Origin of the sequence: Desulfuromonas sp. KJ2020 (assembly GCF_024197615.1) — a bacterium.
GTDB lineage: Bacteria > Desulfobacterota > Desulfuromonadia > Desulfuromonadales > SZUA-540 > SZUA-540.
Map to the genome: position 1 here is coordinate 1 of NZ_JAKUKE010000003.1, position 54809 is coordinate 54809.

The 54809-nt window shown below is 57.3% G+C and carries 65 protein-coding genes, 5 tRNA genes and 1 pseudogene (1 of these 71 running past the window's edge); 63 read left to right on the forward strand and 8 right to left on the reverse strand.

What is annotated here, in order from left to right:
- The 4 genes and pseudogenes from MJO47_RS08240 to MJO47_RS08255 form a co-directional block, all read left to right on the forward strand.
- On the forward strand, positions 1-515 hold a 515-nt coding region (locus MJO47_RS08240), incomplete at its 5' end, for an integrase core domain-containing protein (protein WP_253960665.1).
- Positions 516-549: 34 nt separating this feature from the next.
- A pseudogene (locus MJO47_RS08245) lies at positions 550-930 on the forward strand (outer membrane protein); the annotation flags it as partial.
- A 131-nt stretch (positions 931-1061) separates the two neighbouring features.
- Entirely contained in the window at positions 1062-1673 is a 612-nt protein-coding gene (locus MJO47_RS08250; RefSeq protein WP_253960666.1) for a hypothetical protein, read from the forward strand.
- Between the two features lie 8 nt (positions 1674-1681).
- Entirely contained in the window at positions 1682-2443 is a 762-nt protein-coding gene (locus MJO47_RS08255) for a class I SAM-dependent methyltransferase (protein WP_253960667.1), read from the forward strand.
- Positions 2444-2516: 73 nt separating this feature from the next.
- Here the strand turns inward: MJO47_RS08255 and MJO47_RS08260 are convergent, their stop codons facing one another.
- The 4 genes from MJO47_RS08260 to MJO47_RS08275 are packed head-to-tail and all read right to left on the reverse strand — an operon-like array spanning position 2517 to position 7745.
- The gene (locus MJO47_RS08260) at positions 2517-3578 is read right to left on the reverse strand and encodes a cytochrome c biogenesis protein ResB (RefSeq protein ID WP_253960668.1); all 1062 of its coding nucleotides are present in this window, start codon (positions 3576-3578) and stop codon (positions 2517-2519) included.
- A gap of 31 nt (positions 3579-3609) precedes the next feature.
- The gene (gene ccsA, locus MJO47_RS08265) at positions 3610-4410 is read right to left on the reverse strand and encodes a cytochrome c biogenesis protein CcsA (RefSeq protein WP_253960669.1); all 801 of its coding nucleotides are present in this window, start codon (positions 4408-4410) and stop codon (positions 3610-3612) included.
- A gap of 60 nt (positions 4411-4470) precedes the next feature.
- On the reverse strand, positions 4471-5814 hold the full coding sequence (locus MJO47_RS08270) for a sigma-54 dependent transcriptional regulator (protein ID WP_253960670.1): 1344 nt from the start codon (positions 5812-5814) through the stop codon (positions 4471-4473).
- Between the two features lie 2 nt (positions 5815-5816).
- Positions 5817-7745, reverse strand: a complete 1929-nt coding sequence (locus MJO47_RS08275; protein WP_253960671.1) for a sensor histidine kinase — start codon at positions 7743-7745, stop codon at positions 5817-5819.
- A 290-nt stretch (positions 7746-8035) separates the two neighbouring features.
- Between MJO47_RS08275 and dsrO the strand changes: the two genes are divergently transcribed.
- Genes dsrO through MJO47_RS08290 form a run of 3 tightly spaced genes read left to right on the forward strand, consistent with a single transcriptional unit; the run spans position 8036 to position 13073 of the window.
- A complete protein-coding gene (gene dsrO / locus MJO47_RS08280) occupies positions 8036-8827 on the forward strand; it encodes a sulfate reduction electron transfer complex DsrMKJOP subunit DsrO (protein WP_253960672.1) in 792 nt (263 codons plus the stop codon).
- Between the two features lie 11 nt (positions 8828-8838).
- On the forward strand, positions 8839-10020 hold the full coding sequence (nrfD, locus tag MJO47_RS08285) for an NrfD/PsrC family molybdoenzyme membrane anchor subunit (RefSeq protein WP_253960673.1): 1182 nt from the start codon (positions 8839-8841) through the stop codon (positions 10018-10020).
- Positions 10017-13073: a molybdopterin-dependent oxidoreductase gene (locus MJO47_RS08290; protein ID WP_253960674.1), complete on the forward strand. Its 3057-nt coding sequence runs from the start codon at positions 10017-10019 to the stop codon at positions 13071-13073. The genes nrfD and MJO47_RS08290 overlap by 4 nt, the downstream gene beginning before the upstream one ends.
- Before the next feature lie 113 nt (positions 13074-13186).
- Here the strand turns inward: MJO47_RS08290 and MJO47_RS08295 are convergent, their stop codons facing one another.
- A complete protein-coding gene (locus MJO47_RS08295; protein WP_253960675.1) occupies positions 13187-13924 on the reverse strand; it encodes a DUF4197 domain-containing protein in 738 nt (245 codons plus the stop codon).
- A gap of 289 nt (positions 13925-14213) precedes the next feature.
- Between MJO47_RS08295 and MJO47_RS08300 the strand changes: the two genes are divergently transcribed.
- On the forward strand, positions 14214-15599 hold the full coding sequence (locus MJO47_RS08300; RefSeq protein WP_253960676.1) for a peptidoglycan DD-metalloendopeptidase family protein: 1386 nt from the start codon (positions 14214-14216) through the stop codon (positions 15597-15599).
- Between the two features lie 92 nt (positions 15600-15691).
- Here MJO47_RS08300 and MJO47_RS08305 read toward each other — a convergent pair.
- Positions 15692-15787: transfer RNA gene (locus MJO47_RS08305), tRNA-Sec, on the reverse strand.
- 22 nt (positions 15788-15809) lie between these two features.
- Positions 15810-16394, reverse strand: a complete 585-nt coding sequence (gene yedF, locus MJO47_RS08310; RefSeq protein WP_253960677.1) for a sulfurtransferase-like selenium metabolism protein YedF — start codon at positions 16392-16394, stop codon at positions 15810-15812.
- A 96-nt stretch (positions 16395-16490) separates the two neighbouring features.
- Between yedF and MJO47_RS08315 the strand changes: the two genes are divergently transcribed.
- Positions 16491-17066 carry a DUF3365 domain-containing protein gene (locus tag MJO47_RS08315; RefSeq protein ID WP_253960678.1) on the forward strand — a complete coding sequence of 192 codons (576 nt, stop codon included), beginning with the start codon at positions 16491-16493 and terminating at the stop codon, positions 17064-17066.
- 2 nt (positions 17067-17068) lie between these two features.
- Positions 17069-17293 (forward strand): hypothetical protein, encoded by a 225-nt coding sequence (locus MJO47_RS08320; RefSeq protein ID WP_253960679.1) that lies wholly within the window; start codon positions 17069-17071, stop codon positions 17291-17293.
- Between the two features lie 73 nt (positions 17294-17366).
- On the opposite strand, the gene rlmD is transcribed toward MJO47_RS08320, so the two are convergent.
- Positions 17367-18800, reverse strand: a complete 1434-nt coding sequence (rlmD, locus tag MJO47_RS08325) for a 23S rRNA (uracil(1939)-C(5))-methyltransferase RlmD (RefSeq protein WP_253960680.1) — start codon at positions 18798-18800, stop codon at positions 17367-17369.
- Between the two features lie 192 nt (positions 18801-18992).
- Between rlmD and ispG the strand changes: the two genes are divergently transcribed.
- From ispG to MJO47_RS08590, 53 genes are all read left to right on the forward strand, one after another.
- A complete protein-coding gene (gene ispG / locus MJO47_RS08330) occupies positions 18993-20060 on the forward strand; it encodes a flavodoxin-dependent (E)-4-hydroxy-3-methylbut-2-enyl-diphosphate synthase (RefSeq protein ID WP_253960681.1) in 1068 nt (355 codons plus the stop codon).
- Between the two features lie 142 nt (positions 20061-20202).
- Entirely contained in the window at positions 20203-21933 is a 1731-nt protein-coding gene (locus MJO47_RS08335) for a proline--tRNA ligase (protein WP_253960682.1), read from the forward strand.
- 27 nt (positions 21934-21960) lie between these two features.
- Positions 21961-23172 (forward strand): DUF4388 domain-containing protein, encoded by a 1212-nt coding sequence (locus tag MJO47_RS08340; RefSeq protein WP_253960683.1) that lies wholly within the window; start codon positions 21961-21963, stop codon positions 23170-23172.
- The gene (pyrF, locus tag MJO47_RS08345) at positions 23169-23909 is read left to right on the forward strand and encodes an orotidine-5'-phosphate decarboxylase (RefSeq protein ID WP_253960684.1); all 741 of its coding nucleotides are present in this window, start codon (positions 23169-23171) and stop codon (positions 23907-23909) included. The genes MJO47_RS08340 and pyrF overlap by 4 nt, the downstream gene beginning before the upstream one ends.
- Complete coding sequence (gene rlmB / locus MJO47_RS08350; RefSeq protein ID WP_305882421.1) at positions 23909-24661, forward strand: 23S rRNA (guanosine(2251)-2'-O)-methyltransferase RlmB; 753 nt, start codon at positions 23909-23911, stop codon at positions 24659-24661. Before pyrF ends, rlmB begins: the two co-directional genes overlap by 1 nt.
- A 130-nt stretch (positions 24662-24791) precedes the next feature.
- Positions 24792-24867 (forward strand) — tRNA-Thr (locus MJO47_RS08355).
- 44 nt (positions 24868-24911) lie between these two features.
- Positions 24912-24996: transfer RNA gene (locus tag MJO47_RS08360), tRNA-Tyr, on the forward strand.
- A gap of 123 nt (positions 24997-25119) precedes the next feature.
- Positions 25120-25196: transfer RNA gene (locus MJO47_RS08365), tRNA-Gly, on the forward strand.
- Between the two features lie 38 nt (positions 25197-25234).
- Positions 25235-25310 (forward strand) — tRNA-Thr (locus MJO47_RS08370).
- 110 nt (positions 25311-25420) lie between these two features.
- Positions 25421-26611: an elongation factor Tu gene (gene tuf, locus MJO47_RS08375; protein WP_253960686.1), complete on the forward strand. Its 1191-nt coding sequence runs from the start codon at positions 25421-25423 to the stop codon at positions 26609-26611.
- 15 nt (positions 26612-26626) lie between these two features.
- Positions 26627-26935, forward strand: coding sequence for a 30S ribosomal protein S10 (rpsJ, locus tag MJO47_RS08380; RefSeq protein WP_155876876.1), 309 nt, complete (start codon positions 26627-26629; stop codon positions 26933-26935).
- Between the two features lie 33 nt (positions 26936-26968).
- Complete coding sequence (gene rplC / locus MJO47_RS08385; protein ID WP_253960687.1) at positions 26969-27607, forward strand: 50S ribosomal protein L3; 639 nt, start codon at positions 26969-26971, stop codon at positions 27605-27607.
- Between the two features lie 30 nt (positions 27608-27637).
- The gene (rplD, locus tag MJO47_RS08390) at positions 27638-28258 is read left to right on the forward strand and encodes a 50S ribosomal protein L4 (RefSeq protein ID WP_253960688.1); all 621 of its coding nucleotides are present in this window, start codon (positions 27638-27640) and stop codon (positions 28256-28258) included.
- Positions 28258-28542, forward strand: a complete 285-nt coding sequence (locus MJO47_RS08395; RefSeq protein ID WP_253960689.1) for a 50S ribosomal protein L23 — start codon at positions 28258-28260, stop codon at positions 28540-28542. Before rplD ends, MJO47_RS08395 begins: the two co-directional genes overlap by 1 nt.
- Before the next feature lie 33 nt (positions 28543-28575).
- Entirely contained in the window at positions 28576-29400 is an 825-nt protein-coding gene (gene rplB, locus MJO47_RS08400; protein WP_253960690.1) for a 50S ribosomal protein L2, read from the forward strand.
- Positions 29401-29425: 25 nt separating this feature from the next.
- Positions 29426-29704: a 30S ribosomal protein S19 gene (rpsS, locus tag MJO47_RS08405; RefSeq protein ID WP_155876869.1), complete on the forward strand. Its 279-nt coding sequence runs from the start codon at positions 29426-29428 to the stop codon at positions 29702-29704.
- A 27-nt stretch (positions 29705-29731) separates the two neighbouring features.
- On the forward strand, positions 29732-30064 hold the full coding sequence (gene rplV, locus MJO47_RS08410; RefSeq protein ID WP_253960691.1) for a 50S ribosomal protein L22: 333 nt from the start codon (positions 29732-29734) through the stop codon (positions 30062-30064).
- A 20-nt stretch (positions 30065-30084) separates the two neighbouring features.
- A complete protein-coding gene (gene rpsC / locus MJO47_RS08415; protein ID WP_155876865.1) occupies positions 30085-30720 on the forward strand; it encodes a 30S ribosomal protein S3 in 636 nt (211 codons plus the stop codon).
- Positions 30721-30751: 31 nt separating this feature from the next.
- On the forward strand, positions 30752-31177 hold the full coding sequence (rplP, locus tag MJO47_RS08420) for a 50S ribosomal protein L16 (RefSeq protein ID WP_253960692.1): 426 nt from the start codon (positions 30752-30754) through the stop codon (positions 31175-31177).
- A complete protein-coding gene (gene rpmC, locus MJO47_RS08425; RefSeq protein WP_253960693.1) occupies positions 31167-31355 on the forward strand; it encodes a 50S ribosomal protein L29 in 189 nt (62 codons plus the stop codon). Before rplP ends, rpmC begins: the two co-directional genes overlap by 11 nt.
- 21 nt (positions 31356-31376) lie before the next feature.
- A complete protein-coding gene (gene rpsQ, locus MJO47_RS08430) occupies positions 31377-31643 on the forward strand; it encodes a 30S ribosomal protein S17 (RefSeq protein WP_253960694.1) in 267 nt (88 codons plus the stop codon).
- A gap of 12 nt (positions 31644-31655) precedes the next feature.
- Complete coding sequence (gene rplN / locus MJO47_RS08435; protein ID WP_253960695.1) at positions 31656-32024, forward strand: 50S ribosomal protein L14; 369 nt, start codon at positions 31656-31658, stop codon at positions 32022-32024.
- A 21-nt stretch (positions 32025-32045) separates the two neighbouring features.
- Positions 32046-32375 carry a 50S ribosomal protein L24 gene (gene rplX, locus MJO47_RS08440; RefSeq protein ID WP_253960696.1) on the forward strand — a complete coding sequence of 110 codons (330 nt, stop codon included), beginning with the start codon at positions 32046-32048 and terminating at the stop codon, positions 32373-32375.
- Positions 32376-32387: 12 nt separating this feature from the next.
- Positions 32388-32927, forward strand: a complete 540-nt coding sequence (rplE, locus tag MJO47_RS08445; RefSeq protein WP_253960697.1) for a 50S ribosomal protein L5 — start codon at positions 32388-32390, stop codon at positions 32925-32927.
- A gap of 24 nt (positions 32928-32951) precedes the next feature.
- Entirely contained in the window at positions 32952-33137 is a 186-nt protein-coding gene (locus MJO47_RS08450; protein ID WP_253960698.1) for a type Z 30S ribosomal protein S14, read from the forward strand.
- A gap of 17 nt (positions 33138-33154) precedes the next feature.
- A complete protein-coding gene (gene rpsH / locus MJO47_RS08455) occupies positions 33155-33553 on the forward strand; it encodes a 30S ribosomal protein S8 (protein ID WP_253960699.1) in 399 nt (132 codons plus the stop codon).
- 26 nt (positions 33554-33579) lie between these two features.
- Complete coding sequence (gene rplF / locus MJO47_RS08460) at positions 33580-34122, forward strand: 50S ribosomal protein L6 (protein ID WP_253960700.1); 543 nt, start codon at positions 33580-33582, stop codon at positions 34120-34122.
- 26 nt (positions 34123-34148) lie between these two features.
- Positions 34149-34517: a 50S ribosomal protein L18 gene (gene rplR / locus MJO47_RS08465; protein WP_253960701.1), complete on the forward strand. Its 369-nt coding sequence runs from the start codon at positions 34149-34151 to the stop codon at positions 34515-34517.
- 16 nt (positions 34518-34533) lie between these two features.
- Complete coding sequence (gene rpsE, locus MJO47_RS08470; RefSeq protein WP_253960702.1) at positions 34534-35025, forward strand: 30S ribosomal protein S5; 492 nt, start codon at positions 34534-34536, stop codon at positions 35023-35025.
- A 23-nt stretch (positions 35026-35048) separates the two neighbouring features.
- Positions 35049-35228 carry a 50S ribosomal protein L30 gene (rpmD, locus tag MJO47_RS08475; protein WP_155876842.1) on the forward strand — a complete coding sequence of 60 codons (180 nt, stop codon included), beginning with the start codon at positions 35049-35051 and terminating at the stop codon, positions 35226-35228.
- A 20-nt stretch (positions 35229-35248) separates the two neighbouring features.
- Positions 35249-35689 carry a 50S ribosomal protein L15 gene (rplO, locus tag MJO47_RS08480; protein ID WP_253960703.1) on the forward strand — a complete coding sequence of 147 codons (441 nt, stop codon included), beginning with the start codon at positions 35249-35251 and terminating at the stop codon, positions 35687-35689.
- Between the two features lies 1 nt (position 35690).
- Positions 35691-37001 (forward strand): preprotein translocase subunit SecY, encoded by a 1311-nt coding sequence (gene secY, locus MJO47_RS08485; RefSeq protein ID WP_253961855.1) that lies wholly within the window; start codon positions 35691-35693, stop codon positions 36999-37001.
- Between the two features lie 17 nt (positions 37002-37018).
- Positions 37019-37666, forward strand: a complete 648-nt coding sequence (locus MJO47_RS08490; RefSeq protein WP_253961856.1) for an adenylate kinase — start codon at positions 37019-37021, stop codon at positions 37664-37666.
- A gap of 1 nt (position 37667) precedes the next feature.
- On the forward strand, positions 37668-38414 hold the full coding sequence (gene map, locus MJO47_RS08495; RefSeq protein ID WP_253960704.1) for a type I methionyl aminopeptidase: 747 nt from the start codon (positions 37668-37670) through the stop codon (positions 38412-38414).
- 81 nt (positions 38415-38495) lie between these two features.
- Entirely contained in the window at positions 38496-38609 is a 114-nt protein-coding gene (rpmJ, locus tag MJO47_RS08500) for a 50S ribosomal protein L36 (RefSeq protein ID WP_155876834.1), read from the forward strand.
- Positions 38610-38629: 20 nt separating this feature from the next.
- The gene (gene rpsM / locus MJO47_RS08505; RefSeq protein WP_253960705.1) at positions 38630-38998 is read left to right on the forward strand and encodes a 30S ribosomal protein S13; all 369 of its coding nucleotides are present in this window, start codon (positions 38630-38632) and stop codon (positions 38996-38998) included.
- 11 nt (positions 38999-39009) lie between these two features.
- Positions 39010-39405, forward strand: coding sequence for a 30S ribosomal protein S11 (gene rpsK, locus MJO47_RS08510; RefSeq protein WP_253960706.1), 396 nt, complete (start codon positions 39010-39012; stop codon positions 39403-39405).
- A gap of 21 nt (positions 39406-39426) precedes the next feature.
- Entirely contained in the window at positions 39427-40056 is a 630-nt protein-coding gene (gene rpsD / locus MJO47_RS08515) for a 30S ribosomal protein S4 (protein ID WP_253960707.1), read from the forward strand.
- Between the two features lie 47 nt (positions 40057-40103).
- Positions 40104-41120 carry a DNA-directed RNA polymerase subunit alpha gene (locus tag MJO47_RS08520; protein WP_253960708.1) on the forward strand — a complete coding sequence of 339 codons (1017 nt, stop codon included), beginning with the start codon at positions 40104-40106 and terminating at the stop codon, positions 41118-41120.
- A gap of 41 nt (positions 41121-41161) precedes the next feature.
- Positions 41162-41641: a 50S ribosomal protein L17 gene (gene rplQ, locus MJO47_RS08525; RefSeq protein WP_253960709.1), complete on the forward strand. Its 480-nt coding sequence runs from the start codon at positions 41162-41164 to the stop codon at positions 41639-41641.
- A gap of 152 nt (positions 41642-41793) precedes the next feature.
- On the forward strand, positions 41794-43272 hold the full coding sequence (trpE, locus tag MJO47_RS08530; RefSeq protein WP_253960710.1) for an anthranilate synthase component I: 1479 nt from the start codon (positions 41794-41796) through the stop codon (positions 43270-43272).
- Complete coding sequence (locus MJO47_RS08535) at positions 43272-43838, forward strand: aminodeoxychorismate/anthranilate synthase component II (RefSeq protein ID WP_253960711.1); 567 nt, start codon at positions 43272-43274, stop codon at positions 43836-43838. The genes trpE and MJO47_RS08535 overlap by 1 nt, the downstream gene beginning before the upstream one ends.
- Positions 43839-43896: 58 nt before the next feature.
- Entirely contained in the window at positions 43897-44946 is a 1050-nt protein-coding gene (gene trpD / locus MJO47_RS08540; protein WP_253960712.1) for an anthranilate phosphoribosyltransferase, read from the forward strand.
- A 49-nt stretch (positions 44947-44995) separates the two neighbouring features.
- Complete coding sequence (trpC, locus tag MJO47_RS08545) at positions 44996-45796, forward strand: indole-3-glycerol phosphate synthase TrpC (protein ID WP_253960713.1); 801 nt, start codon at positions 44996-44998, stop codon at positions 45794-45796.
- Between the two features lie 88 nt (positions 45797-45884).
- Positions 45885-47237: a TrpB-like pyridoxal phosphate-dependent enzyme gene (locus tag MJO47_RS08550; RefSeq protein WP_253960714.1), complete on the forward strand. Its 1353-nt coding sequence runs from the start codon at positions 45885-45887 to the stop codon at positions 47235-47237.
- 15 nt (positions 47238-47252) lie between these two features.
- Positions 47253-47879, forward strand: a complete 627-nt coding sequence (locus tag MJO47_RS08555) for a phosphoribosylanthranilate isomerase (protein WP_371926689.1) — start codon at positions 47253-47255, stop codon at positions 47877-47879.
- Positions 47880-47882: 3 nt separating this feature from the next.
- The gene (gene trpB / locus MJO47_RS08560) at positions 47883-49076 is read left to right on the forward strand and encodes a tryptophan synthase subunit beta (RefSeq protein ID WP_253960716.1); all 1194 of its coding nucleotides are present in this window, start codon (positions 47883-47885) and stop codon (positions 49074-49076) included.
- A gap of 18 nt (positions 49077-49094) precedes the next feature.
- Positions 49095-50378, forward strand: a complete 1284-nt coding sequence (locus tag MJO47_RS08565) for a DEAD/DEAH box helicase (protein ID WP_253960717.1) — start codon at positions 49095-49097, stop codon at positions 50376-50378.
- Between the two features lie 91 nt (positions 50379-50469).
- Positions 50470-51135 carry a uracil-DNA glycosylase gene (locus MJO47_RS08570; RefSeq protein ID WP_253960718.1) on the forward strand — a complete coding sequence of 222 codons (666 nt, stop codon included), beginning with the start codon at positions 50470-50472 and terminating at the stop codon, positions 51133-51135.
- Between the two features lie 56 nt (positions 51136-51191).
- On the forward strand, positions 51192-52001 hold the full coding sequence (gene trpA / locus MJO47_RS08575) for a tryptophan synthase subunit alpha (RefSeq protein ID WP_253961857.1): 810 nt from the start codon (positions 51192-51194) through the stop codon (positions 51999-52001).
- A gap of 160 nt (positions 52002-52161) precedes the next feature.
- Positions 52162-53010, forward strand: a complete 849-nt coding sequence (gene accD, locus MJO47_RS08580) for an acetyl-CoA carboxylase, carboxyltransferase subunit beta (protein ID WP_253960719.1) — start codon at positions 52162-52164, stop codon at positions 53008-53010.
- A 3-nt stretch (positions 53011-53013) separates the two neighbouring features.
- Positions 53014-54285 (forward strand): Mur ligase family protein, encoded by a 1272-nt coding sequence (locus MJO47_RS08585; protein ID WP_253960720.1) that lies wholly within the window; start codon positions 53014-53016, stop codon positions 54283-54285.
- Positions 54285-54809, forward strand: partial view of an LPS-assembly protein LptD gene (locus tag MJO47_RS08590; protein ID WP_253961858.1) — the 5' end (the start) only. Its footprint extends 1566 nt past the window's final position; 525 of the gene's 2091 nt are visible here — the first part of the coding sequence; the start codon lies at positions 54285-54287; its stop codon lies off the right edge, out of view. Before MJO47_RS08585 ends, MJO47_RS08590 begins: the two co-directional genes overlap by 1 nt.

Below are 54809 nucleotides of genomic sequence, written 5' to 3' on the forward strand. Positions count from 1 at the left end.
CTGGAGAGCTGGTTCACTTCGACAGCAAGCGGCTCCCGTTGATCAAGGGCGAAGATCAGACGCTGCCACGCGAGTATCTGTTCGTCGCCATTGATGATTATTCCCGGGAACTCTATGCAGGGGTATTCCCGGACAAGACACAACACAGTGCCGAACTCTTTCTGCGTCAGGTGGTCGATGAATGCCCTTACACCATCGAATACACCTACTCAGACAACGGCAAAGAATTTAAAGGCACTGGCGAACATGCTTTCGTCAAGGCTTGTAACGAACTCGGTATCGGCCAGAAGTTTACGCGGATCAGCCGGCCCCAGACCAACGGCAAAGCCGAGCGTGTTATCCGCACAATCATGGAGATGTGGCATCAGCAGGAGACGTTCAAAGATCGTAAGAACCGCCATTTCAGCCTGCTGCGCTTCATCAACTTTTACAACACGGTCAAGCCCCACAAGGGCATTGACGATCTAACGCCATACGAAAAATTGCTGGATCATTTCTATGGCTTAAAAGTGTAAACAACGCGTTCAGATCTAACACTTAAGACTTGAAGGTGAAATTGGCTACCGTGCCAATGACCTCGATAAGTTTACATATGACGGCGTAGGCACTTTCAAAATCGATGGTGACGTTACGACTCTTTCGTTGATGGGGAATATGTTTGTTGATTTCATGCCCAATGAATTCTTTTCCCCCTTTGTCGGTTTCGGCCTCGGTTTTGCCAATGTTGAAGGGGATATTGACGGCTTTGGCAGCGAAGACGATGACGTTTTTGCCTATCAGGTAGCTGTTGGCGGCACTTATGCAGCCAATAAACAGGTATCTCTAGATGTGCAATATCGCTATTTTGCCACGGAAGACCCGGATTTTGAGGGACTGGATTCAGAATATCAGTCTCATAACGTTCTGGTTGGTCTACGCTTCAACTTCTAAATCTTAATGACCCGCTACCTGAATTTTCCGCGCCCGATTTGGGCGCGGATTTTTTTCCGAAAGTGTTTATCGCGGGCATTCTTAACTCTCATGAGGTTTTTGCCCTTAATCCGCCAGGAGAGAATTTTGCCATGCATCGGTTACGTTTTTTAATTGTTGGTCTGATCGTTTTTCTGGCCGGCTGCGCTTCCTGGTATGCGAAAGTGCAACCGGGGTTTGACTGGAGCCAGGTCTCGTCTGTCGCCTTGCAGGGGCCGGAAAATGACAGGTATGGCGACCTGCTGGCGGCGGCAGAGGACGAACTGACGGGGATGGGTTACGAGGTGTTGAGGGGGGAATCGTCCACGGCACAGATGCGGGTGCATTTTACCGTGGGTGAAGGTCTTGATGTCGATGAGACGGGGCGCCGTTTTATGCGGCCGAAGAGTCTACATGTCCGTTTTTACGACACAGCCGATCAGTCACTTGTCGCGGAAAACAGTTATTTTCTGCTCCCTTCGGAAGATCCGAGCCAGGGGGTGAAAGCCCTTTTTGACGGCATCCGCAAAAAACAGGCGCAGCGCCCCCCAAGTGCGTCAACGGAGAAAACCTCAACCTCGGCAGCGGCACCGTCTGAATCCGACCCTCCTCCGCCGAAACCGGAGCCGACCACCGAGGCGCCTGATTCGGCCTACCCGATTGAAGAGCCTTCGCCCTGGGTGCCGCGCTTCAAGTCCTGGGGATTTGATGAGTGGGGACAGTAGGAAGGATCATGAGTAAAACCAACCCACGATTCATGGCACTTTTTCTCGAACTTTTTGAATCCCTGCCAAGGCAGGGGCCGGGCAGCCGGGCCTGCGCCGAGAGGGCGCTGCGTCTTTGCCGGGAGTTGCCGCCGGTCCCGAGGATTCTCGATCTGGGCTGCGGTACGGGGGCGCAGACGCTTTACCTGGCTGAGCTCACCGCCGGATCTATCCTGGCCATTGACAGCCATGCCCCCAGCATTGAACGGCTGCGGCAGACTCTGGCCGAGCGCGGGCTTTCGCGCCGTGCCAAGGCCCAGGTCGGCGATATGGCGCAGCTGGAACTGCCAACAGCGAGTTTCGATCTCATCTGGTCGGAGGGGGCGCTCTACAATATCGGCATAGAGATGGCGCTGCCCATCTGCCTCGAACTGCTACGGCCGGGGGGATACCTCGCCTTTACCGATGCGGTCTGGCGCCGGGAAAACCCGCCGGAAGAGGTCAGGGCCGCCTTCGAGCAGGAGGGGGTAACTCTGGGCTGGGCGGCGGAGGTGGCGGCTGCCATCACCCAGGGCGGCTTCGAGCTGCTCGATCACTTCACCCTGCCTGACGCGGCCTGGTGGGATGATTTCTACACGCCCATGTTGGCCCGTATCGAAGCCATGCGTCACCAGTACGCCAATGACCGCGAGGCGCTGACTATTTTGGATGAAATCGCCAAAGAGCCGGAAATGCACCGTCACTATGCTAACTATTACGGCTACGAGTTTTTTGTCGCCCGCCGGCGCTGATACCGGCCGGACCCACATCCCTCCTGCCTCAAATCCCTTTATTGAATCACTGTTTCAAGTCTGAACACCGGTCTCAGACCACATGGGGCCGGTCCTGTCGGCGTCGTTTGGTGTAGTAGGAAAAGATGGCGATAAGGACGCCGGTGCCCATGAGGACGCCGCCGGCCAGAGCCATACTGGCGCCGGGATCGTAGTTGATGGTGAGCACGGAAGAGGTGCGCACGATGGGTTGCAGAGGCCGCAGGTTAAGGCCTTGTTCAACGAGGGTGGCGGGCGGGCCCTGACGCAGGAAGTACCAGCCCTGCCAGCGGAGCTGGCCGTCGCTGGCCATCAGCTGCAGGTGCAGGGCCGGATTATTCAGGTCGCGGCCCATGGCCACCACGCGTTCGCCTAGACGGCGGGCCGTGGGGAGAAAATCCAGTACGGCGAGGGTGGCGCCACCGGGGAGGATGAGGCGTGTGCCTTCTTGGAGGTCCACGCGGCCGAAGCCCGGGGCGTGAAAGGAAAAGCCGTCGGCTTCCTGCTGGAAGCTGGCGGCCAGGACGATCAGCCCCTGGTGGCTCAGGGGGTGGTTGGTGCGTACCTGCTGGCGAAACATTTCTTTGCCATTTCGCAGCAGGGTCAGCTCGTTGACCATGTCGAGGGGGCGGCGGCCGCTTTCGTCGAAAATGGGCCGGAAGTCGTCGAGGCGCAGACTGAGGTCGGGATGCTGGGGCAGATTCAGGGTTTCGCCCACGGCCAGCAGGTTGCCGGCGGTGCGATAGCCGCTGAACTGGCCCCAGAAGAAGGCGATCACCAGCAGGCAGAAACCGAGGTGGATGAGGTATTCGCCCGTCTTGCGCCAGCGGCTGCGCAGACGCGGCAACCAGTCGAGGAAGCAGCAGAGGGTGTTGATGGCAAAGGCAATGATCAGCAGGGCGGCGACGGGCATCCACAGGGTGAGCAGCGGCGCCTGCCGGGCGGCCGCCGGATAGAAGGCCCCCAGGGTGACGGCATCGAGATCGCCGAAGAGGCGCGGATGGTAGTGCATGATAAGCGAGCCGACCATGATCACCAGGGTGGCCAAGGAAGCCAGCACGATGGCGAGCTTGAGGGAGGTGAGCCACTCCCATATTTTGCTTCGATGTGTGGTCATATCTTTGCTTTCAGGCGAGGTCTTTGGTTTTTTACAGAGGATGATTGCTTTGCAGCAGCAGGCCGATGCCCAGATAGGTGAAGAGGACAAGGGCGAAGCCGGCGACTGAGAGGAGGGCGTAGCCTTCACCCTGCCAGCGTCGCACGAACTTGGCGTGGCACATGCCGGCGTAAAAGAGCCAGACGATAAAGGACCAGACCCCCTTGATGTTCCAGGAAAACCAGTGGCCCCAGGCGACATGGGCCCAGATGCTGCCGCTGACCATGCACAGGGTGAAGAAGACGAACCCGAGCAGGACAGCCTCCTCGTTGTGGCGGCGCAGCAGCTCCCGCGGCGGCATGCTGCGTGGACGCAGGGCGGCAGGGGTCAGGTAGGCCATGGCCACGGAGAAGGCCATGGCGAAGAGGGCGTAGCCCATGAAGGAGAAGGCCACATGCAGGGTGAAGAGGGGCGTGTCGAGAGCCGGGATGAGGGGTGAAATCGTCACCCCGCGTTTTATAGCGGTGCCAAGCAGCGCCAAGGTCACCGCCAGCACGAACAGGCCGGCGGCGCCAATGCGGTAGCGCAGCTCGAAGTAGAGAAAGGTGCCCCCCATGGCCCAGCTGAAGAAGACCAGGGTCGAAAAGAGGTTGGTCACCGGCAGGTAGCCCATTTGCCGCCAGGCGGCGGCCAGGTAGAGGGTCTGCAGAACAAAGGCCGCAATCGTCAAGGCGAGGGCAAACAGGCGCCAGGTTCGGCGCTCGCCGCCGAGCAACCCAAGTTGTACGAGGGCGGCGGTCAGGTAGAGCCCAAGGGCGCCTTGGAGCGGGTACAGGGATTCTAGGGATATCATGATGGCGGTGTCTTCTCCTTTGAGCGGGGGAGAGGCCTGCCCCCTGAGGATTCCTAAAGGTCAATCGAGGCCGAATCGTTTCATTTTGCGCCACAGGGTGCTTTTGTTGATGCCGAGCGCTTCGGCGGCTTCCCCTTTTCGGCCACCGCACTGGGCCAGCACCTGCAGGATGTGGTTCCTCTCGGCTTCTTCCATGGCTAGCGGTTTGCCCTCGCCGGTCTGGGACGGGACGGGCGCCATGCCGCCCAAAAGGAGGGTGTCCGGGCCGAGAGTGTCGTCCCGGGTCAGAATCAGGGCCCGCTCGATGATATTCTCCAGTTCGCGCACATTGCCGGGAAAGACGTATCCCTGCAGACGGGCCAGCCCCTCGGGACTGATGTCCCTGACGCGGGGATTGATGTGGCGGTACTTTTCGAGGAAATGGCCGGCCAGCAGAGGGATATCCTCGCCTCGTTCCCGCAAGGGGGGGATATGCAGGGTCACAACGCTGAGTCGGTAGTAGAGGTCGCTGCGGAAGAGGTCGCTGCGGGCGGCTTCGGCCAGATCGATGTTGGTAGCGGCAATGAGGCGCACATCGACGGGGACGGGGCGACTGCTGCCGACGGGATGAACGAGGCGCTCCTGCAGAACGCGCAGCAGCTTGACCTGGAAGTTGGCGTTGGTGGTGCCGATCTCGTCCAGCAGCAGGGTGCCCTTGTCGGCCAGCTCGAAATAGCCGCTACGCCGGGCCGTGGCGCCGGTAAAGGCCCCTTTTTCGTGACCGAAGAGTTCGCTTTCGAGCACCCCTTCGGCCAGGGCGCCGCAATTCACGGGGACGAAGGCCTCTTCGACCCGCGGGCTGTGCCGGTGGATAAAGCGAGCCAGCACCTCCTTGCCAACCCCCGTCTCTCCCTGAATGAGGACGTTGCTGTCCGTCATCGCCACCCGGCGCGCCAGCTCCAGCAGCTCTTCCATGCGGGCGTTGCGGGTCAGGGGGGTACCCTGTTCCTGTCCGCGCTGCCGTTCCTGCCGCAGGCGATCGACCTGGTTTTCCAACGCCCGCTCCTTGAGGGCGCGCGCGATGCGCATCTGCACGTCATCGGGCTCGAAGGGTTTGGCGATATAGTCGTAGGCTCCCTTTTTGACAGCGGCGACGGCGTTGTCGAGGGAGGAAAAGCCGGTGATGATAAAGACGATGATGGCCGGGTTGATTTCATGGGCTTTGGCCATCAGCTCAAAGCCGTTGAGTCCAGGCATCTTGAGGTCCGTAAGGAGCAGGTCGGTTCCCTGACTGCGGAGATGGCGCAGGCCATCTTCACTGTTGGTATAAGTGCTGACCCGGTAGTTTTCGTTCAGCATGCGTTCCAGAATGCGACAGGTCAGCGGGTCGTCATCGACGACCAGAATGCGGATTTTGTCACTCATGGTCAATACATTCCCTTGGGCAGTCGCACGGTGAAGGTCGCCCCGTGGCCCGGCGTCGATTCCACCTCGATGGTCCCCCCCTGGCTCCGTACGATTCCGTAGCTCACCGACAGGCCAAGTCCCGTGCCTTTGCCCACTTCCTTGGTGGTGAAGAAGGGGTCGAAAATCTTGCGCAGGTTTTCGGCGGGGATGCCGCTCCCCTCGTCGCGGATGTGTACCGTCAGCCGCTGTCCTTCGTCGGCGCAGCTGATGTGCACCGTGCCGCCGTCGGGCATGGCGTCGAAGGCGTTAAGCAGCAGATTGACGAAAACCTGCTGAATCTGGTGGCCGTCCACCCGCACGTAGGGAAAGCTGGAATCGGGGGTGTAGTCGATGCGGATATTCCCCTTCTCACGACGGATACGCACCAGGCCCAGCGCTTCTTCGAGCAATGCGTTGATGTCCTGCAAGGCCAGGTTGGGATGCTGTTTGCGGGCGAAGCTGAGCAGGCCGCCGATGATGCGGCTGCACTTGCCAGTCTGGTCGGTGATGTCGGCCAGGTCCTGGCGTAGAGCGACGCTGTCCAGGTTGCCGCTGTCCAGCTCCTTGCCTGCCAGGCTGGCCAGCGCCTGGATATTGCCGAGAGGGGTATTGAGTTCATGGGCGAGGCCTGCAGCCATTTCTCCCACCGAGGCGAGTTTTTCCGTATGGCAGATCTGCTGCTCGATACGGGCCTGTTCTTCCAGGTTGCTCTGCAGGGTGTCGGCCATGCGGTTGATTTCGTCGGCGAGAAAACCGACCTCGTCACGGCTGTCGATACGGATGCGATGACCCAGATCCTGGCTCAGGCGGTGGGTGCCGTCGATGACCGCCTGGAGGGGGCGGGTGAGCGAACGGGCGTAGAAGCCGGCGGCCACGACAGTGAAAAGCAGCACCACGGCGGTGGAGAGGAAGATGCGCTGCTTCAGAGTCGATAGTGGGGCGAGAAAAAAATCGCGGCTGGCGTTGACCACCACCACCCAGCCATGGCGAGGGTCGTCATAGGGGGAGTAGAAGCGGTGGGCGAGGATATCCCCCGTGTCGGGGTGAAAGGTCACCCCTTGTGGTTCGGACATCCAGGCGGCGGTGATTTCGGCCGGAAATTGCTGGAAAGCCGTGATGTCGCTGCCGGTCTGGTTGCCAAATTGGCAGGTGCTGTCCTGATGAAAGAGGTAGATGCCGTTGCGCGCCGGCTGGTCGAGATTGCGCTCGACCAGAAAAGCGGCGCCCTCTTGCGGCGAGATCAGCTGGTTGATGAGGCTGCCGGCTGTGTCCCCCCAGACGTTGATGATGATGGCGCCGGCGCGGCGGCCATCCGGCAAAAACAACGGCGTCGAGAAGCGCACCATGGCCGGACACCAGTATTCTTCCCCCTCGACCTTGCCGCGCTCCATGTTGGAGATCCAGACCTCTCCCTGTTGCAGCACCATGGTTCCCTGGAAAAAATCCCGGTTCTTGAGTGATTCCACCAACGGCGGCCCTTGGGTTGCGCCTTTGTTCTTCTGCGGCGGGATGACCACGCCTTCACGGACCTTGACCAGGACGTTTCCGTCTTCATCGAGCAGGCGGATAGCCTGGATGCTGGGGTCGAGCTGCTGAAAGTCGAGGAAACTCTCCTCCAGGCGGCCGAGAACTTCGGACCAGGCTGCCGCCTTCCCCTCGGTGCGCCAGCGCAGATAGTTGTGGACACCCGGGGTGGCGGTGATCGTCATGAGAGTGGTTTTGGAGCGCCCGACCAGCTGTTGCAGACTGTGGACGGAATGATCGGCCAGCTCGCCGATCTGCCGGGTGCTGTTGCCGCGCAGAATATCGGCGGTGGCGGTGAGGGTGAGCACCGTGAACAGGAGGAGCGAAGGGATGGCCAGGCCGAGCATGGCCAGCAGGGTCTTGCGGCTGATGGTCAGTCTTCTCATGCAGGTGCCTCGTATCGGTCGAGCGGTAAAGGGTTGCAAGGATTGCAAAATGCAATCTCATGCTGCCCCAATTGCAATGCAAAATGCAATATTTAAATTCGCTGGCCAAGGTAGTGCAATTGAAATCCCTTCAATACCAAGTAGTTGGAAAGAATTGAGGGGATGGCACGTCTTCTGAATGAAGTATTAGGTAAGGAAACCGCCCGGAGATTCTGCCAAACCGGGAAAACAGCGCTATAATCATTAACATCGTCTTATTGTTTAGCCGTACGATCAAAAAGGAGGCTCCCGTGTCCAATGTCAGAAGAATTTTCGTCAAGCGTCTCGGGGCGGTGGTGGCCGCGGCGGCTGCGACCGTGGCTACCGTCAGCCCGGCCCGGGCATTTTCCACCCGTAACCCGGGACGTGACGCCAAGGATCCCCGCTATGTCGGGCAGGAAGGCAAACGCTGGGGGATGGTCATCGACCTCTCCAAGTGCATCGGTTGTCAGGCCTGCACGGCGGCCTGCAAGGCGGAAAACACCATCCCCGATCGGGTCTTCCGCACCTGGGTGCCGGAATACGAGCTGGGACGCTACCCCAGGGTGCGCAAGGCTTTTCTGCCACAGCTCTGCAACCACTGCGAAAAACCCTCCTGCGTTTCGGTCTGCCCCACCGGCGCCACCTTTGCCCGTAAGGACGGTGTCGTCGTGGTCGACAGCAAAATCTGCTGGGGTTGCGGCTACTGTCTTAACGCCTGTCCTTACGACAAGCGCTATTTCAATCCCCTGACCCAGGTCGCCGACAAGTGCACCTACTGCGCCCACCGCATCGACGAAGGACTGCTTCCGGCCTGCGTCGAGTCCTGTGTCGGCGGCGCCCGCATCTTCGGTGATCTCAACGATCCTAAAAGCGAGGTGTCCCGTCTGGTCTCCAGCGCCCCGAGCGCGGTGCTCAATCCCGCCTCCGGCACGCGACCCCAGACCTACTACCGGAACCTGGCCGGCGAGTTGCAGGCGCAACCGCCGGGACCGCCGATCCTGGATGATCTGGCTCGCAAGCGCGACGGCCTGCCCGCCGCCGAATGGACGACCAAGGCTTAGGAGGCACCCTCATGGATATGATGCAGACCGTCAATACCCTCGCGTCGATCACCCCGGCCCGGCCCTGGGGGCTCGATATTCCCAACTACTTCTGGTTCACCGGCAGCAGCGCCGCCGCCTTCATCGTGTCGAGCTTCGCTCACGTTTTCGGCATGAAGAAGTTCAAGCCCATTGCCGGTTTTTCCCTGCTGGTCGCCTTTGTGCTGCTGGTGGCGGCGCCGCTGAACCTCATCGATGATCTGCGCCAGCCCGGGCGCCTGATCAACTTTTTCCTCTACGGCTGGGAGAATTTCGGGACCTCGCCGATGAAATGGGGGGTGCTGCTGCTGGCGGCCTATCCCATCCTCATTCTGGCCGAGGCCCTGGTGCTCTACCGCCCCTTTCTGGTGCGGCGGCTCCAGGAGGCAAACAGCGGCCTGAGCCGTGCCTTTTTTAAGGCCATGACCCTGGGACGCACTGACCTGTCGGAGGAGGCCCTGCACAAGGATGAACGCTTAGGCTTCATCCTCGGTGCCGTTGGCATCCCGCTGGCCCTGTGCGTGCACGGCTACACCGGCTATATCCTCGGCGTCGTCCACTCCAGTCCTCTGTGGCACACGCCGCTGATGCCGATCCTGTTCCTCGCCTCGGCCATGGTCTCAGGCACCGGGCTGCTGCTGGTGCTGCTGCCGGTGGCCCAACGTTTCTTCACCGCGACGGGGCGAATCGACGGGGAAGTGATGACCGCCCTGGCTCGCCTGCTCGGCTGGTCCATCATCATCGACCTGGTGGTGCGCTTCTTCTGGCTGACATTCGCCGTCGCCTTCAACAGCGCTGAACGCTACCGGCTGATGGACTTTTTCAGCCATCACTTCCACGAGATCGTCTGGGTGGAATATGTCCTCTGTCTGTTGATCCCCATGGTCATCGCCTTTTCCCGCCTCGGCCGAAAACTGCCCTGGCAGGTCGCCATCGGCCTGGTGGCGGCGGCGGGCGTCTGGCTGTTCCGCTGGAACACGGTCATCGGCGGCCAGACCATCGGCAAGACGACGGCGGGGCTGCTCAGCTACCATCCCCACCTCTTCGGCGCCGGCAGTGTCGGGGCGGTGGTGGCCAACTGGCTGCTCTTTGTGGCCCTGCTCTGCGCTGTCCTGCTGGTTTTCCCCTGGGATGAAGAGATGGATCGTCATTACGGAAAGGAACTGGAGTCATGAAACAGAGCCGACGGAAATTCCTCAAGATCACGGGGCTGGCCACGGCGGCCGGCGCCGCTGTAGGTTATAGCGACACCCTGACGGCCGCGGCGCGCCTGAGCCGGCGGGGCAACCCGGCACCCGACGCCATCTACGGCAATGCCCCCGCGCCCGAGGCCCGCATCGACGCAGATGGCCAGGTGAAGCCCAATGCCGATTTTACCGTGGCCAGTACCGTGTGTATCGGTTGCACGACCCAGTGCGGCGTGCGGGTCAAGGTGGACAACAAGAGCGGCACGGTGGTGCGGGCGGCCGGCAATCCCTATCATCCTCTGTCCAGCGATCCCTGGCTCCCCTATGAGACCCCTCTGCGCGACAGCCTGCGCTGGACCTCGAACTACGGCGAAAGCGGCCTGGAGAACCGCTCGACGGCCTGCGCCCGCGGCAACGTCGTCTTCGACAAGATTCACGACAAATTCCGGGTCCTCACCCCGCTGAAGCGGGCGGGCAAGCGCGGCGAGGACAAATGGATCCCCATCTCGCCCGAGCAGCTCATCGAGGAGGTGGTCGGTGGCGGCGACCTCTTTGGCGAAGGGCATGTAGACGGTCTGGCGGCCATCCGTGATCTGGAGACGCCCATCGATCCGGCCAATCCCGAATACGGCACCGTCGCCAACCAGTTGGGCATTCTGGGGACCACCGACGAAGGGCGTAAGGATTTCATGGTCTTTCGCTTTTTGCAGGCCTTTGGCAGCAAAAATTTCTCGGGCCACTCTTCCATTTGCGGCCTCTCCATGCGGGCCGGCAACGCCGCCTTTTTGAGCGACTTCAATAAATATCCTCATCTCAAGCCGGATTTTGAGCACTGCGAGTATCTCATCAACTTCGGCACCTCGCCCGGGCAGGCGGGCAATCCCTTCAAGCGCCAGGGTAAGCTGCTGGCCCGGGCCCGCAGCGAAGGTAACTTGCATTACGTTACCGTGACCCCCATGCTCACCAACAGCGACAGCATCGCCGCCGGTGAGCGCTCCCGCTGGCTGCCTATTCGTCCGGGCGGCGACCTTGCCCTGGCCATGGGGATGATCCGCTGGATTATCGACAACAACCGGCACAACAGCGCCTATCTCAGTGTGCCAAGCAAGGCCTCGATGGAGCGGGTGGGCGAGCCGAGCTTCACCAATGCCAGCCATCTGGTTGTGGTCGCCCCGGGCCATCCCCTCGAAGGACGTATGCTCAAGGCCTCCGATGAGGCCGAGAAGGAGGACGTTCTGGTCATAGACGGCATTGATGGTCAACTCAAGACGGCGGACCAAGTCGATGCGGCCCGCCTGGAGGTGGATGAGACGATCGTCTATCAGGGCGAGCAGCTGGCGGTGAAGTCGTCCTTTACCCTGCTCAAGGAATCGGCCTTCCGCTTTACGCTGGATGAGTACGCCAGGGAGTCGGGTATCCCGGCCGAGGAGATTGCCGAGCTGGCCCATGAGTTTACCAGCCACGGCCGCAAAGTCGCCGTTGACTGCCATGGCAACACCATGCACACGACCGGTTTCTACACCACCTGGGCCATCTTGTCCCTGTCGGCCCTGGTGGGGAGCCTCAACTACCAGGGGGGGATGAGTGCCGGCGGCGGCAAGTTCAAGGATATGAAGGGCGCCGCTTACGATCTCACGGCTTATCCCGGTAAACCCAAGCAACCCGGCATCCGTATCGACCGTACCCGCATCGCCTATGAAAAGACCAGTGAGTTCAAGCGCAATCAGGCCTCTGGCCAGCCCTATCCGGCCAAGGATCAGTGGTATCCGTTTACCAACGCCATTGAGACGGGGCTGATCACCGGCTCGATCAATCGTTATCCCTATCCGCTCAAGGCGCTGATCAGCTGGAACGCCAACTTCGTCTATGGTGAATCGGGCGGGGAGAACACGTTAGTTGAGGCCCTCAAAGATCCCAAGGCCTCCATCCCCCTGATTATCGCTATCGACCCCTTTATCAACGAATCTTCCCGACTGGCCGATTACATCGTCCCCGACAGCGTGCTCTACGAAACCTGGGGCGAACTCAACCCCTGGGGGGCCTGGCTGACCAAGACCAATGCCGTGCGTTACCCCGTGGTGGCGCCGCGCCAGGTGGCTTTCGCCAACGGTGAACCGGTGTGCATGGACAGTTTCGTCATCGAAGTGGGCAAGAAACTTGGTCTCCCCGGGTTCGGACCCAAGGCCATCAAGGCCGCCGACGGCAGCCTGCACCCGCTGGAGCGCCCCGAAGACTTCTATCTGCGTCTCTTCGAGAATGTCGCCCTGGACGGCAAGCCGGTCCCCGATGCCGATGATGAAGAGATCCGCCTGGCTGGCCTGCAGGACTATGTGCCGCGTCTGCGCCGGGTCAGCCCGCAGAACTGGCGCAAGATCGCCTATGTGATGGCCCGCGGCGGCCGCTTCGAAGGAAAGGAAGGGGCCTACAAGGGGGCCCATCTGGCCAAGAAGTATGGGGGAATGATCAGCGTCTACAACGAGATCGTCGGCACCAGCCGCAGCGCCCTGACGGCGGAGAAATACAGCGGCGTTCCCACCTTTTACGCCGCGCGACTGGTCAAAGGCGAGCCTCTGGCCAAACGCTATCCCCGGGCGGAATATCCGCTGACGGCCTTCAGTTTCAAGTCCAACGTGGTCTCCACCCCCAATACGGCCTCGTCTCGCCTGCGGGACCTGCGCTACACCAGTACCATCGATATCGCCGCCCGCACGGCCGAAAGCCTGGGGTTTGCCCATGGCGATGTCGTCGAGCTGACCTCTCCCGGCGGGCGTATCGAGGGGCTTTTGCGGGTGCGTGAAGGGATGCATCCGGAGGCCATCGGCGTCGAACACGGCTTCGGCCGCAGCGGCGAAGGGGCGATAACCGTGCAGATCGGCCAGGAGACTCTGGAAGGATTGCGCTTCCGCAAGAGCGGCGCCTGTATCAACCTGCTGGGCTTTGCCGATCCCGATCGGCCTGGACAGATTGCCCTGTCCGACTTTGCCGTCGGTTCCAACTCACGTCAGGTGATTCCGGTGCGCATTCGCAAGCTGTCGGCCTGAGGTCGTTAGCACCGTCTGCTATGTCTGCGTAAAAATTTGGCCCCCTCATGCCTTGGCGCATGCAGGGGGCCAAATTTATGTAAAGGTGGGAAGAGCTGCTGGTGTCGGCACCCTTAACGGGCAAAGACCCTTTTCAGCAGGTCGGTGGTGCGGGCGGCGGGGTTGGCGCGGATCTCCTTTTCCTCGGCGGCCAGCATGGTGAAAAGGCCGTTCAGCCCCTGCTCGGCAACATAATCGTCGAGATTGAAATTGGATTTGGGCGTCAGGGGAAGAGCGTTGTAGGTAGTCATGAGCTGGTTGTACTGCTGGTAGAGGCCCACCTCGCCCATCTTAGCCTGAATGATGGGCAAAAAACGCCCGTGCAGTTCGTCGGAGGTTTGCGCCCGAAAGTAGTCGGTCGCGGCGGTGTCGCCACCGCGCAGAATGCCGAGGGCGTCGCTGAGGGTCATCCGGGAGACGGCATTGAGGAGGACGGGTTTGGCTTCGGCGGTGGCCTTTTCGGCGGCGCGGTTCATGGCCAGCTCCATGGCGTCGACCTGGCTGGCGAAACCGATAGTCCGCAGGGTGGTGGCCATGGTGGTCAGTTCGGGCGGCATGGCGATGCGAATGAGCTGGTTGCCCCAGAAACCGTCGGGCTGGGAGGTGGCGGCGACGGCTCGCTCGGAACCGACCGTGAGGGCTTCCTTGAGTCCGGCGGCGATGGTGGCTTCGTCCATATCGCTGCCGGCGCCGTTGGTCGACAGAGCCCGCAGTACGTTGCCGGCCAGCTCGCCGCCCGTCATTTCCGCACAGCCGGCCAGAAGCACAAGCAGGATAAGGGAACACAGGCTGAGAAAAACGGATGGGCGCATGGGAATCTCCTGGAAAAGGGTGAACGATCTGGTTGTCCTTAAAGAAAAGATACCCATATCTCAGAGAAAAAAACAGGGTCAAGCAGCAATAGTTTACAACATAGCACACCGGTTTTAATCTGACGACCGGACAGCGACATCCGCGATTATTGGTGGAAAAATTTCGATATGGTGCCTCTCGGGGTTGACTTTTGGTATCCAGATAGGGCAAAAACGAACAAGTTTTCTTGCACAGGTTTCACCACAGGCAAGCCCGTGCTCACCATATTCCAACGGTGTTACGTCGTTTATGAACGCTATCTGGTTGACAACCCAAGAACAGCGCCGCCTCAGGCGCCGCAAACGCCGACTGCAGCTTTCGGTCCTCCTCTTTTTTCTGGCGCTGCCGGGTCTCCTGCTGACGGCGCTGCCCCGTTCTTCATCCTCTGCTCTTCCGGGCCCTGGCTTTGACGCCAGCTCTCCTGTCCTGTCGCCAACTCCGATTGTCGAGGCCCCGGCCCCGCCGCCCGTGCCGGATCATATTCGCAGTCGCGATATCGCGCCCGGCGACACCCTGAGTTCGATCTTCGACCTGGTGGGGATAGGTCAGAGCACCATGTATCAGATTCTGGCCGCTGACGAACAGCTGTTGGCTCTCGATACCCTTCGCCCCGGCAACCGGCTGACTTTTACCCTCGATGAGCAAACCGGCGAGTTGGCCAACATGGAGCTCTATATCCACCCGGGTAAGAGGGTGATGTATCACCGTGTGGATGGAGCGACCTTTGATTACGAGGAGATCGTCCTGCCGGGTGAATGGATGCCAGAGTTTCTGGATGGCACCATCAGCGGCAGTTTTTATCTGTCGGCCAAAAATGTCGGCCTGAGTGAAAATGAAACGGTCAACATCGCTGACCTCTTTCGTGACCAGCTCAACTTTGCTCGGGATATCCGTGCCGGCGACACCTTTCAGGTCGTGCGCAGCCAGCAGTTCGTCAACGGGGAATGGACGGGGCAGAGCCGAATCGAAGGGGTACGCCTTTTTCGGGGCAAGCGGCTCTACAGCGCCTTCCTCTTCGAGGACGGCAACTATTACGATCACAAGGGGGAAAGTCTGGCCCGCGCCTTCAGGCGTTATCCCACGCAGGGCCAGTATCGTGTCAGTTCTGCCTTCAGTCGGACCCGCCGTCATCCCGTCACTGGACGGGTGTCTCCCCATAACGGCGTCGATTTCGCCATGCCCACCGGCACTCCGGTGCTGGCCACGGGCGATGGTGTGGTCACCCGTGTGCAGAATCACCCTTTTGCCGGCAAATACGTCGAGATCCAGCACGGCAGCCATTACACCACCCGCTACCTGCACCTGAGCCGGTCTCTCGTCAGGCGGGGTCAGACAGTGCAGCGGGGTCAGCGCATCGCTCTTTCGGGCAACACCGGTCGTTCTACCGGGCCTCACCTGCATTTCGAGCTGCACACCAAGGGCCGTCCGGTCAATCCCCTTACGGCCAGCATCCCCATGGCCTCGGCCGTGCCCAAAGGCAAGCTGGCCCAGTTTAACGAACGGGTCAATGAGGTGGTGGCCCTGATGGCGGTTCCCTCCCAGCGCATCGCCCAGCCGGCGGTGGCATCGGATTCGCCCAGGCAGTTGGCCGAGCAGGCCCATCAGACGGCGACGGTCGCAGCGCCATCCTCCTGAGCCGCTGCCCCTGCCGAGGCAGGCAACGCCGGTTGTCCCTTTACACAAAAAAGAGGGCTGCACCTGTTGGGGTACAGCCCTCTTTCTCTGTTTGGCGGGAGCAGATGGGAATCGAACCCACCGGGGACGGGATACGCCCCCCACCGGTTTTGAAGACCGGGAGCGTCACCAGACTACTACCTACTCCCTTAAGGTGACGGAAATTTATTCTCAGGGGCGGATGATGCGCCCCGCTTTGCTAAGCGTTTCCACGGTGTCGAGCATGTTGGTCGCCCGCCCGACCGCAAGGCTTTCCTTCAGGTCGAAGAATTCGAGACAGAGTCCACAGGAGGCGATGTCGGCTCCCCGGTCGGCGAGGCGCGCCAGCGCTTCGAGAACGTCCGAACCCTTTGTGGTCAGTTTGACGCCAGCGTTGACAAAATAGAGCGCATCGGGAACGGGATTGATCTCGAGCAGGGTAAAGATGAAGTTTTTCATCAAAATATGCCCGAGTTCATCGTCGCCGCTGCCCATTTTGTCCGAACTGACGAAGACCACGGTTTTGCCGTGGACGGCCGGTTCCGAGGTGGCGGCTTCCTGTATTGCCCCTGCGGTGATTTCCAGCGCGAAGCCCCCTTCGGTTGCGGTAGCGATGACGGAGCGCCCTAAGCTTTCGGCTAGACGGCTTACGTTTTGACGGGCAGTCTCGTCGCTGACCAGAACGCGTTGGCTGGCGGCGGGGTTGGCCAGCAGGACCTTGCGTGTCTCTATCACCGGCTGGGGGCATTTTTTGCCGCGGCAATCCAGGGTGTCCATGGTTGTTCCTCTCGAATCCGTTTAAAACGCTGCTATACTAGTCTCTCGTTGCGTGATTTGCAAGCAGGTTTTGCCCTTTGTAAAGGAGTGGTCAAGATGGCTCGTTGGACAGGTGTTCTGGTGCTGCTGGTGGTGATGATGGCGCTGCCGGTCCAAGCGGAGGAGACGGCGGTGACGCAGAGCCGCGCCCTCGTGGGCGCCTTCATGGTGGAGTTGAAGGGGGAGTTGGAGTCGGCGATCCGCTCTCAGGGGCCAGCCGAGGCGGTGAGTGTCTGCCAGCGCCGGGCCCCGGCCATTGCCGCGCGGCTATCCCAGGAATCAGGCGGGAAGGTTGCCCGCACCAGCCTGTGGCTGCGCAATCCGGCCAATGCTCCGGATGCCTGGGAGCGACAGGTACTGGAGCGTTTCGAACAGCTGCGGGAGCAGGGGATGGATCCGACCTCTCTGGAGTATAGTGAGGTGGTGTCGACTGATGGTCGATCGGAGCTGCGGTACATGAAGGCCATTCCCACGGGTTCGATCTGCCTGCTCTGCCATGGCCAGGATATCGATGCCGATGTACAGAAAGCGTTGACGCGTCTTTACCCGCAGGATCAGGCGACAGGGTTTTCGCCGGGCGATATCCGTGGCGCCTTCACGGTAACAAGACCATTGAACGGTAAGGGGGAGTGACCATGCGAAAATTGTTGGGAGTGATCGCGCTGGCCTTGGCGCTGGCTGGCTGCGGGGACCGGGCCAAGGATCTCTATGAGACCGCCGTGCTGGAGGAGAAACAGTTCAATCAGACCCAGGCCGTGCGGCTGTACACGGAATTGGTGGAAAAATATCCGGCTTCCTCTTATGCCGCGCGGGCTCAGGAAAGACTGAAGGAGCTGGCCGCTGAGGAACAGCAGCCCTGATTTACCCGCTGTTCCGTTCCAGAAGAAGAGGCCCTGCCGTCATGAAGCGGCAGGGCCTCTTGTTTTTTGCCCTCTAGAGAGGGGACAACTGGCTCTTTTTGCGCGGCAGGCGGTCCCGGTCGGGCACCAGGCGGGCGACGGACTCGACATGGGAGGTCTGTGGAAACATGTCGACGGGTTGAATCTCTTCCGTGCGGTAGCCCAGGCCGGCCAGCAGGTCGAGATCGCGGGCCAGGGTATCGGGATTGCAGGAAACGTAGATCAGGGTGCGGGGTTTGAGTTGCACCAGCGCCTCAAGCACCTCCGGGGCACAGCCGCCGCGAGGGGGATTGACCACGGCGACGCTGCCGGCGGGGACTTCGTGGGTGAGGTCGTGTACCAGTTCGGCGGCGTCACCGGCGCGGAAACTGCACCCCTGGATGCCGTTCATCTGGGCATTTTCCCGGGCGTTGCGCACCGCTTCCTCGACGACTTCGATGCCGATGACGCGGCCGGCGTCCCGGGCCAGGTTCATGGCGATGCCGCCAATGCCGCAGTAGAGGTCGATGGCCGTATCCTCCGCCTGCAGGGCCGCCCACTGGCGGACCAGTTCATAAATGCGGGCCGCCTGCGGGTTGTTCACCTGGAAGAAGGAGGTCGGCGCGATGCGCAGGCGGATATCCCCCACCTGGTCGATGAGATCGACGGCGCCGAGCATCTTCAGGGTGTCGCGGCCGAAAATCACGTTGCCAGCCGAGCTGTTGATGTTCTGATGAATGGAGACCACTTCGGGCACCTTCTTCTGCAGCCCCTTGGCCAAATGAGTGACTTCACGGAAATTTTTTTCGGAAGTGACAAAGGTGACCATGGCTTTGTCAAAGGTCGGGCTGACCCGGATAGTCAGGTAACGCAGCAGGCCTCGCTGGCGAGCGGGGTTGTAGACGTAGATCCCCTGGCATTCGACTTCCTGTTTGACCACCTGCACGATGCGGTTGATGAGGGGATGGTGCAGGGGGCAGTCGTCGATATCGACCACGGTATGGGAACCGCGTCGGTAGAGGCCGATCTTGACTTTGCCGCGATCCTTGGCCATGGCGAGTTTGGCCGTGGTGCGGTAGCCGAGAGTGGTGGCCGCCGGCCAGACTTCATGTACGCGAACCGCGTTGAGTGAGGCGTGGGCCAGCAGCGCCTGTTTGACCCGGTCGGTCTTGAACTGGAGTTGGGCCTGATCCTTAAGATGAATCAGGGAGCAGCCAAGGCATTGACCGAAATGTGAGCAGGGCGGGCGACGGCGTTCGGGGTGGGGGGTGATGACCCGCTCCAGATTGCCGACAATGCGATACTGCCCTTCATGCTCGATGCTCAGGGCGATCTTTTCGCCGGGCAAGGTGGCAGCCACCTGGACCTCTTTGCCGCCAAAGTGCCCAAGGCCGACCCCTTCGTCGTTGAGTCGCTCAATGGTCAGTTCAATGGGGGGGCGCTGGGGTTTGCGGGGCGCACCGCTGCGAAAATTCTTCTTCTTTTCCATGGTATTTGACCTGTCTTTGCTGGTGAGTTGGAGGCACATTAACCTGTCGCCTTTTCCCTGTCAACGGCTCAGTCCTCTCCCCTTGACTTGGGTCTCTGCCGGCCGTAAACTCAAGCCCACTTTTGCCGCTCCTCTCTCGCCGCCCGGCGCCGGGAGGAAGCCGCGGCCGCCGTTTGCCTGAAAGGAACGACCATGCGTCGAAAAACACGCCGGATTACCGTTGGAGATGTCGCTGTCGGCGATGGGGCACCCATTTCCGTGCAGTCCATGTGCAATACCGATACCCGTGACGTCCAGGCCACCACGGTGCAGATCCGCCGCCTCTTCGAGGCCGGCTGCGAGATCGTGCGCTGCGCCGTTCCCGACGAAGAGGCCGCTCTGGCGTTGCGAGGGATCTGCGCCGACAGCCCCCTGCCGGTGATTGCCGATATCCACTTCGACTACCGGCTGGCCATGACGTCCTTGGAGGGCGGGGTACAGGGCCTACGCATCAACCCCGGCAACATTGGTGAACGCTGGAAAGTTCAGGAAGTGGTCCGGGCCTGCGCGGAGCGGTCGGTGCCCATCCGCATCGGTGTCAATGGCGGCTCCCTCGAAAAAGAGCTGCTTGAACGCTACGGGCATCCGACGCCGGAAGCCATGGTGGAGAGCGCCCTGGGGCATATTCGTCTGCTGGAAGATCTCTCCTTCGACCAGATCAAGGTCAGCCTCAAGGCTTCCGATATCCGCCGCACGGTGGAGGCCTATCGTCAGTTGGCCGACCGTGTCGATTATCCTCTGCATATCGGCATCACCGAAGCGGGCACCACCTGGAGTGGCACCATCAAGAGCGCCATCGGCCTGGGAACACTGCTCTATGACGGCATCGGCGACACCCTGCGCGTCTCCCTGACCGGTGATCCGGTGGAAGAAGTGCGGGTCGGCTGGGAAATTCTCAAGGCCCTGGAATTGCGCGAACGCGGGCCGGTGTTCGTGAGTTGCCCGACCTGCGGCCGCTGCCAGATCGACCTTATTGCCGTGGCCGAAGAGGTGGAACGTCGTCTGCACGACCTGCCGAAGAAGATCACCGTGGCCGTGATGGGCTGTGTAGTCAACGGGCCGGGCGAGGCCCGCGAGGCTGATATTGGCATCGCGGGCGGCAAGGGGCAGGGACTGCTCTTCCGCCACGGGCAGGTAGTGCGCAAGGTGCCGCAAGCCGAACTGGCCGATGCGCTGGTGGCAGAAGCCTGGGAACTGGTGCACCAGAAAGGAAAGGGCTGAATCGCCGCGGCGGGAGGCTTTCTGTACACTGTTTTCTTGCCTTTTGCCCGCAGATACGCTAGCTTTTCCTACCTGCCGGCGCCCTCTGGCGCCTCTATCTGTTTTCCGCGTTATCCAATTTTATCAAGAGGTGAGGTTTTTCATGCGCTGGTCCCAGTATTTGTTGCCGACATTGAAAGAGACCCCCGCCGACGCCGAAGTGGTCAGCCACCAGCTGATGATGCGGGCCGGCATGATCCGCAAAGTGGCCGCCGGTATCTATAATTATATGCCGTTGGGACTGCGGTCCATCCGCAAGGTCGAAGCCATTGTGCGCGAAGAGCTTGACCGGGCCGGAGCCATCGAGGTCCTGATGCCCATGGCCAACCCCGCCGAACTCTGGCAGGAAACGGGACGCTGGGACAAGTACGGCAAGGAACTGCTGCGCTTCAAGGACCGCAAAGACGCCAATTTCTGCATGGGACCGACCCATGAGGAGGTCGTCACCGACATCGTGCGCAACACGGTGCGCTCTTACCGCCAACTGCCTCTTAATCTCTATCAGATCCAGACCAAGTTCCGCGACGAGATCCGTCCCCGTTTCGGCCTGATGCGCGGCCGCGAGTTTATCATGAAGGACGCCTATTCCTTCGATCTCGACGATGCCGGGGCCGATGCTTCCTATGAGAAAATGTACCAGGCCTATCGCCGCATCTTCACCCGCTGCGGCCTCAGGTTCCGCGCTGTCGAGGCGGACACCGGCTCTATCGGCGGCTCTTCCTCTCACGAGTTCATGGTGCTGGCCGAATCTGGCGAGGATGCCATTGTTTCCTGTGATAGCTGTGAATATGCCGCCAACGTGGAGAAGGCCGAGATCCGCCTGGGGGCACTGACGACGCCGGCGGCGACGGAAGACCGGCGCAAAGTGGCCACGCCGGCCCGCAAGACCATCGAGGACGTGGCCCTTTTTCTGGAGACCAGCCCGACGCGACTGCTCAAGACCCTGATCGTCGAGACCGATGCCGGCGAGACCGTGGGGGTGCTGTTGCGCGGGGATCGCGAGCTCAACGACATCAAGCTGGCGCATCTCCTCGGTTGTGCCTGGGTCACTCTGGCGCCGGAAGAAGTGGTGCAGAAGGTCACCGGCGCGCCGAGTGGCTTTGCTGGTCCCGTTGGTCTGAAGATCCGCCTCGTGGCGGATCTGGAGGTGCAAGGCATGGCCGACTTCATCACCGGCGCCAACGAAAAGGATGCCCATTTTACCGGGGTCAACCTGAATCGCGACTTTACTATCGATACCTTCGCCGATCTGCGCCAGGCCATCGGTGGGGATCCCTGCCCCCGCTGCGAAGGTAAGCTCGAGATCTGGCGGGGCATCGAAGTGGGACACGTCTTCAAACTCGGCACCAAGTATTCGGAGGCCATGGGCGCCACCGTGCTGGATGATCAGGGCAAGGACCGTGTGCTGGTCATGGGCTGCTACGGTATCGGCATCGGCCGCACCGTCGCTTCGGCCATCGAACAGAATCATGACGAGAACGGCATCATCTTTCCCCTGCCGATCGCCCCCTTCCAGGTCGTCGTCACCATGGTCAACCCCAACGATGATGAAGTCCGGGCGGCGGCGGAGGCTCTTTATGATGATCTGCGGCAGGCCGGTGTCGAAGTGCTGCTTGATGACCGCGACGAGCGCCCAGGCAGCAAGTTCAAGGATGCGGACCTTATCGGCATCCCCTTGCGGGTGACCGTCGGTGCCCGTGGTCTCAAGGAAGGAGCGCTGGAGCTGCAGGAGCGACTGAACGGGCAACGGAGCCTGCTGCCGGCGGCGGAGGCGGCCGCCGTGGTTGCGGACAAGATCAAGGCGGCCCTGGCGTCTGATCGAGGGCGGGATTGAGAAGCCGCCACTTAAGAGTAGAGACTTATGGCAGCTGACAGCACGTTTTTGAATGTTCCTCCCCAGGTGGCCGACAAAATTGCGGTTTCATCTTTGGAGCTGACCGCATCTTCCTCCTGTCATCTCCTCTTTACGTCCCCGGAAGCGGGCGAGGTCTTGATGGCGGGTGTGCTGGGGGAGGTCTCGGTAACGGATCTTCTCTCCTTCTTTAATATGTTCCGGAAAACCGGCGTCTTGCACTTTGAACTCAAAGGGGGTTGCAAGGACCTGTGCTTCCAGCAGGGTGAGATTGTCTCGGCGAGGAGCACCTTTCCGGGAGAAGACCTGGGGGGGGTCCTCTTTGACATGGGGAAGCTGAACGCGGAAGCACTTCAGAAGGTCCGGCAATCATCTGTCGATCTGACTCGTGGCGGCAAGACTCTGGTCGAAAAGGGGCTGGTCACGGCCAAGGATCTCTGGCAGGCGACGCGCCAGCAGGTGGAATTCATCATCTATGGCCTCTTTGCCTTTCAGGCCGGCAGCTATGTCTTCCTGAACCGGCCCCCGGGCAAGGCTGACGCTGTCCGGCTCTCTCTGAGCACCCAGAACCTCATCATGGAGGGGCTGCGCCGCGTTGACGAGAAAGAACTTTTCATGCGTCGCATCGGTTCCCTCGATGGTTTGCCGGTGCTGATCCCGGGGAGTGTCGAGGATCTGCCGCCATCGGAAAAACGTCTGGCGCTGTTTATTGGCGAAAGACGCCTCGCGGTACGTGAGATTTTGCGCCGGAGCGGCATGGGGGAGTTCGAGACGCTGCGCCTGCTCTATCAGTTGATCGAGAAGAAGGCGGTGAGGGTGGAGGACGCCCCCTCGGTGGAGGCATCCGGGGACCTGGGCAAGATTCTGTCCATTTTCAATGGGGCCCTTTCGGCGATCTTCCGGCGCCTGAGTGAGAAGAATCCCGGCTTTGGCCAGGATGTGGATGCTTTTCTGCACACGTTGCCTCAACCTTTTTCGTACGTCTTTCGGGATGTGACCCTGGCCGAAGACGGCTCCATAGAGGCGGGGCGTATCCTGATCAATCTGGGCGGACTTGATGAGTCGGACAAGATGAAACTGCTGGCCGATGCCTTGAGCGAGCTGGTTTATATGGAATGCATGGCCGCCCGTCGCCAACTGGGGGCGGATGAATCGACGGAACTCATTCAGCGGGTGCAGGAGATCTCCCGCCGGGTGAAACATATCATTGGGAGCAAGTGATGAAGAATTCTGTACGTGATCGCCTGGTTTTCGCTCTGGACGTCGACAGCTTTGAAGAGGCGGAGCGCTGGGTCAAGCTGCTGCACGAAAAGGTCGGGGTTTTCAAGGTGGGCAAACAGCTCTTTACCCGCTGTGGCCCCGAGGTGGTTCACATGGTTCGCGGGGAAGGAGGGGATGTCTTTCTTGATCTGAAGTATCACGATATCCCCAACACGGTGGCCAGCGCTGGCGTGGAGGCGACTCGGCTCGGGGTTCGCATGTTTAATGTGCATGCCCTGGGTGGGCGGGAGATGATGGAGAAAACGGTGGCTGCCGTCGATGCGGTCTGTCCGAAGGGGGCCGCCGAGCGTCCCGTGCTGCTGGCGGTGACCATCCTGACCTCCTCCACCGAGGAAACGCTGAAGCAGGTCGGTATCGATCGTCCCGTTCAGGAAATGGTGCCCCGTCTGGCCAAGCTGGCCAAGGATGCCGGCATGGACGGCGTGGTTGCCTCGCCCAAGGAAGTCGCCCTCATCCGGGAGGTTTGCGGTGACGATTTCCTCATCGTGACGCCTGGCGTGCGCCCCGCATTTGCCTCTCTGGATGACCAGAAGCGGGTCACCACCCCCGCCGAAGCCATTAGCGCCGGTGCCGATTACCTAGTCATCGGGCGGCCTATTTCGGCGGCAGCCGATCCTGTCGAGGCGGCAGAAAAGATCCTGGATGAAATGGCTGCCGCTCTCGGCGAGAATCGTTGATGGCGGATTGGGTCTATGGTGTAAATCCGGCTCGTGAAGGGCTGCGCAGCCGGCTCCGACGCCCCCTTGAGCTGGTCGTAACGCGCCAGCCTCTCGGTCCTCGGGTGCAGGAAGTGATCGAAGAGGCGGAGCGGGCGGGTGTGGTTGTTCGCCAGGTCGAGCGCCGGGACATGGATCGGCTGGCGGGAAACAACCGTCACCAGGGGGTCCTGCTGAAGGTGGAAGATTATTCTTTTGCCTCTGTCGACGATCTGGTTGAGAGCTGGCGGGCCTCCGGCAGGCCTGCATTCTTTTTGCTCCTCGACGGCATCACTGATCCGCACAATCTGGGGGCTTTGATCCGCAGTGCGGAGGGTGCCGGTTGTCATGGCGTGATCATTCCCAAAGACAGAGCCTGTGGTGTCACCGGGGTAGTGGACAAGTCCTCGGCGGGCGCTCTCGAGCATATTCCGCTCTGCCAGGTAACTAATCTGGCCCGCACCATGGATGAACTGCGCCGAGCAGGAGTATGGGTTTATGGACTTGCCGGAGAGGCCGGTAGCCAGAACCTCTATTCCTGCGATCTGGCGGGGAACGTTGCCCTGGTGGTTGGTAGCGAAGGGAGCGGACTGCGTCCCAACGTAAAGGCTCATTGCGACGGTCTGCTATGTATTCCTATGGCAGGAGCGGTCTCTTCCCTCAATGCCTCCGTTGCCGGAGCCTTGGCCATGTACGAGGTTGTTCGCCAGCGCCGGCTTCTGAACGACTGCTGATTTTTTGCATATAAAATCATTGACATCGCCTGCCAAATGAATTATACGTTCACCCGTTCCGGGCGGGAATGATCGCAGCAGAAAAAAAGCTTGCAATTCGAAAGTCACTGTTGTATAAATCCCCCCCTGTGCTGGCGTAGCTCAATAGGTAGAGCAGCTGACTTGTAATCAGCAGGTTGCGGGTTCAATTCCTGTCGCCAGCTCCAGTGAGCTACAAAGGGGCTGAAAACCTTTTGTTTTAAATTCCCCTGGAGGGGTTCCCGAGCGGCCAAAGGGAGCAGACTGTAAATCTGCCGTCGTAGACTTCGGAGGTTCGAATCCTCCCCCCTCCACCATATGAAACTCGCCGGATGAGGTCGGGTAGGCGTTTCCAGGAGGCCATGGGCTGAGTGTACTGGGAAGTCGATCCTTCTGGAGTCCACCGTGTAGCAGATAAAATTAAGGTTGGTTGTTTTTGGGCGGGAGTAGCTCAGTTGGCTAGAGCATCAGCCTTCCAAGCTGAGGGTCGCGGGTTCGAATCCCGTTTCCCGCTCCAAACTAACCCTGGTGATTCCGCAGAAAGTCAGTGAATAGGCCCACATAGCTCAGCAGGTAGAGCACTTCCTTGGTAAGGAAGAGGTCACCGGTTCAAGTCCGGTTGTGGGCTCCATACACTGTTTCTGGGGGTTTGTCTGTTTGTATTGGATCATGGCCTCGCAAACGCAGCTGGCCCAACATTAGGCGAAATAAGCAAAATCAGTAAAAAGGGAGGATGACACWATGGCWAARGCMAAATTCGAGAGAAAAAAACCCCATGTCAATATCGGGACCATTGGTCACGTTGACCATGGCAAGACGACCCTGACAGCCGCCATCACCAAGGTTCTGGCAGCCAAGGGCGGCGCCGAGTACAAAGGTTACGATCAGATCGACAACGCTCCCGAGGAGCGCGAGCGCGGCATCACCATCGCTACCGCCCACGTCGAGTATGAGACTGAAAAGCGCCACTACGCCCACGTTGACTGCCCCGGCCACGCCGACTACGTCAAGAACATGATCACCGGTGCTGCCCAGATGGACGGCGCTATTCTGGTCGTTTCGGCCGCTGACGGCCCCATGCCCCAGACCCGTGAGCACATCCTGCTCGCCCGTCAGGTTGGCGTACCCGCCATGGTTGTCTTCCTTAACAAGGCCGACATGGTTGACGATGCCGAACTTATGGAGTTGGTTGAGCTGGAAGTTCGCGAGCTGCTTTCTTCCTATGAGTTCCCCGGTGACGACATTCCCATCATCCCCGGTTCGGCTCTGAAGGCCCTTGAGGGCGATGCTGGTGAGCTGGGCGAGCAGGCCATCATGAAGCTGATGGACGCCGTTGATAATTACATCCCCGAGCCCGAGCGCGCCATCGACCGGCCCTTCCTGATGCCCGTCGAGGACGTCTTCTCCATCTCCGGCCGTGGTACGGTTGCTACCGGTCGTGTTGAGCGCGGTGTCGTTAAGGTGGGCGAGGAAGTTGAAATCGTTGGTATGAAAGCCACCACCAAGACTGTCGTGACCGGCGTCGAGATGTTCCGCAAGCTGCTCGATCAGGGCCAGGCTGGCGACAACGTCGGCGTCCTGCTGCGTGGCGTCAAGCGCGAGGACATCGAGCGTGGTCAGGTATTGGCCAAGCCCGGCAGCATTACGCCGCACACGAAGTTCAAGGCAGAAGCCTACATCCTGTCCAAGGAAGAAGGCGGCCGTCACACCCCGTTCTTCAAGGGGTATCGTCCTCAGTTCTACTTCCGCACTACCGACGTTACCGGTATTGTGGAGTTGCCCGAAGGGACCGAGATGGTCATGCCTGGCGACAACGTCGCCATGACGGTTAACCTGATCACCCCCATCGCCATGGACAAGGAACTGCGCTTTGCTATCCGCGAAGGCGGTCGTACGGTTGGCGCGGGTGTTGTTAGCGAAATTATCGAGTAATAGAGGAATAGAGTCATGCCGAGCCAGAAAATAAGAATCCGTTTGAAGGCTTATGATCATAAGCTTCTTGATCAGTCTGTGAACGAAATCGTGGATACCGCCAAGCGTACAGGAGCCCGGATTGCCGGCCCCATTCCTCTGCCGACGGTAATTAACAAGTACACTGTTCTTCGTGGACCCCACGTTGACAAAAAAAGCCGTGAGCAGTTCGAGATGCGCACGCACAAGCGTTTACTGGATATTCTCGAACCGACCCAGCAGACCGTGGATGCCTTGATGAAGCTTGATCTCTCTGCCGGGGTTGATGTCGAAATTAAGCTCTAAGATTAATCTTCATATTAGGTAAGGGTAGGTCCGATGATAAATGGAATCTTGGGAAAGAAGTTGGGGATGACCCAGGTCTTCGCCATCGATGGCAGAAGAATCCCTGTTACGGTTGTTGAAGCCGGTCCCTGTGTTGTTCTTCAGAAGAAGACTGTTGAGACGGACGGGTACAATGCCGTGCAGGTCGGCTTCGGTGTTAAAAAGATTCACCGTGTCAGCAAGCCCGAGCTTGGACATTTCAAAAAAGCAGGCAAGGGCGCTTTCGGCACACTTCGCGAATTTCGCGCCGACAGCGTGGACGAATATAACGTGGGCGACGAGATCACCTGCCAGGGGATCTTTGCGGCCGGTGATATTGTCGATGTTACAGGAACGAGCAAGGGTAAGGGCTTCCAGGGGGTCATAAAACGCTGGAACTTTGCCGGTGGCAGAGCTACGCACGGCTCCATGTTCCACCGGGCCCCGGGATCTATCGGTGCCAGCGCCTGGCCTTCCAGGGTGTTTAAAGGTAAAAAGATGGCTGGGCAGATGGGCAATAAAAAGGTAACCACCCAGAATCTACAGATTGTTGATGTCCGCCCCGATCAGAACCTTATTTTGGTTAAAGGTGCCATCCCCGGACCAAAAAACGCTGTGGTGGAGATCCGCAAAGGCCTTAAGGCTAAAAAGTAGCCTCTAGATATATGATTTGGGAGAAACTCCATGGCTAAAATCGCTGTATATGACATAAATAAAAACCAAGTGTCTGAAAAGGAAATCTCAGATGCGGTGTTTAATGTCGAAGTCAGATCCTATCTGATTCATGACATGGTTCGCTATCAGCTGGCCGCCCGCCGGCAGGGAACCTCTGCCAGCAAAACCCGTAGTGAGGTTGCTGGCGGCGGGAAAAAGCCCTATAAGCAGAAGGGTACTGGTAACGCCCGTCAAGGGTGCATCCGTGCACCTCACTACGTAGGTGGGGGCGCCGCTTTTGGGCCTAATCCTCGCGATTACAATTTCAAGCTCAATCGTAAGGTTAAAAAAGCAGCCCTGAAGAGCGCTCTTTCCGTGCGTTTTCAGGATAGCAGACTGACCGTTCTCAACGCGATTGACCTCGGGAAAATCAGCACCAAGTCGTTCGCTGAATTTCTTGGTCGCTTCGATCTTCAAAAGGTGCTGGTTGTTATTGAGGGTGAAAACCCCCAGGTTGAGCTGTCTGCCAGAAACCTTCCTTTTGTAAAGGTTCTTAAGGCCGAGGGTGTTAACGTTTACGACGTCATGAAGTATCCGAACCTCGTGATGACTGAAGGCGCCGTGTCTCAACTGGAAGGAGCGTTGGCCTGATGAAACCGTTGCATCAGATTATTAAGAGGCCGCTGGTTACCGAGAAGACCAGCCTGCAGAAAGAAGTGGGCCAGGTGGTTGCTTTTGAAGTAGCACTGAATGCCAACAAGATTGAAATCAAGCAAGCCGTTGAAAAGGCTTTCAGCGTCAAGGTTAAGGACGTGAATACCGCTCTGACTCGGGGGAAAGTTAAGCGGGTCGGTCGCAATTTCGGGAAACGGTCCAATACCAAAAAAGCTTACGTCACCCTGGCGGAAGGCACCATCGATTTCTTCGGGGTCTAACGGCAAGTAATCTAGCGATACGGAGTAACCATAATGGCGATCAAAAAGTATAAACCGACCTCACCCGGTCGTCGCAATATGACATCTTCGACTTATGAGGAGATCACCACCTCGACTCCTGAGAAGTCACTTCTGGCACCGCTGAAGCGTACCGGAGGACGTAACAATAATGGCCGAATCACCAAGCGCCACACGGGTGGTGGGCATAAGCGTAAATACAGGATCATCGATTTTAAACGGGACAAAAAAGAAGTGCCGGCCAAAATCGTTTCTGTAGAATATGATCCGAATCGGACCGCCCGCATCGCCCTGCTCAACTATGCCGATGGCGAAAAACGTTACATCTTGGCTCCTGTCGGCCTTAATGTTGGTGACGTTGTGGTGGCGAGTGAAAAGGCTGATATTAAGCCTGGAAACGCCATGCCTATACGCGCCATCCCTTTGGGTACCTGGGTTCACAATGTTGAGCTTAAGGTTGGTAAGGGCGGCCAGCTGGCCCGTAGCGCTGGCACCTACGCCATGATTGCAGCCAAAGAAGGGAAGTATTCCCAACTTCGGCTTCCTTCTGGTGAGGTTCGTCTCGTTCTGCAGGAATGTTGCGCAACCATCGGTCAGGTCGGCAACCAGGATCACGAAAATGTCAAAGTGGGTAAGGCAGGACGAAATCGCTGGCTTGGTAAGCGTCCCCAGTCCCGTGGTGTTGCCATGAACCCTGTCGATCATCCGCATGGTGGCGGCGAAGGTAAATCCTCCGGTGGCCGGCATCCCGTTACGCCCTGGGGTATTCCGACCAAAGGTTACAAAACCCGAGTTAATAAGCGGACTGATCGTTTCATCGTCCGGCGTCGTACAAAATAGACCATTTTAAATAGAGGAGACGGCAGTGGCTAGATCAATCAAAAAAGGGCCGTACGTCCAAGAAAGCCTTTTGCGAAAAGTCGATCTGGAAGGTGGGACTACCAGTAAGCAGGTCATTAAGACCTGGTCGCGGCGTTCAACCATCCTTCCTGAGTTCGTAGGTCATACTTTTGCTGTGCATAACGGTAAAAAGTTCATCCCCGTTTTTGTTACCGAAAATATGGTTGGGCATAAACTGGGTGAGTTTGCTCCCACCCGGACCTACTATGGTCACGGAGCCGACAAGAAGAGCAAGCGCAAATAAATAGTTCCGTTAGAGGAGTTTCATTTCATGGAAGCCAGAGCAAAGTTGAGTTACGCGCGCCTTTCGCCCCAGAAAGCACGACTGGTTGTCGATATGGTACGTGGAAAAGGGGTGCAGGAGGCTCTTAACGTCCTCAAGTTTTCTCCCCAGAAGGCAGCGCCCATTGTCGCCAAACTTGTCAGTTCGGCAGTGGCTAACGCCGAGCAAAAGGGTGTTAACGATGTTGATCGTCTCTTTATCAAGGCGATTACCGTAGACCAGGGACCTGTTCTCAAGCGGTTCCTGCCTCGGGCTCAGGGAAGGGCGACCCGTATTCGTAAACCGACCAGTCACATGACGGTTATTCTTGACGAAAAATAAGGTGTTTAGGAGGTGATAGTTTGGGCCAGAAAGTTCATCCTGTAGGATTTCGTCTGGGAGTCGTCAAAACCTGGGACTCCAAGTGGTATGCCGAGGCGGATTACGCCAAGCTGCTGCATGAAGATATTAAGCTGCGTAATTACCTCAAAAAGAGGCTTTACCACGCCGGTATTTCTAAAATCGAAATCGAGCGTGCGGCGAGCAAGGCGAAAATCAACATTTTTGCCGCTCGTCCCGGCATCATCATCGGAAAGAGGGGGTCCGAGGTTGAGGCTCTCAAGAAAGAGCTGGCCAAACTCACCGATAAGGAAGTATTTATCAATATTCAGGAAGTACGCAAGCCTGAGATCGACGCTCAGTTGCTCGCCGAAAACGTGGCCCTGCAGCTAGAGAGGCGTGTGGCTTTCCGCCGCGCCATGAAAAAAGGGGTTACCCAAGCTCTCAAGTTCGGCGCACAGGGGATCAAAATCAACTGTGCCGGCCGTTTGGGAGGAGCCGAAATCGCTCGTACTGAGTGGTACCGCGAAGGGAGAGTGCCTCTTCACACTCTTCGCGCAGACATCGATTATGGATTCGCTGAGGCGAAAACCACCTACGGGATTATCGGTGTCAAGGTACTCATCTTCAAGGGCGAAGTTCTCGCAAGAGAACAGTGAAAATCCAGGACAGGTATAGGAGTAAACTGCTATGTTAATGCCCAAGAAGGTTAAGCATAGAAAGACATTTAAGGGTCGCATGAAAGGTGCGGCCAAGGGAGGCACCGAGCTTAACTTTGGTGATTTCGGCCTCCAGGCAATCGAGTGCGGATGGCTTTCTTCGCGCCAGATTGAAGCAGCCCGTCGGGCCATGACGCGTTATATCAAGCGCGGTGGTAAAATCTGGATCAGGGCCTTTCCTCATAAGCCTCTGACCCGAAAGCCCGCCGAAACCCGTATGGGTAAGGGGAAAGGCTCCCCGGACAGCTGGGTCGCCGTCATAAAGCCCGGAGTGGTGCTCTATGAAATGCAGGGAGTCGCTGAAGATGTTGCACGCGAAGCTTTTCGTCTTGCTGCACACAAGCTCCCGATGAAGACCAAGTTTGTTATCAGGGAGGAAGACGCTCATGAAGGCTAATGAGTTGAGAGATAAAAGCGTTGATGATTTGAAGAAACAGTCTCAGGAACTCAGCCAGGAGCTGTTTAACCTGAGATTCCAGATGCATACCGGACATCTGGAAAATACTGCCCGTATTTCTCAAATCAAAAAAGATATCGCACGGGTTAATACGGTTCTGCGGCAAAAGCAGGCTTAATCAGGATCAACGAGGTTGGATATGACGACTGAACGTGGAAACAGAAAAACCCGTGTGGGGGTTGTCACCAGTGACAAGATGGACAAGACCGTGGTGGTCAAGGTCGATCAGCTGGTCAAGCATCCCATCTATAAAAAGTACATCAAGCGCAAGGTGACGTACAAAGCACACGATGAACAGAACAGCTGTGCTATTGGCGACAAGGTTCTCATCGTGGAGACCAGACCGCTGTCTCGTGACAAGCGGTGGAGAGTCCGCGAAATTCTTGAAAAGAACGTAACCGTTTAGGAGACCATAGTTATGATTCAGATGCAGACGATGCTTGATGTCGCAGACAATTCGGGAGCCCGAAAGCTCTGCTGCGTCAAGGTTCTCGGCGGTTCAAAACGGAAATATGCCGGCCTTGGTGACATCATCATCTGCTCGGTCAAAGAGGCACTGCCCAATTCTAAAGTGAAAAAGGGCGATGTTGTGCGGGCGGTGATCGTCAGAACGGCCAAGGAAGTTCCCCGGCCTGATGGTTCCTATATCCGTTTTGACAACAACTCGGCGGTTGTTGTCAATGCAGCGGGTGAGCCGGTAGGAACCCGGATTTTCGGACCTGTGGCCCGTGAACTGCGTGCCCGCCGTTTCATGAAAATCGTGTCTCTGGCGCCGGAAGTCCTTTAAATTTGTGTAGGAGATAGAAACATGGCGGCTAAGAAACTTCATGTCAAAAAGAATGACATGGTCATGATCATAGCGGGCAAGGAAAAGGGTAAATCCGGGAAAGTCACCCGTGTATTTCCTGAAAAGGGTCGTATTACTGTTGAGAATCTCAATGTCGTAAAACGGCACACCCGGCCCAGTCGCAGCAATGCGGAAGGTGGTATCGTCGAAAAAGAAGCACCTATCGATGCTTCCAACGTCCTTCTGCTTTGCGGGGCTTGCAATAAACCGACCCGTACCGGTATCCGGATTCTTGAGGACGGTAGCAAGACTCGTTTTTGTAAAAAATGTAACGAGACTGTTGATAAGTAACGGAGAATTTCCATGGCCAGACTTAAAGGGATTTACCAGACCGAGCTGGTTCCCCAGCTCATGAAGGACCTGCAACTTAAAAACGTAATGGAAGTCCCCAGGATTGAAAAGGTCGTCATTAATATGGGCCTTGGGGAAGCCATACAGAATATCAAGGTGTTGGAATCTGCCGTCGAGGAACTTGGCCGCATCACCGGACAGAAAGCTGTCATTACCAAGGCCAAAAAATCTATCGCCGGGTTCAAGCTTCGTGAGGGGATGCCCATTGGTTGCATGGTCACTTTGCGCCGGGAAAAAGCCTTTGAGTTTCTGGATCGCCTCATCAATGTCGCCTTGCCTCGCGTAAGGGATTTTAAGGGGGTTTCTCCCAAGGCATTCGACGGGCGTGGCAATTATACCTTCGGGATCAAGGAACAGCTGATTTTTCCTGAGATCGATCTCGAGAAAATCGACAAGGTTAAGGGCCTCAATATCACCATTGTGACAACAGCACGCAACGATGAAGAAGGTCGCGCTCTGCTGACGCAACTCGGGATGCCCTTCAGGAAATAGTCAATCAGATAGCGGAGGTATACGGTGGCAAAAAAATCGATGATGATAAAGGCCGCGCGGCCTAAAAAATTCAGCGTTCGTAATTATAATCGCTGCCCATTATGCGGGCGTTCGCGCGGATACTATCGGAAATTTGATATGTGCAGGATTTGCCTGCGCAAATTGGCGCTGGACGGTAAAATCCCCGGCGTTGTTAAATCAAGCTGGTAAAAAGAGGAGTTGCATCCATGGCAATGACTGATCCTATAGCTGATATGCTGACCCGCATTCGTAATGCGGGAATGGCGAAGCACCAAAAGGTGGACGTGCCCATGTCCAAGGTGAAGGTGGCACTGGCCGAGGTGCTGAAGGATCTCGGCTACATCAAAAATTTCAAGACCGTAGAAGATGACAAACAAGGAATCTTGCGGATTTATCTGAAATTTGATGATAACAATAAGCACGTGATCCATGAAATTAAACGGATGTCTACTCCCGGCCGTCGCGTCTACGTGGGTAAGGATGAAATCCCCAGTGTGAAGAACGGGCTTGGTTGCGCCATTCTTTCCACTTCACGGGGCGTTCTCCACGACGTTGCCGCACGTGAGGCGCAGGTTGGCGGTGAGATCATTTGTACCGTCTGGTAACCGTTACGGCTTAAGGAGTATAAAGGATGTCAAGAATAGGGAAAAAACCCATAGTCATCCCTGCCGGAGTTGAAGTGACCCTTTCGGGGGCCGCTATTCGGGTAAAGGGACCAAAGGGCCACCTGGAGAGGACAATCAGTACGGATGTCGATGTCAAGGTGGATTCCGGTAGTATCCACGTTTCTCCCCTTGCAGAGGGAAATAAACAGGGCGGGGCCTTGCAAGGGCTGACCCGGACACTCATTGCCAACATGGTCGATGGTGTCACGAAAGGTTTCGAAAGAGTACTCGAAATCAACGGGGTTGGATACCGGGCTGAATTGAAAGGGAAGATGCTGAGTCTAGCCCTGGGTTACTCGCATCCTGTCGAATATCCCCTGCCTGAAGGCATCACTGTCGAGGTCGAAAAGCAGACCAAGGTCACAGTGAAGGGGATAGATAAGCAACTTGTCGGCGCTACAGCCGCAAAAATTCGTTCTTTCCGTGGTCCCGAACCCTACAAGGGGAAGGGGATCAAGTATGCTGACGAGCGGATTTTGCGTAAAGCAGGCAAGACCGGTAAAAAATAATTGATTACAGGTCAAGGAGAAACACTGTGAGCATCGCAAAAGAAAGGTCCCTGGCACGTATCAAACGCAAGATTCGGGTGCGCCAAAAGGTTCGTGGAACGGTTGAACGCCCCCGTCTTTGTGTTTTCAGGAGCGCCAAACATATCTATGCCCAGATCATTGAAGACACAAATGGTACAACGCTTGTGTCCGCTGGTACTGTCAATGACGGCATCGTGGAAGCTGGGACGAGCAGCGGCAATATAGAGTCAGCAAAGGCTGTGGGCCGGGCTATCGCCAAGATGGCCCTTGAGAAAAACATCAAGCAGGTTGTATTTGACCGCAATGGGTTTTTGTACCATGGTCGCGTCAAGGCACTTGCTGAGGCGGCTCGGGAAACCGGTCTGTCTTTTTAGGTAAAGGAGGATGTCTTTGCATCGCATCGATCCCAACGAGCTGAATCTGACCGACAGGGTCATTCATATTAACCGTTGCGCCAAAGTCGTCAAAGGCGGGCGACGCTTCAGTTTCTCCGCTCTTGTAGTGGTTGGAGACGGGCAAGGTTATGTAGGTTATGGTCTTGGTAAAGCCAAGGAAGTGCCGGAAGCAATCCGCAAAGGGGTGGAACAAGCTAAGAAGTCACTTATTCGGGTGCCTCTCAAAGACCGCACCATTCCCTTTGACATTATTGGCAAGTTTGGCGCTGGTAAGGTCTTGTTGCGTCCTGCCTCCCAGGGTACAGGTGTTATTGCTGGTGGCGCCGCGCGTGCTGTCCTCGAGGTGGCTGGTGTTGGGGATATCCTTTCCAAGTGCCTTGGGTCCAATAATCCGCACAATGTTGTCAAGGCGACTTTTAATGCTTTGGAGCAACTCAGAAGTGCGGAAGAGATTCTTCAGCGCCGTGGTGTTGCCTCCGCCGAGTAAGGCCTAAAGAAGGAGAATGGATGATGGCTCCAGAAATAAAAGTGACTCTGAAAAAGAGCGGAATTGGTCGTAAGGCTTATTTCACTCAAGTACTTAAGGGGCTCGGCTTGACCAAGTTGCATCAGACCGTGGTTCTTAAGGATACTCCTGAGATTCGTGGGATGATCAACAAGGTCTCCCATATGGTCCTCGTCGAAGAGTGATTCAATAAGGAAGAATTGACATGGATTTAAGTAATCTGCAACCGGCCTACGGTTCTACAAAAAATAGAAAACGCATTGGACGGGGCCCCGGATCTGGAACCGGCAAGACCGCCGGCAAAGGTCACAAGGGACAAAAGGCCCGTTCGGGTGGTAGCGTGAAGCCTGGTTTCGAGGGCGGACAAATGCCTCTGCAGCGCCGCCTCCCCAAAAGAGGGTTTCGGTCGCTTAACAAGAAAGTCTATGCCTTGGTCAATCTTAAGGATCTTGAGGTCTTTGAGGCTGGTTCGGTTGTCGACCTTGAAGCTTTTGGCAAGGCTCGCCTTGTGACCGATGTCTGCGACGGCATCAAGATTCTTGGCGACGGTGAACTTACCAAGGCCCTGACTGTAAAAGCCCACAAATTCAGCAAGTCCGCCGCGGAGAAAATTGCAGCCGCAGGCGGCAAAGCCGAGGTTATTTAAATTGATATCCAGCATCCAGAACATCTTCAATATTCCTGAATTAAGAAGACGGATTCTCTTCACCCTTGGAATGCTGGCTGTCTATCGTGTGGGCTGCCATGTGCCTACTCCCGGGGTCGATGCCCAGGTTCTCGCCAATTTTTTCGAGGGGACCCAGGGAACCCTGCTTGGCCTGGTTAGCGCCTTTACAGGTGGGGCCCTCGAAAGGATGACGGTTTTTGCACTGGGTATCATGCCCTATATCAGCGCATCCATCATCCTGCAGTTGTTGACCGTGGTCTTTGAGCCGGTCGAAAGGCTGTCAAAAGAGGGTGAGCAGGGTCGAAAAACCATCACCAAGTGGACGCGCTACGGGACCATTGTCTTGTCGGTCATTCAGGGGGCCGGGATTGCCGTTGGTTTGCAAACCATGCGTGGTCCAGCCGGTGAACTTGTAGTGCCTAATCAGGGGATGGGTTTCATTTTGCTCACGATCATCACCCTGACGGCGGGTACTGCCTTTATTATGTGGCTGGGTGAGCAGATTACCGAACGGGGCATCGGCAATGGCATCTCACTAATCATCTTTGCCGGTATCGTGGCAAACATGCCATCTGCCATTGTCAACAGTGCCCGGTTGTTCAACACCGGTGAACTGACCATGTTCATGATTCTCCTGATCCTTGCAGTCATGGTTGCGGTGGTGGCAGCCATTATTTTCATGGAGAGGGGGCAAAGGCGGGTGCCGATCCATTACGCCAAGCGTGTAGTCGGCATGCGTAATTATGGCGGCCAGACGAGTCACCTGCCTCTCAAAGTCAACATGAGTGGCGTCATACCGCCAATTTTTGCCAGCTCTATTATCATGTTTCCCGCAACTGTCGCTAACCTGGTGGATGTGCCCTGGGTTCAGACCGTTGCTGCCATGATGACCCCGGATCACTGGCTCTACAATGTTTTTTTCGTTGCATTTATAATTTTCTTTTGTTATTTCTACACGGCTGTGACTTTCAACCCAGTGGATGTCGCGGATAATATCAAGAAGCAGGGTGGCTATATTCCTGGTGTGAGACCTGGAAAGGCGACTGCCGAGCACATTGATACAGTGCTTAGCAGGATCACCTTTGCCGGGGCCATTTATGTTTCCGCCGTGTGTGTATTGCCGACAATCTTGATTGGGCAGTTCAATGTGCCATTTTATTTTGGCGGGACTTCGCTTTTGATTGTTGTGGGCGTCGGTCTCGATACGGCTTCCCAGATTGAGGCACACCTTATCTCTCGCTCCTACGAGGGCTTTATGAAGGGTGTCACCATCAAGGGACGCCGTGGTTGATTCAAGGATTTGACAAGATGAAACTAATTCTACTTGGGCCCCCCGGCGCTGGGAAGGGTACCCAGGCTAAAATGCTTACGGAGCGGTACCGGATTCCTCAGATTTCTACCGGCGATATTCTGCGTGCGGCAGTAAAAGAGGGGACACCCATGGGAGTGAAGGCCAAGGGTTATATGGACGCTGGCGGTCTTGTTCCTGATGAGGTTGTTGTTGGTATAGTACGGGAGCGGTTGCAGCAGTCCGACTGTCAAAACGGGTTTATTCTTGATGGCTTTCCCCGTACGGTTGCCCAGGCCGATGCCCTTAATAGCACTTTGGCGGATTTGGACAAAAATCTCGATGCGGTTATTTCGCTCGAGGTTGACCCTGAGGCTCTCGTAGAACGTTTGACCGGTCGTCGGACTTGCCGCGACTGTGGTCGCGGTTTTCACGTCACCTTTGATCCTCCCGCGGTTGCTGGCAAATGTGATGCCTGTCAGGGTGAGCTTATTCAGCGTGATGATGACAAGGAAGAGACCATTCGTAAGCGGCTAGAGGTTTATCGTGCTCAAACTGAACCTCTTGTCGCCTACTACCGGTCCGCCGGCTTGTTGAGCGCTATCGATGGTATGCAGGATATTCAGGTTGTGAAAAACAAAATTCTTGCCGTGCTCGCTGCGAAGTGACGTGATTAGTATCAAGACTCAGCAGGAACTGGTTCTCATGCGTGGAGCCGGGAAGATTGTTGCCGAGATACTGGCGGTACTCAAGGAATACACCAGGCCAGGTATCACAACTCTTGAGCTTGATGAGCTGGCTGAGAGAGAGTGTAAAAAACGAAATGTAAAAGCCGCCTTCAAGGGGTATGGCGGTTTTCCTTATACGATTTGTGCCTCGCCTAATGAAAAGGTGGTCCACGGGTTTTCTAGTCGGGAACCACTGCAGGAAGGCGACATCCTGAGTATCGATTTCGGTGTCTTGTATAAGGGCTTTTATGGAGATGCCGCCATTACTCTGCCAGTTGGCCTGATTGACGACGAGGCCATTCGGCTTCTTGAGGTCACTGAAAAGTCACTGCAGAAAGGTATCTCCGCCGCCGTGATCCACGGGAGGTTGACGGATATCTCCCATGCAGTCCAGGTGTGCGCCGAAGGCGAAGGCTTCAGCGTTGTCCGAGAATTCGTCGGTCATGGTATCGGTCGGCAGTTGCATGAAGATCCTCAGATCTCGAACTTTGGGGCCCCCGGACAGGGGCCAAAGTTGAAGGCTGGCATGACCTTCGCCATCGAGCCCATGATCAACATGGGGCTTCCGGGGGTTAAGATACTTGATGACGGCTGGACGGCGGTTACTGTCGACGGCAAATTGTCGGCTCATTTTGAACATACTGTCGCCTTGACAGATAATGGTCCAGAAATTTTGACAGCTTTATAGGTCGAAGAGCTGCCTGGATATAAATAAACCCAGGTCTGGTCTGACGTTTTTGATACTTCATTTTCAGTAAAGGAACACACGATGAAAGTCCGAGCTTCGGTTAAGGCGATCTGCGATAAGTGCAAAGTGATCAAGCGTAAAGGCATTGTCCGGATCATCTGTGAAAATCCCAAGCATAAGCAGAAACAAGGTTAAGGTATTAGGAGGAAAAGACATTGGCACGTATTGCTGGTATCGACTTACCGAGAAATAAGAGAAGTGAGATTGCCCTCACCTATATTTATGGTATCGGCCGATCCTCCTCCCAGGAGATTCTTGCCAAAGCTGGGGTGGATGGAAATACTCGGACTGATGACCTGACTGAGGCAGAAGTTGCCAAAATTCGTGAAATCATCGACCGCGAATATCGGGTTGAAGGTGATCTTCGCCGTGAGATCTCCATGAACATCAAACGGCTGATGGATCTTGGTTGCTACCGCGGTCTTCGGCACCGACGCGGGCTTCCTGTTCGTGGACAGAAAACCAAGACCAATGCTCGCACCCGGAAAGGTCCTCGCAAGACTGTCGCCGGCAAGAAGAAATAACTGGAGGAAGCATGGCTAAGCCAGGAAAGAAAGTCGTCAGAAAAAAAGTAGAAAAAAAGAACATCGCCAATGGGGTTGCGCATATTCAGGCAACTTTTAACAATACAATTATCACCATTACCGATCCTGCCGGAAACGTCATCTCCTGGTCGACCTGTGGTGCTAAAAACTTCAAAGGCTCTCGTAAAAGCACGCCTTTCGCGGCCCAGGTTGCGGCTGAGGATGCGGCCAAGAAAGCCATGGAGCATGGTATGCGAAGCCTTATTGCTTACGTAAAAGGGCCCGGGTCTGGTCGCGAATCCGCCCTGCGCGCCTTGCAGGCTGCCGGGCTCAACATCACGATGATTAAAGATGTGACCCCGATTCCCCACAACGGCTGCCGGCCGCCCAAACGCAGAAGAGTCTAAACGAGATAAGGAGGACGAACGTTGGCTAGATATACAGGTCCTGTCTGCCGCTTGTGCAGGAGAGAAAACGCAAAACTGTTCCTCAAGGGGGACAGATGCCATACGGATAAGTGCTCGATCGAGCGCCGCAACTACGCTCCCGGCCAGCATGGTCAGGGGCGCACCAAGGTAACGGACTACGGTACCCAGCTGCGCGCTAAACAGAAAGTCAAACGTACTTACGGGTTGGTTGAAAAGCAGTTTAGGGCCACCTTTGACAAGGCGGACCGAATGAAGGGGGTTACGGGTGAAAACCTCCTCATGTTGCTTGAAAGACGACTGGATAGCATGGTATACCGCATGGGTTTCGCCACTTCCCGTAATGAGGCGCGCCTGCTGGTCCGCCAGGGTCATTTCCTCGTCAATGGACGCAAGGTCAATATTCCTTCGTACCTTGTGCGTGTCGGCGATGTGGTTGAGCTCAAAGAAAAAAGTCGGAAAATCGTTCGTATCAATGAGGCGTTGGATGGCGTGATGCGCCGCGGTATTCCCTCCTGGGTTGAATTGGAGCGGGATGCTTTCAAGGGTACCGTTAAGACCTTGCCCGTGCGTGAAGAGATGACCACCCCTGAATTCCAAGAACACCTCATTGTCGAACTGTACTCCAAGTAATTTTATCTTGGCAGTCCGCTGATGTAACCTCATTACGGAGGATACGAATGTATAAAAACTGGAGAGATCTCATCAAGCCTAAGCGCCTCCAGATTGAGTCGGACAGTCTGACCGATACCTACGGGAAGTTTTATGCTGAACCATTCGAGCGCGGTTTCGCAACTACTCTCGGGAACTCTTTGCGTCGTATTCTGCTCTCCTCCTTGCAGGGGGCAGCTATCACCTCGGTCCGTATCAAGGGGGTTCTGCACGAATTCTCGACTGTTCCTGGGGTAACCGAGGATGTGACCGACATCATTCTGAATCTCAAGGGAGTCCTTCTGAATCTTCACGGGAATGAGAGTCGCAATATCCGCATCGTAAAAAAAGGTGCTGGTGTTATCACTGCTGGTGACATCATTACTGATTCTCAGGTCGAAGTTCTTAACCCCGAACACCATATTGCCACTTGCTCTAAAGAGGCCGATGTGGAGATGGATATGGTGGTTGCACTTGGCAAGGGGTATGTTCCGGCCGAGCGCAATCGGGATGAGCGGGCTCCCGTAGGAACCATTCCCATTGACTCCATCTTTTCACCGATCAAAAAGGTGAATTTTACGGTGGCCAATGCCAGGGTGGGGCAGATCACCGATTATGATAAACTCACCTTGGAAGTTGCGACTGATGGCAGTGTGAGGCCTGATGACGCGGTTGCCTATGCGGCCAAGATTTTGAAAGAACAGCTTCAGATTTTCATCAATTTTGATGAAAATCTTGAGCCAGCCGCGCAGGAAGTAGCTGAAGAAGGCCGTAAGATTAACGAAAATCTCTACCGCAGTGTCGATGAGCTGGAGTTGTCTGTTCGTAGCGCCAACTGCCTTAAAAACGCGAACATCCATCTTATCGGTGACCTGGTTCAGCGCAGTGAAGCGGAAATGCTTAAAACCCAGAATTTTGGCAGAAAATCTCTGAATGAAATCAAAGATATTCTGGCTGAAATGGACCTGACACTGGGTATGAAACTGGAGAATTTCCCGGATCCCGAATATCTCAAGATGATCCAAAAGGGGAGCGAAGAAGAATAGTTTCTCCTTCCGAGGAATAAAGAAGAAAGGACCAGAAAACAATGCGTCACAATAAATCTGGAAGACGGCTTGGCCGCAACTCCAGCCACCGTTCGGCCATGATGCGCAATATGGTGACCTCTCTCATTATGCATGAGAAGATCACTACTACGGATGCCAGGGCCAAGGAACTTCGCAAGATCGCCGAGAAGATGATCACCCTCGGGAAGCGAGGTGACCTGCATGCCCGTCGTCAAGCTCTCGCTGTTATGCGCGAGCGCAAGGCGGTCGCCAAACTTTTTGATATGGTAGCGCCACGTTACAAAGATCGGCCCGGTGGCTATACCCGTATCTTCAAGGTCGGCAGTCGTCTTGGGGATAACGCACCGATGGCGATTGTCGAACTGGTGGAAGAAGAGTTTACCTCTCGTCCTCGTAAATCCGCCGCTGCTCCTGCTGCCCCAGCGGTAAAGGCAGAAGAAGTGGTTTCGGAAGAGGCTGTTGCTCCCCAAAAGGGAGAATCCGAAGAGGAAAAGGCCTAAGGGCCTCGAATAATGCGAATGGCAATAAAGGGCAAGGAGTYRACTCCTTGCCCTTTGTCGTTTAAGTTAATCGAAAATACCGGGAGGCTCGCGTCTTGACGGTGGTTCTGGTTTCGTGCTAGTTTGTTCCACCTTTTTCCCTTGGAGTCCCGATGTATTATCCTTCTTTGGAACAGTTCCGTTCTCTGACCCGAGAAGGCAATCTTATCCCTGTCTGTCGCGATATTCTCGCCGATATGGAAACACCTGTTTCCGCCTTTCGGAAAATTGATGATGGCCAGACTTCCTTTCTGCTCGAAAGTATCGAGGGAGGAGAAAAGTGGGCCCGATACTCCTTTTTAGGGAGCGGTCCCGCCAAGGTTTTTCGCTCTAGTGGACGTCATTTCGAGATTCTGGAGGGAAGTTCTATCCTCCGCTCTGGCGAGACCTCGGACCCTCTCAGTGAGCTCCGCCAATTCCTGGAGCCTTATCGACCCGTAGACCTGCCTGAATTGCCACGTTTCTTCGGTGGTGCTGTCGGCTATCTTGGGTACGACATGATTCGTTTTATCGAATCCCTGCCGGATACCAATCCCAAATGCATTGGCGCTGCTGACTCCTGCTTTATGCTGACGGAGCAGTTGCTCATTTTTGACAATATGCGTCAGAAAATTAAGGTTGTCTGCAATGTTCACGTGCAGCCCGGAGAGGAGGCCGATGTCGCCTATCGACGTGGCCTTGCCGGCGTTGATGCTCTTATAGACAAGCTGCGAGTTGGCTCAACGCCGCGGACGGCAAAATCCGTCGTTGCAGAAAGCGCGATGGAGGCCAATTTTCCTGCCGGTGCCTTCCAGGCCGCTGTTGACCAGTGCAAAGAATATATTCGGGCTGGCGATATTTTCCAGGTGGTGCTGTCACAGCGTTTTTCCGGCGCTCTGGTCTGCGACCCCTTCGACATCTACCGCGCTCTACGTACGATCAATCCTTCCCCGTATATGTTTTTTCTTAGGTTCGGCTCCACCATGGTGATAGGCGCCTCTCCGGAAGTCCTTGTCCGTAAAGAAGAGGATCGCATCGAAGTGCGCCCCATTGCCGGGACCAGACCCAGAGGGACTACACCTGAAGAAGACAGGCAGCTTGAACAAGAATTGCTTAGCGATCCCAAGGAACGGGCTGAGCATATCATGCTGGTCGACCTTGGGCGCAATGACGTGGGCCGCGTCTCCCGTCCTGGTACCGTTGAGGTCAGTGAGTTGATGGTGGTCGAACGCTATTCCCATGTCATGCACATCGTTTCCAACGTCCGAGGACAACTGGAGAAGGGGCGGGATGCTTTCGACGTTTTCCGGGCGGCTTTTCCGGCCGGGACCCTGTCCGGAGCACCCAAGATTCGAGCCATGGAGATAATCGATGAACTCGAACCCTGTCGACGCGAGATATACGGCGGGGCGGTCGGTTACTTTTCCTTTTCGGGCAATATGGATATGGCTATTGCCATCCGTACCCTGGTCGTGCATGAAGGCAAAATCTATCTGCAGGCTGGCGCCGGCATTGTGGCTGACTCGGATCCCGAGGCTGAGTATCAGGAGACAATCAACAAAGCCATGGGGGTTCGCAAGGCGATTGACATGGCCTGTGGAGGTCTGGACTGATGCTGCTGATGCTGGACAACTACGATTCTTTTACCTACAACCTTGTCCAGTATCTGCAGGAACTGGGGGCTGAGGTGGTCGTGCGCCGCAACGACCAGATTACTGTTCAGGAAATTGCTGCCCTCAAACCCCGCCGTATCGTTATTTCTCCTGGCCCCTGCTCCCCGACCGAAGCGGGTATTTCGGTTGAATTGATTAAAACGCTGTCGGATTCCATCCCCATGCTCGGAGTGTGTCTGGGGCATCAGTCCATCGGCTATGCTTTCGGTGGCAAAGTGGTCAGGGCTACTGAGCTTATGCACGGAAAGACCAGCCTGATACGACATGACAACAGTGGCGTCTTTGCCGGGCTTTCCAATCCTTTCGTGGCCACCCGTTATCATTCCCTTATCGTTGAGCGAGAGAGTCTGCCTGATTGTTTGCGCGTGACCGCCTGGGTGGATGACGGCACCATCATGGGACTCGAACACCGTCAACGGCCCCTGTGGGGAGTGCAGTTCCACCCCGAGTCCATTCTGACGGCCGAGGGCAAGACGTTGCTTGCCAATTTTCTGAAAATGACCTGATCAGAGGACGATTCCGGGGGATACAAAAGATTCCCCTGTTTCAGTCGAAGGAGCTGCCATGATTAAAATGGCTATCGCCAAAGTAGTCGAGCACCAGGATCTCACCATGGGAGAGATGGTGGACGTGATGGATCAGATTATGTCGGGAGGAGCGACCCCGGCTCAGATCGGATCTTTTATCACCGCCCTGCGCATGAAGGGGGAGACGGTTGATGAAATCACTGGTGCGGCCAAAGTCATGCGGGAGCGGGCGACGCCGATCCGGGTTGGGCGCAACGTCCTGGATATTGACCGCGATGATATCAATATTGATCAGGAAACCATCCTGGATGTGGTGGGTACTGGTGGAGACTGTACCAATACCTTCAATATCTCGACCACCGTTTCCTTTGTCGTTTCCGCTTGTGGTGTTAAGGTGGCGAAACACGGGAATCGTTCCGTTTCGTCGGCCTGCGGCAGTGCCGATGTCCTGGAGGCCCTCGGTGTCAACCTCGACGTCACTCCGGATGTCGTCGAACGCTGTGTTAATGAAATCGGTGTCGGCTTTCTTTTTGCTCCGGCGCTTCATGGGGCCATGAAATACGCCATCGGTCCCCGGAAAGAGATCGGCATTCGGACCATCTTCAATATTCTTGGACCCTTGACCAATCCGGCGAAAGCCGACTGTCAGGTCATGGGGGTTTACCGCGAGGATATGGTCGAGACCCTGGGCTGGGTGTTGCATAAACTGGGCTGCCGACGTGGCTTTGTTGTTCATGGCCTCGATGGCATGGATGAGATCACTCTGACCGATGCGACTGTTGTGGCTACGGTAGACGAGAGCGGTGTGCAGGTGAAGCGCATCACGCCGGAGGAATTCGGGCTGACACGCTGTGCCATGGAAGATCTCCGCGGCGGCAATGCCCAAGGCAATGCCAAGATTGTACGAGCCGTTCTCTCCGGCGAAAAAGGACCCAAACGGGACATCGTTCTGCTCAACGCCGCCTACGCCCTGTGTGCTGCCGGCAAGGTTGAAAAGCCTGTCGAAGGTCTGGCCATGGCGGCCGCCGCCATTGACTCGGGGCAGGCCTTGCAGCAGCTGGATAAATTGGTCAAAATGGCCCAGTAGCCTGGAAAAAGCTCATGTTCTGGACGACCGCCGTCCTCGGGAAGAATTCATGACCGCTACCCCCGATATTCTGAAAAAAATTGTCGACCGCAAACGTGAAGAGGTGGCGGCAGCCAAAAGCCAATTCCCTTTGGAACGCCTGCTGGACCGACTCTCTCTGGTCGAAGACACGCCCCGCGGCTTTGCGCAGGCGCTGGGCGTCATGGCGGAGTCGGGCGGTACGGCCATAATCGCCGAAATAAAGAAGGCCTCGCCCTCCAAGGGGATAATCCGAGCTGATTTCGACCCCCTGGAGATTGCGGAAGTTTATCAGGAGCACGGAGCAACCTGTCTTTCTGTTCTTACGGAGTCGGCATTTTTCCAGGGACATCTCCATTATCTCGGTCTGGTTCGGGAAGCGGTCAGCTTGCCCCTGCTGCGCAAGGACTTCATCTTCGACCCCTATCAGATCTACGAGGCACGGGCCTATGGCGCCGATGCCATCCTCCTGATCGCGGCGATGCTCGACGTACCCAAATTGCAGGAGTTTACCGCCCTGGCGGCTGAACTGCAGCTCGACGTCCTGCTGGAAGTTCATGATGAAGCAGAGCTGGAACGGGCTCTGCAGACCGACTGCAGGCTTATCGGCATCAACAACCGCTCGCTGCATACCTTTGTCACCGACCTGGCAACCACGGAGCGGCTGCGGCCCCTGGTGCCGACGGAACGCCTGGTGGTGTCGGAAAGCGGTATCAACAGTCGTGGTGACGTCGAACGCCTGCTGCGGGCAGGAGCAGGTGCTTTTTTGGTGGGAGAATCGCTCATGCGCGAGACGGACATGGGCGGCAAACTAGAGGAACTTTTGGGATAACCGTCGGCTGTCCGACGAATCTGTTTTCTGTTCAGACGCAACAGGGAGGCATGATCCTGTGACTGCCCTGTGATTTCAAGGAGATATCATGCAGACCAAGATTCTTCTTCCTGAAGATCGCATTCCGAAGCAGTGGTACAACATTATTCCGGACATGCCGGGTCCGCTGGCGCCGGTGATTCATCCGGGCACCATGCAACCCGTGGCCCCGGATGATCTGCTACCCATCTTTCCCATGGCTCTGATTGAGCAGGAGGTTTCCAGTCAGCGCTGGATTGATATTCCGGAAGCGGTGCGTGAAATCTACCAGATCTGGCGCCCGGCGCCGATGTTCCGTGCCCATCGCCTGGAAAAAGCGCTCGGTACGCCGGCCCGCATTTACTACAAATACGAAGGGGGCTCCCCCGCCGGTTCCCACAAGCCGAACAGTGCCGTGCCTCAGGCCTACTACAACAAAATGGCTGGAACCCGCCGCATTGCCACGGAGACGGGGGCGGGGCAGTGGGGCTCTTCCATCTCCCTGGCCTGCCAGATGTTCGGGCTTGAATGTACGGTTTATATGGTTAAGGTTTCCTACGCCCAGAAGCCTTACCGCAAGAGCATGATGCAGCTCTGGGGGGCCGAGGTCATCCCTTCTCCCTCAGACCGCACCAACGCCGGCCGCGAGATCCTGGCCAAGGACCCGGACAGCAACGGCTCCCTCGGCATGGCTATCAGTGAGGCGGTGGAGGATGCCGTCACCCATGAAGATACCCGCTATGCTCTGGGCAGTGTCCTCAATCATGTGTGCCTGCACCAGACCATCATCGGTATTGAGGCTAAAGAACAGTTGGCCATGGTGGGGGACTATCCTGACGTCGTCATCGGCTGCCATGGCGGGGGCTCCAACTTTGCCGGCATCGCTTTCCCCTTCGTCGCCGACAAGGCCAATGGCAAGGATGTGCGCGTGGTGGCGGTGGAACCGGCGAGTTGTCCCACCCTCACCAGCGGTGTCTATGCCTTTGACTATGGGGATACCGCCAAGATGGCTCCGGTCGCTAAGATGTACACTCTGGGACATGATTTCATGCCGCCGGGCATCCATGCCGGTGGGCTGCGCTACCATGGGGCCTCGCCGCTGGTATCCCAACTGGTGCATGCCGGTATCGTCGATGCCAGAGCCGTACCCCAACTGGCCTGTTTTGAAGCGGCCGTTCTCTTCTCCCGTACCGAGGGGATTATTCCCGCCCCCGAGTCGAGTCACGCCATCCGCGGCGCTGTCGACGAAGCGCTGCAGGCCAAGGAGGAAGGCAAGGAGAAGACCATCCTCTTCAACCTTTCCGGCCATGGCCACGTCGATATGGCCGCCTACGACGCCTACTTTTCCGGTGAACTCAAGGATTATGATTATCCTGAAGAAAGCATTAAGGCGTCTTTGGCCAATCTGCCGAAGGTCGACTAGGTGAGTGGGGAACCCATAGACGCACAGGTTCGAGTTAAAGTCTGCGGCATCACGTGCATAGAAGATGCGCTGATGGCTGCGCGATGCGGCGCCGATGCCTTGGGTTTTGTTTTTTATGCGGGCAGTCCCCGTTGTGTGCGTCCCCAGGATGTGAAGCGGATCGTGGCGGCGCTGCCACCGTTTGTCACCACGGTGGGACTCTTTGTCAATGAAGACTCCTCTTACGTGGCTGAAATCCTCGATATCTGCGGTCTGGATGTCGCCCAGCTTCATGGCGATGAAGCTCCGGCTGATTGTGTCCTGCCGCCGCATCGCGTGATCAAGGCTTTCAGGGTGCAGGATCAAGGCAGCCTGTCCACCCTGCCAGCCTATGAGGTTTCGGCTTTTCTGCTCGACTCCTACGTCGCCGGCAGCTATGGCGGTACCGGACATCGTTTCAACTGGGACATCGCCGCCGAGGCGGCTTCACGTTATCCCGTGATTCTGGCCGGCGGGTTGACGCCGGAGAATGTGGCTGACGCCGTCGAACGTGTGCGGCCTTACGCTGTGGATGTCTCCAGTGGTGTCGAGAGCTCACCGGGCCGCAAGGACCCGAACAAGGTGGCCGCCTTTGTGCGCAGCGCCAAAAAAAGGACGTATTGACCCATGTACAATTTCCCTGATGAGCGAGGCCACTTTGGACAGTTCGGTGGCCGTTACGTCGCTGAAACCTTGATGCCCGCTCTGCTCGAGTTGGAAGAGGCCTATCGACAGGCCCTGGCCGACCCCTCCTTTCAACAAGAGTTCGCGTATTATCTGCAGCACTACGTCGGGCGACCCAGCCCCCTTTACTTCGCCAGCCGCCTGACGGAACATCTCGGTGGCGCCAAAATCTATCTCAAGCGTGAGGACCTCAATCACACCGGCGCCCACAAGGTGAACAATACCGTCGGACAGGCGCTGCTGGCGCGTCGCATGGGCAAGAAGAAGGTTATTGCAGAAACGGGGGCGGGTCAGCACGGTGTGGCGACAGCTACGGTCGCTGCCTTGTTCGGACTGGAGTGCGAAGTTTTCATGGGGACGGAGGATATCCGCCGGCAGGCCCTGAATGTCTTCCGCATGAAACTGCTCGGGGCCAAGGTGCATGGGGTGACCAGTGGCACGGCGACCCTCAAGGATGCCATGAACGATGCCCTGCGCCATTGGGTTACCCATGTCCGCGACACCTTTTATATCATCGGAACCGTGGCGGGCCCTCACCCTTACCCTCAGATCGTGCGTGATTTTCAGGCGGTCATCGGGCGGGAAACCCGTGAACAGATCATGGCCGCCGAAGGACGCCTGCCCGATATTGCCGTTGCCTGCATCGGGGGCGGTTCCAACGCCATGGGCCTGTTTTATCCCTTTGTCGAGGACAGAGAGGTGCGCCTGGTCGGTGTGGAGGCAGCTGGGTTGGGCGTCGATACGGACAAGCATGCCGCCAGTATCTCTGCGGGCAGCGTCGGCGTGCTCCACGGCAACAAAACCTTCTTGCTGCAGGATGACCATGGCCAGATTCAGCACGCCCACTCCATTTCCGCCGGCCTGGATTATCCAGGAGTGGGACCGGAACACGCCCATCTGCATGCCCTGGGCCGTGCCGAGTATGTTTCCATCACGGACCAGGAGGCTCTCGAATCGTTCCGTCTTCTGACGGAATTGGAAGGGATTATCCCCGCTCTTGAAAGCTCCCATGCTATCGCCCAGGTAGTGAAAATGGCGCCGAGCCTGCCCAGGGAGGCCCTCATCGTGGTCTGCCTCTCGGGACGTGGCGACAAAGATATCCATACGGTAGCCGAGGCCATGGGAGTCGAACTCTAGATTGCCATAAGGAAAACCATGAAATTTACCGAGCTCAACCTGCCGGAACCTGTACTCAAAGGCATTGAGGATGTCGGCTTTACCGAACTGACCGCTGTCCAGGAAGAATCCATTCCCCTGGCCCTGGCGGGCAACGATGTTGCCGGCCAGGCGCAGACCGGCACCGGCAAGACGGCCGCCTTTCTGATTTCTCTCTTTACCCGCCTGCTTCAGAATGAAAAGCGCACGGGCAACAACCCCCGCGCCCTTATTCTCGCACCCACCCGCGAATTGGTCGTGCAGATCTGGGAGGATGCCAAAGCCCTCGGCGCACATTGCCCTTTCGTTCTGCAGCCTATTTTCGGCGGCGTGGATTACGACAAGCAGCGGCAGGCCCTCAAGGATGGCGTCGATATCATTATCGCCACCCCGGGCCGTCTTATCGACTATGCGAAACAGCGAGTCTTTTCCCTGCGCCAAGTTGAAGCCCTGGTCATCGACGAGGCCGATCGCATGTTCGACATGGGCTTCATCAAGGATCTGCGCTACATTTTGCGCCAGTTGCCTCCCTTTGAAAAACGGCAGACATTTCTGTTCTCCGCCACGCTGTCGCCGCGAGTCATGGAATTGGCCTATGAATTCATGAACCTGGCGGAAAAGGTGCGCATCGAGCCGGAGCAGGTCACCGCCGAACGGGTGGAGCAAATTGTCTATCATGTGGCCCAGCGCGAGAAGTTTCCTCTCCTGCTTGGCCTGCTGAAAAAAGAAGCTGCGGCTGACCGGGTCGTCGTTTTCGTCAACACCAAGCGTGAAGCGGAATTTCTGGCCGCCCGCCTCAAGGCCAACGATTTCAAGGCCGCCGTGATTTCCGGTGATATCCCGCAGAACAAGCGGATGCGCATTCTCAAGGACTTCAAGGAAGATCGTCTCAATTTCCTGGTGGCGACGGATGTGGCCTCCCGCGGTCTGCACATTGATGGTGTCACCCACGTCATCAATTATGATCTGCCGCAGGATGCGGAAGACTACGTGCATCGCATCGGTCGCACGGCACGGGCGGGGGCAGTGGGTAAGGCCATCAGCTTTGCCGATGAGGAACTCGTCTACCATCTAGCTGAAATCGAGGAATACATCGGCCATAAAGTTCCCAGCGATTTTCCCGTCGAGGCCGATTTTGTCTGGGATTACAAAAAGGCTCCTCCGCGCAAAAAAGCCCCGGTGCCGGAACGATCCGCCAGGTCCGGCAAGTCGGAGCGGCCGCGTCACGCTCCCCGCCGCCGCAAGAGAAAGCCGGGGGACAAGGGCGCTCCCCCTAAGGGGTGATGGGGACTATGCACCCAATCGCAGAGTGCGGCAGTCTATTCTGGAGTCTCGGGACTTTTGGTCAGAGAGTGGCGATATGCTAGGGGAGCAGATGCGTGGGTTGCTGACCTGTACCCGTTGCGATCGACTCCGGCGCTGCATGGACGAGCTGCCGCCCAAAAAGGGTTATGACCGCGCCGACTACTGGAATCGCCCGGTGCCGGGATTTGGTGATCCGCGGGCCCGGGTTTTTCTGGTGGGGCTGGCCCCGGGCGCGCACGGCGCCAATCGGACGGGACGACCTTTTACGGGGGATGGCGCCGGCGATTTTATGTACCCATTGCTGCACCAGGCCGGTTTCGCCAACCAGGACGAGGCTACTCATCGCGACGACGGGCTGGCCTTGCATGATCTCTACATCAGCAATGCCGTCAAATGTCTGCCTCCGCAGAACAAACCGACCGCCGACGAGTTTGCCTGCTGCCGCCCTTATCTGGCTGAGGAGCTGACCTCGCTGCCGTGCCTCAAGGTTGTCATCCTGCTGGGGCAGGGGGCTTTTGTCAGCTTTCTCAAACATCTGGTGGAAGAGGGTGTTGTCGACCGTGCTTCCCGTTACCCCTTTGCCCATGGCGCCGTTTACCGGCCCGAGGGAGCACCTGTGCTGGTGGCCAGTTACCACACCAGCCGCTATAATGTGCAAACGGGCCGCATAACCAGCGACATGTTTCTCCAGTTGCTGAGTCGGGTTCGGGAGCTGGTTGCGGGAGAAAACGGTTGAAATGGAATCGGCGTTCGATTAGACTGACGGAATTTAATCTGGCTAAAAGGATGACCATGGGGCGGATCGAAGCGACCTTTGCGCAACTGAAAGAGAAGGGGGAGCGGGCCTTGGTTCCCTTCCTGACGGCAGGCGACCCTGATCTTGCCCGAACGGAAGAGTTGATCCATGCCCTGGTGGACGCCGGTGCCGATATTATCGAACTGGGCGTACCTTTTTCCGATCCCATGGCCGACGGCCCGACCATTCAGGCCTCCTCCGAACGGGCTCTAGCCGCCGGTACGACTCTGGCGGGAATACTGGAGTCGGTCCGGCACGTGCGGCAGCACACCAATATTCCTATTGTGTTGATGGGCTATTACAATCAGGTGTTTCGCTACGGTCCCGAACGGTTTTGCGCCGATGCGGCCAAGGCGGGAGTCGATGGCCTTCTCCTAGTCGATCTGCCTCCCGAAGAGGCGGAAGAGATCGGTGAAGCTCTTCAGACCTCCGGCCTGCACCTGATCACCCTGCTGGCGCCGACAACACCCAGCGACCGGGCCATGAGGCTGGCGGCGGCGGCAGAAGGATACCTGTATTACGTGTCCATGACCGGGGTGACGGGAAGCAGGACTATTGACGCAGCCGCTATTGCTGAGAATGTCGCCGAGCTGAAGGCAAAGAGCCCCGTTCCCATCGCCGTTGGTTTCGGTATCGCGACTCCGGATGACGCCAAGGCGGTGGCAGGCTTCGCGGATGCCGTCGTGGTTGGCAGCGCCCTGGTCCGCGTGATAGAGGCCTACGGGGAGTCCCCTGAGCTGGTGTCGAGAGTGCGGGAATTTGTCAGGGCGCTCAAAGAAGGTGTTCGGTTCGGATATACGGCTTAATACAAGGTGAAGCTGGGTTAGTGAAGAGCGCAAGAGCGCTCCGCCGTTTTGCGGACTGCGCTTCGGCTCAGGCCTCAGTCAGATGACAGAGCCTGTACGTCATGGCGCCCTATTCGCAGGGGAAGGCAATTGCCGGTCCCTGGAGAAATGAGGAAACGAGATGTCCTGGTTTAAAAAATCGAAAGCGCCCATTGCGCCGGTTGAAACGAAAAAAGTTAAGATGCCCGAAGGCGTCTGGAGCAAATGCAAAAACTGTAATGAGATTATCTATACCAAGGAGATTGAGCGCAATCTCAATGTCTGCCCGAAGTGCGACTATCACTTTCGCATCAGTGCCCGTGAGAGGATCGCGCTGACCCTCGACGAGGGCTCTTTTGTCGAAATGGATGCCGCCATGGAGTCCGTCGACTTTCTCGACTTCAAGGATTCCAAAAAATACAAGGATCGAATTAAGGCGGCCGTCAAGAAGAGCGGTGGCGGCGACGCGGTCGTCTGCGGAGAGGGAACCATCGAGGGGCTGGCCGTGGTTGTGGCTGTCTTCGATTTTGGTTTCATGGGCGGTAGCATGGGCTCCGTGGTCGGTGAAAAGATCACCCGGGCGATTGAAAAGGGCCTGGAGAACAGAGCTCCGGTGATCGTTTTTTCCTCTTCCGGTGGTGCCCGCATGCAGGAGAGTATTCTCTCCCTCATGCAGATGGCCAAAACCAGTGCGGCGCTGGCTAAACTCAAGGCAGCCGGCATTCCCTTTGTTTCGGTGCTGACCGATCCCACCACCGGTGGCGTCACGGCCAGTTTCGCCATGCTGGGGGATATCAATATGGCCGAACCGCGGGCCCTCATCGGCTTTGCTGGACCCCGTGTCATCGAGCAGACGATCCGGCAGAAACTCCCCGAAGGTTTCCAGCGCTCCGAATACCTGCTGGAGCATGGTATGGTCGACATGATCGTCCGCCGCCAGGAAATGAAGGCGAGGCTTGGCCAGATTTTACGTATTTTCACCAAGAGCTGACCGGTGCACTACGGCGAGAGCCTTGATTACCTGTACGGCCTCCAACGGTTTGGTATCAAACTCGGCCTCGAGAATATAAAAAACCTGCTGGATGCGTTGCACCATCCCGAAAAGGCCTACGCTGTCATTCATGTGGCTGGCACCAACGGTAAAGGTTCGGTTTCGGCCGCTCTGGCGGAAATTCTTCGGCAGGCCGGCTACAAAACAGGCCTTTACACCTCCCCTCATCTGCACTCCTTCACTGAGCGCATCCAGGTGGACCGTTGCCCTATCTCGGAAGCCGATGTCTGTGCGCTGACCAAAGAGATCAGGGCTTCTTCCGGCTCTGTTCCAGCGACCTTCTTCGAATTCACCACGGCGCTGGCGCTCCTTTATTTTGCCCGGCAAAAAGTCGACTTTGTCCTGCTGGAAACCGGAATGGGCGGCCGTTTGGATGCAACCAACGCGGTTACGCCGCAACTTGCGCTCATTACTCCGATCAGTTTTGACCATATCGAGCATCTCGGTAGGGACCTCGCCGCCATCGCCGGCGAGAAAGCCGGCATTCTCAAAGAAAAGGTGCCGGTGGTCATCGGTGTCCAGGATGACAGCGCCCTGGAGGTACTTCTGGCACAGGCCAGTCAAAAGAACTGCCCCACTTGGGTGGCGGGGGTCGACTATACCGTTATCCCACGAGGGGGGCGATTTACCTTTGCCGCCCAAGGGATCTGTCTGGAGAATGTGAAGCCGGCCTTGCCCGGCCGTCATCAGATGCACAATATGGGGCAGGCTCTGGCTGGTGCCCTGGCCCTGCGCGAGCAGGGGGTGGCCCTGCCCGAAGAAGCCCTTCGGCGCGGGGTCGAGAACGTGCGCTGGCCTGGGCGCTTGGAATGGTGGGGGGGCGGGGATTTCCTCCTGCTGGATGGTGCCCACAACGCTGCCGGCGCTGAGGTGCTGGCTGAATATCTCACCTCGCTACGGCCTGCAGGTGTTCGCTGGGTGTTCGGGATGAAGGCCGGTCGAAATCCTGCCGATCTTCTCTCGCCGTTGCTCCCCCTGGTAAAAGAGGTCTATTGCGCCCCCCCTCCGGTCGAAGAAGCCGTTGCAGTTCAGGATCTCTGTGAGGCTGTCGCCCGGCACGAGGTTCCTTGCTCGGCCTGGCTTTCCCCCGCGGAGGCACTGGCTGCAGCGCTGGCGCAGAGGACTCCTGAGGAAATCGTTTTGGTGGCCGGTTCGCTCTATTTGGTGGCGGCCGCCCGTGAACACCTGCAGCAGCAGGATGAAAAAGGCCTGTGATGCGTTCCTATTGCCGATATGCCCTGACTTTTTGTGTTGCCCTGCTCGCTTTTGTTTTGGCAGGGGGAGAATCCGGTGCGGCCGATAGCCTGCCGGCTGAGACCGTCCACCTGCAGGCCGATGCCATGAGCTACGACAGAAGCAGTGGTGCCTATCGGGCCGACGGCGATGTGCTGCTGCGACGGGGGAATCTGACCTTGCAGAGCGAGTCGCTCGTGTGGGACTCCCTGAGTGGTCATGTCTCTGCTGAAGGGAACGTGCACTTGGAGGAGCCGCAGGGAACCCTCGATGGGGAGCGGCTGCGGATGAACATCGATTCGGGCGTCGGAGTCGTGGAAGAGGCGAGGGTCTTTCTGCGTAAAGACAATTTTTATCTCACCGGGGATTTCGTCGAGAAGACCGGGGAGCAGTCCTACCGTATCCGGCGAGGAACCTTCACCACCTGCGACGGCGAGACCCCCTCCTGGAAATTCGGGGCCAGCGACCTCAAGGTGACTCTTGGCGGCTTTGCCCGCGGCAAGCAC

What these genes read in the sequence shown, in the direction of transcription:
- ispG (WP_253960681.1), top strand. Translation starts at nt 18,993, where the DNA reads ATGCGTCGAAAAACACGCCGGATTACCGTTGGAGATGTCGCTGTCGGC.
- rpsH (WP_253960699.1), top strand. Translation starts at nt 33,155, where the DNA reads ATGGCAATGACTGATCCTATAGCTGATATGCTGACCCGCATTCGTAAT.
- accD (WP_253960719.1), top strand. Translation starts at nt 52,162, where the DNA reads ATGTCCTGGTTTAAAAAATCGAAAGCGCCCATTGCGCCGGTTGAAACG.
- MJO47_RS08550 (WP_253960714.1), top strand. Translation starts at nt 45,885, where the DNA reads ATGCAGACCAAGATTCTTCTTCCTGAAGATCGCATTCCGAAGCAGTGG.
- rplV (WP_253960691.1), top strand. Translation starts at nt 29,732, where the DNA reads ATGGAAGCCAGAGCAAAGTTGAGTTACGCGCGCCTTTCGCCCCAGAAA.
- MJO47_RS08250 (WP_253960666.1), top strand. Translation starts at nt 1,062, where the DNA reads ATGCATCGGTTACGTTTTTTAATTGTTGGTCTGATCGTTTTTCTGGCC.
- trpA (WP_253961857.1), top strand. Translation starts at nt 51,192, where the DNA reads ATGGGGCGGATCGAAGCGACCTTTGCGCAACTGAAAGAGAAGGGGGAG.
- MJO47_RS08295 (WP_253960675.1), bottom strand. Translation starts at nt 13,924, where the DNA reads ATGCGCCCATCCGTTTTTCTCAGCCTGTGTTCCCTTATCCTGCTTGTG.
- rplE (WP_253960697.1), top strand. Translation starts at nt 32,388, where the DNA reads ATGGCCAGACTTAAAGGGATTTACCAGACCGAGCTGGTTCCCCAGCTC.
- rpsQ (WP_253960694.1), top strand. Translation starts at nt 31,377, where the DNA reads ATGACGACTGAACGTGGAAACAGAAAAACCCGTGTGGGGGTTGTCACC.
- rpmC (WP_253960693.1), top strand. Translation starts at nt 31,167, where the DNA reads ATGAAGGCTAATGAGTTGAGAGATAAAAGCGTTGATGATTTGAAGAAA.
- MJO47_RS08255 (WP_253960667.1), top strand. Translation starts at nt 1,682, where the DNA reads ATGAGTAAAACCAACCCACGATTCATGGCACTTTTTCTCGAACTTTTT.
- MJO47_RS08270 (WP_253960670.1), bottom strand. Translation starts at nt 5,814, where the DNA reads ATGAGTGACAAAATCCGCATTCTGGTCGTCGATGACGACCCGCTGACC.
- trpE (WP_253960710.1), top strand. Translation starts at nt 41,794, where the DNA reads ATGTATTATCCTTCTTTGGAACAGTTCCGTTCTCTGACCCGAGAAGGC.
- MJO47_RS08535 (WP_253960711.1), top strand. Translation starts at nt 43,272, where the DNA reads ATGCTGCTGATGCTGGACAACTACGATTCTTTTACCTACAACCTTGTC.
- MJO47_RS08275 (WP_253960671.1), bottom strand. Translation starts at nt 7,745, where the DNA reads ATGAGAAGACTGACCATCAGCCGCAAGACCCTGCTGGCCATGCTCGGC.
- MJO47_RS08290 (WP_253960674.1), top strand. Translation starts at nt 10,017, where the DNA reads ATGAAACAGAGCCGACGGAAATTCCTCAAGATCACGGGGCTGGCCACG.
- trpD (WP_253960712.1), top strand. Translation starts at nt 43,897, where the DNA reads ATGATTAAAATGGCTATCGCCAAAGTAGTCGAGCACCAGGATCTCACC.
- rplF (WP_253960700.1), top strand. Translation starts at nt 33,580, where the DNA reads ATGTCAAGAATAGGGAAAAAACCCATAGTCATCCCTGCCGGAGTTGAA.
- rplC (WP_253960687.1), top strand. Translation starts at nt 26,969, where the DNA reads ATGATAAATGGAATCTTGGGAAAGAAGTTGGGGATGACCCAGGTCTTC.
- MJO47_RS08300 (WP_253960676.1), top strand. Translation starts at nt 14,214, where the DNA reads ATGAACGCTATCTGGTTGACAACCCAAGAACAGCGCCGCCTCAGGCGC.
- MJO47_RS08260 (WP_253960668.1), bottom strand. Translation starts at nt 3,578, where the DNA reads ATGACCACACATCGAAGCAAAATATGGGAGTGGCTCACCTCCCTCAAG.
- MJO47_RS08320 (WP_253960679.1), top strand. Translation starts at nt 17,069, where the DNA reads ATGCGAAAATTGTTGGGAGTGATCGCGCTGGCCTTGGCGCTGGCTGGC.
- rlmB (WP_305882421.1), top strand. Translation starts at nt 23,909, where the DNA reads ATGGCGGATTGGGTCTATGGTGTAAATCCGGCTCGTGAAGGGCTGCGC.
- rplP (WP_253960692.1), top strand. Translation starts at nt 30,752, where the DNA reads ATGTTAATGCCCAAGAAGGTTAAGCATAGAAAGACATTTAAGGGTCGC.
- rpmD (WP_155876842.1), top strand. Translation starts at nt 35,049, where the DNA reads ATGGCTCCAGAAATAAAAGTGACTCTGAAAAAGAGCGGAATTGGTCGT.
- rplN (WP_253960695.1), top strand. Translation starts at nt 31,656, where the DNA reads ATGATTCAGATGCAGACGATGCTTGATGTCGCAGACAATTCGGGAGCC.
- MJO47_RS08565 (WP_253960717.1), top strand. Translation starts at nt 49,095, where the DNA reads ATGAAATTTACCGAGCTCAACCTGCCGGAACCTGTACTCAAAGGCATT.
- MJO47_RS08340 (WP_253960683.1), top strand. Translation starts at nt 21,961, where the DNA reads ATGGCAGCTGACAGCACGTTTTTGAATGTTCCTCCCCAGGTGGCCGAC.
- rplB (WP_253960690.1), top strand. Translation starts at nt 28,576, where the DNA reads ATGGCGATCAAAAAGTATAAACCGACCTCACCCGGTCGTCGCAATATG.
- MJO47_RS08490 (WP_253961856.1), top strand. Translation starts at nt 37,019, where the DNA reads ATGAAACTAATTCTACTTGGGCCCCCCGGCGCTGGGAAGGGTACCCAG.
- MJO47_RS08335 (WP_253960682.1), top strand. Translation starts at nt 20,203, where the DNA reads ATGCGCTGGTCCCAGTATTTGTTGCCGACATTGAAAGAGACCCCCGCC.
- trpB (WP_253960716.1), top strand. Translation starts at nt 47,883, where the DNA reads ATGTACAATTTCCCTGATGAGCGAGGCCACTTTGGACAGTTCGGTGGC.
- rpsJ (WP_155876876.1), top strand. Translation starts at nt 26,627, where the DNA reads ATGCCGAGCCAGAAAATAAGAATCCGTTTGAAGGCTTATGATCATAAG.
- yedF (WP_253960677.1), bottom strand. Translation starts at nt 16,394, where the DNA reads ATGGACACCCTGGATTGCCGCGGCAAAAAATGCCCCCAGCCGGTGATA.
- MJO47_RS08520 (WP_253960708.1), top strand. Translation starts at nt 40,104, where the DNA reads ATGTATAAAAACTGGAGAGATCTCATCAAGCCTAAGCGCCTCCAGATT.
- rpsK (WP_253960706.1), top strand. Translation starts at nt 39,010, where the DNA reads ATGGCTAAGCCAGGAAAGAAAGTCGTCAGAAAAAAAGTAGAAAAAAAG.
- rplO (WP_253960703.1), top strand. Translation starts at nt 35,249, where the DNA reads ATGGATTTAAGTAATCTGCAACCGGCCTACGGTTCTACAAAAAATAGA.
- ccsA (WP_253960669.1), bottom strand. Translation starts at nt 4,410, where the DNA reads ATGATATCCCTAGAATCCCTGTACCCGCTCCAAGGCGCCCTTGGGCTC.
- MJO47_RS08570 (WP_253960718.1), top strand. Translation starts at nt 50,470, where the DNA reads ATGCGTGGGTTGCTGACCTGTACCCGTTGCGATCGACTCCGGCGCTGC.
- rpmJ (WP_155876834.1), top strand. Translation starts at nt 38,496, where the DNA reads ATGAAAGTCCGAGCTTCGGTTAAGGCGATCTGCGATAAGTGCAAAGTG.
- rlmD (WP_253960680.1), bottom strand. Translation starts at nt 18,800, where the DNA reads ATGGAAAAGAAGAAGAATTTTCGCAGCGGTGCGCCCCGCAAACCCCAG.
- rplD (WP_253960688.1), top strand. Translation starts at nt 27,638, where the DNA reads ATGGCTAAAATCGCTGTATATGACATAAATAAAAACCAAGTGTCTGAA.
- nrfD (WP_253960673.1), top strand. Translation starts at nt 8,839, where the DNA reads ATGGATATGATGCAGACCGTCAATACCCTCGCGTCGATCACCCCGGCC.
- trpC (WP_253960713.1), top strand. Translation starts at nt 44,996, where the DNA reads ATGACCGCTACCCCCGATATTCTGAAAAAAATTGTCGACCGCAAACGT.
- MJO47_RS08395 (WP_253960689.1), top strand. Translation starts at nt 28,258, where the DNA reads ATGAAACCGTTGCATCAGATTATTAAGAGGCCGCTGGTTACCGAGAAG.
- MJO47_RS08315 (WP_253960678.1), top strand. Translation starts at nt 16,491, where the DNA reads ATGGCTCGTTGGACAGGTGTTCTGGTGCTGCTGGTGGTGATGATGGCG.
- rplX (WP_253960696.1), top strand. Translation starts at nt 32,046, where the DNA reads ATGGCGGCTAAGAAACTTCATGTCAAAAAGAATGACATGGTCATGATC.
- rplQ (WP_253960709.1), top strand. Translation starts at nt 41,162, where the DNA reads ATGCGTCACAATAAATCTGGAAGACGGCTTGGCCGCAACTCCAGCCAC.